Origin of the sequence: Scytonema hankhaensis NUACC26 (assembly GCF_045865695.1) — a bacterium.
In the GTDB taxonomy this organism is placed as follows: Bacteria; Cyanobacteriota; Cyanobacteriia; order Cyanobacteriales; family Nostocaceae; genus Scytonema.
Genome location: NZ_BAACAP010000253.1, coordinates 56,341 through 114,011, shown reverse-complemented (window position 1 = coordinate 114,011; position 57,671 = coordinate 56,341). Strand labels below are relative to the sequence as shown.

Below are 57,671 nucleotides of genomic sequence, written 5' to 3'. Positions count from 1 at the left end.
GCCCTCGATTCACTTTTAGCTCAGACGTTTGAAGATTTTGAGTTAATTATTTCAGATAATGCATCCACAGATGGTACTGAGGAAATTTGTAGAACATACGCCGAGCGAGACAAGCGTATCCGTTACTATCGCAACGAAAAGAATATTGGCTGTGCTTGCAACTTCAATCGTGTTTTTGAATTGTCTTCAGGTAAGTACTTTAAGTGGGCAGCTCATGACGATCTACATAGTCCGGATTTTCTTTTAAAATGTATTGAAGTACTTGAAAAAGACCCCACTGTAGTCCTTTGCCACTCTCAGGTATATTTTATTGATGAATATGGGGAGTTTTTAAAGTACTACGATATTCATCTCAAAACAGATTCGCCAAAACCGCATAAGCGTTTTCATGAACTGCTGGTTAAACATTTATGCTATCAGTGTTACGGAGTGATTCGTGCGAGTGCTCTTAAAAAGATACGGTTAATGGGTAGTTATGGCGCTGCTGATGCCATTTTTTTGTTACGACTTGGTTTAGTGGGTAGGTTTTATGAAATTCCCGACTACCTATTCTTTGCTAGAAAACACTCGCAACAATCTTTAAGTATGTTTTTCCCAAACTATCTGTCTGCAACTAACAATACGCAAAAAAAATCATTGAGGCAATTGCCAGATTTTTATGCATATGCGGTATGGTTTGATTCAGCAAACACGGGAAAAATTTTATTTCCACATTGGAGAATATTCTGGGAATATTCTCTTTCTATTTGGCTAGTCGAATTAAATGTTTATGAACGATTGTTTTGTGCTTTCAGCATTTATAAACAATTGAAAGGAACCGAACATCTTTTAATGAAAGATTTGTTTGTGGCTGCAAAAATGTTTTGGCAAAAGTTGTCTCCAAAATTATACAGGTTGACTTAACACTCATCCTTCAATTTACTCTTTTGGTTGTGGAATCCACAATCGAGGGGCTTGGGGCTTTTCTATCAACTCATTCCACAGACGCTCATAACTATCTACCATGTGCTTAACGGTGAAGTGACGCCGTGCTTTGTCTTGTCCTTGCTGACCAAATCGCAAGCGCAAGTCGCTATCTTCTTTTAAGCGCCGCAATGCAATAGCAAGCCCTTCTACATCATCTTTATCCACAAGCAACCCGGTTTCGCCATCAGTGACTGCTTCTGGAATACTACCCACATACGTTGCAACTACAGGAAGGGCTGCTAGCATTGCTTCAACAATTGCTAATGGAAAACCTTCAGACCGAGAGGGCATGGCAAAAATGTCAAATTGTGGTAACCAGGTATAAGGATTCTCTACCCATCCTGGAAACTCAACGCGATCGCTTATGCCCAAATCAACCGCAAGTTTCTCTAGCTCTGTACGTTGTCCACCTTCGCCCAGAATCACTACCCGAACTCCTTCGATTTGAGCAATAGCTCTTAGTAGAATATCGTGACCTTTCATCGCATCTAGCCGACCGATGCAACCAATAACTATTTGTTGTCTCGAAGACCCCACTCTCTCCTCTTCACGTGAGGGAGTGGGTTTCTGTGTTATGTCTGGTACGCAATTAGGGATAGAAATTACAGTACGACGACCTAACGCATAAAAGTCCTCCATACGCCTTGCACTTGCTTCACCCACAGCCACATGAGCATCTACTCGCAGTGATAGTGCCCTTGTACGCCACAGCTTAACAGCATCAGTTGTCCGTAGTGGCAACTGGTCAACACGCACTACACGAGCATTTGGCAATGTTAAAGCTGCAAAAAGACCAATGGCACACTCCCAAGGAGTACAAATATTGATATGTACTATATCTGGTTGCAAGCGATGCAGTGCTTGAAGGTGTGCTATTAGAGAATGAATACCTTTTGCAGGTAATATCGCTTGAGAGACTTGCGGTTTATTGCTTGCAATGGCGTCTATGACTAACTGACTGGTACCCATCGCGGTTACTTGAAAATCTGTTGACACGTTAGTGACTAAGTGTTTGAGGCTGATTTCCGCGCCTCCAATTCCAGCAGAATCAGTATAAGTAACTATACGTATCATTTTTTTTGTGGTTGTATAAAGTCTTTTTGACAAATCTATCGCAAGATTGTGTTGAAAGAAAAGCGATCGCTACTAGACTTTCATTGCAACCCCCTATTTTTTATATAAATTTATATGGTAGATATTTACATTGTTAACCTATTTATCATAGGTTTGTTGTTGCTAGTCGTTACCTTACTATCTGGCTGGATTTCACGCTTACCTCTTTCTTTTGCCCTTATCTATCTCTTAGTTGGTATTCTTCTTGGTCCTTACGGCTTTAAGCTTATTCAGTTGCGTCGTGAAGGAGTTTTCAATGCCGAATTGTTGGAACGAATAACAGAATTTGTAGTTATTATCTCTGTATTTAGTTGTGGATTAAAAATTCTGCGTCCCCTTAAAATAGGGGCTTGGGATATTACAGTACGACTCATTGGATTTTTAATGCCAATTTCCATTTTTGGGCTTGCTATTGTCGGAAAAGTTTTTTTAGGTATGGATTGGGGAGAGGCAATTTTACTAGGAGCAATTCTTGCGCCAACCGATCCCGTATTGGCTTCGGAGGTACAATTAACTGATGTCAATGACCAAGATGAATTACGTTTTGGTTTAACATCAGAAGGCGGTTTAAATGATGCTCTAGCTTTTCCTTTTGTTTATTTTGGTATTTATTGGTTAAAAGACAAAAATTGGGAAAACTGGTTTAAACAATGGGTTGCTGTTGATTTAGTTTGGGCGATCGCTGCTGGCATAGCTATGGGTATTCTCGTAGCGAAAGTTATTGTTTGGCTCGATAAAAAAATTGAGAGACAACGCCCTGCTGATGAATTAATGGAGGATTTTATTGCTCTTGGGACTATTTTACTCACGTATTCACTAACAGAATTTATTAATGGCTATGGATTTCTTGCAGTGTTTGTTGCTGGGTTAGTTGTGCAAAGAAGTTATGGAAATTCAGAAAAATCACTCGAACAATTGGAATTTATAGAGCGATTAGAAAAGCTTTTAGAAATCGGCACAATTTTAGTTTTGGGTTCAATTTTGTTATTTAAACCAATGCTGACTTATGCTACCCAATCTTTATTGGTGATAGCTTTACTGTTCTTTGTCATTCGACCGGTAGGTGCTTGGATAAGCACAATTGGTAAACCCTCCGGACACCCACATCATAAGACAATGCATCCAGCAACTCGTTGGTTATTTGGCTGGTTTGGTATTCGAGGTGTAGGCTCTTTATACTATCTTGCCTACGCATATGGTAACGGTTTGGAAAACAGTCTTGGCGAGCAAATCGGTTGGATTGTTTACACTACGATAGTCGCCTCTGCGATATTGCATGGCATTAGTTCCACTCCACTCATGAATTGGCACGAGCAACATCTTTCTCCCGAAGATCGCAATGCTTCACCCCCATCTACAGTGAAGGAATTTGAGTAGGGGCTAGAGGTTAGGGAATAGGGACAATGGGGACAAGGAAGAATTATCAATGCCCCATGCCCATTCGATGCTTATTTGGTTGTGACTCGATCGACTAATTCTTTAGCTTGTTCAAGGATATTGGAATTTGGGTTTTCTTGTTTTTCAGCTTTTAAATTTCTTTCGTAAGTCTTCTCTACGGGTTGTGGGCTATTAGAATCTTTGGCTGCTTGTTCGTAAGCTTTTTGTCTATCTTCTTCTCGCAGCCCAGCCGCTCGATTATATTCATAAGCGCGGTCAATCTTTTCTTCTGGTGTTAGTTGGTTGGCTGGAGATGTTACGGCGTAGCTAGGCTGCTGAGTAAAAAAAAATAAACCTGATAGGCTGATGAAAAGCATCAACCCCAAAACAACAATGCTTTGACGTAATGCTTTATTGACAATGGCTAACAACGTTTGCATATGACTACCCTCTCGATCGTACATTGTAAGCTTTGATTTGCTAAGTGTAAGTATGAACACTTCTAGGCATTTTTAACCCCACAGGAATACTACGTGTCTTAATGCAACTTTGACTTCTGCCAAAAGAAGGGTTGTTTTATTTTGGATTTTGGATTTTGGATTGAGGATTGGGGATTGAGGGATTGGGGATTGAGGGATTGGGGGATTGAGGCTTTTGGCGTCACAACCATTCATGATTAATTTTGATACCTCGGCTTTGCATGGCTTGTTCAAATAAGTTTGTTGGCAATGCTTCTTCCACTGGTGTAACACCTGGTTTTTTCAGTTTCCCATCAAGTAACATTTGAGCAATACTACCCGTACCACAACCAGAAGCAACTGCTGTATTTCCATGCACTAAAGTCGAGCAAAAAACAGCTTCTTTTCCATCTTTGTGCCCGGTAATTTCTGACCGAACTACTACACCAATACCGCTAAAGCGATTGGTTACATCTGTCATGAAGTGACTGACATGGGCTAAAAATTCAATTGCACTTCGCTGCTGCATGACCCATTTGGGAAAAATATGAGCAGTTATCCATGTCATATGATTGTAGAAATCAGGAACTGAGCCAAATTTGGTGACAACAGTTTTGACAGATGGATAAGCATGAGGCAGTGTATAGGTTTCTGGCATATCAAACCAATAAACTCCACTGCGACCGTATGGGTTTGGAAAATCAATGTTTTCGCGCTGGCTGTAAGGTTTTGCTATCTGCCAATTACCATCTATCCAAGCTTCAAAAGGTTTTTGCAAGCCTAAAAAAGTGGTTCGCATTACGGTGATACCAGCACCACCGGAACCAGAGACTAAGTAACTTAAATGAATTTTTTCTGGTTCATCCAATTGTTCAACGCCCTGACGTACCATGCTGTTAGAAATTCCTGGGAAGATACCTGTATTAATTATTGCTGTTACTCCCGCATTGACAGCTGCATCATGATGCTCTAGGGCTTTTCTGGTGAAAGAGCGGTGGTCGCTGACATCAGCATAGTTAACGCCTTCTTCAATACAGATTTTAAGAACGTTGGCATCTCTATAATGAAACGGTCCTGCACAGTGGATAACTATATTAGAAGATGCGATCGCTTTCCTAAGTTTGTCTACATCTGCCAAATCTAAAACCAAATAATGAACTTGCGGATTGGGGCTTCCATTATCTGGGGTACGTCCCGTAATAGTAACTTCTGCCTGTGTATGAGTGAGAATATCCTGGGCAACGCTACTGCCAATCCGTCCGCGTCCTCCAAGAATTAAAACCCGATCTGTCATTGCTCCAGTATTATCCACAGCATTTTTATTACATCTATTTTTATCTATCTTTGTCATCGGTAGCGAGAAAGAGGTCAGAATAATAGGGAGATAGAGAATTTTAATCTTTCTTATCTCCCTATTTGTCTACTCGCGACCAAAAACCGATGCCACAGTGGATTTTACAGATTCTCTTGCATCTTTCAACGTTCGTGCTATCGGGTGGCGGTCGTGTAAGAAAATACGAGCACAATTACGCCCCGGTAATCCTGAAATAGAACCACCTGGATGAGTTCCTGCTCCAGTTAGATATAAATTCTCAATTGGAGTCTTATAATTTGCTATTTCTGGTAGAGGTCGGAAGCATAACATCTGTTCCAAAGTCATGTCGAGATGATAATAATTACCTTTGAAAAATCCCAATCGTTGCGATAGTTCGGCAGGGCTTTCCACATGACGAGCAATAATAGAATGTTTGAGATTGGGTGAATACTCTGCTAGTTTTTCAAGAACTCTATCGGCAACTTTATTTTTCAGTTCGTCAGTCCAACCCGTACTCTTTAACCCCGTGCCTTCCGCACCAGAGATTTGATAGGGAGCAAAAAATTCAATCCATGCTGTATGTTTGCCTGGAGGTGCCATTGAAGGATCGCGTCCAGTGGGCATGACTAAATACATAGATGGGTCTTCATCGGGAATTTTTCCTTGGCTACAATCACTATGAGCTTTCTCAACGTGGTTCACAGAATCTGCAATTAGGATAGAGCCAATTAAGTACTCATCTCTATGTTCGTGATGTTCAAATCGCAGTGGTTCGTTTAAAGCTAAGTCGATTTTCAGGATGCTTTCGTTGTTGTCAACAATCCTGCGATCTAATCTTTCCCGTAAATTTGGGTCAGCGCTATCCACATCGCTAGCTTCCATATGTTGTAAAAACAATCGTTTGGCATCAATGTTGGAGATAACTCCTTTGTTAGCTCGATATTCTTTACCACCTGCGACTCTGACACCAACAGCTTGACCGTTATCAACTAAAACTTTTTCCACTCTTTGGTCGGTGAGGATAACACCACCTTGACTTTTGACTAAATTAACCAAAGCATCTGTTAACGCCCCAGTACCGCCACGGGGTCGTGCTTGACCTGGATGGTGACGCATAACCATCATCATCGCCCCAAAGGACATTGCTTTTTGAGAAGGGGGTGAACTCAATTCGGCAGATAGTCGGGCGAGGGGCGCTTTAATAAATTCGGAATCAAAATACTCGTTAATGTTGTCTTGGGGGCTAGTGAGGACTGTGCGGATAAAATCTAGCGTTTCATTAGGACCTCCTAAGAGGGAAAACAGGTCTTGCAGTTTTTTCAAGTCGTAATTTCCCAAAAGGTCAACTATAGACTTGGGCGGTGCGTTAAAGTAGGGCGTGACGGTGCTGACAAAGCGTTGCCAAAAGTTGACATATTCGCTATATTTTTTGGCATCGCGATCGCTCCAACGGGCAATCTCCGCACAAGTCTTATCAACTGACTTATGAGCTAAGAAATACTTGCCATCAGGATGGGGGCAAAAGACAACTGGGTCACACCAGAGGTACTCCAAACCGTATTTGTGTAGTTCTAATTCTTGAATAACTGGTCCAAGGAAAATAAAGAGGTGATCGATCGCACATGGGTTGAATTTAAAACCAGGAGCTTCTTGGGGTAAGAGTTCTTCAGTTGTGGAACCGCCACCGGGAATAGAACGTGCCTCTAAAAGCAAAACTCTGTAACCAGCTTTAAGTAAGTACCCGGCACAGACCAAACCATTATGACCTGCACCGATAATAACTACGTCATAGGATTCCATAACTGTAACTTTTGGTAGGGATGTTTATTTCCACATGTTAGAAAGGGTGTCATAAATAAGACTCTTTCCCCGGTTTTGACTACAACTAACCTTTAGGTAGAAAAATTATGGATTTCAAATAAATGTTCCAAAATTCCTGTAGTGCGGGCAGGATGCCCGCTATTTATAAATCTTCAAAAATTCCTGTGGTGCGGGCATCCTGCTCGCCATTTATAAATCTTCAAAAATTCCTGTGGTGCGGGCATCCTGCCCGCCATTTATAAATCTTCAAAAATTCCTGTGGTGCGGGCATCCTGCCCGCCCTTTCAAAGGGACGGGCGAGGACGCCCATCCCACAAGATGGAATAATTGATTTTTTACAATTCCCTTAAGTGGTGATTTATGCCCTACAGTCAAATTACTCTCAGACAATTGGTTGATGAATTTAACTTAACCCTAGAAGAAAAGACTAGACTGTTCCCAAACGTGCAGCCTGTATTGCCTACTGAGCTATTATCCATGACTTTGCAGGAGACTTTACCTTTGGCTACAGCAATTAACAGCGAAAAAGCTCGTGCAGAACTGATTATTGCTCCAGTATTGCTAGAAGTCAAACGAAAAATGAATTATCAAATTGGATTATTTTCTGGGAACGACTTCACAGTCGATCCATCACGAGGGTTAAATGGTTCTCCAGATTTCTTGATTACTAAGAGTTCAGAGCAATATTATATTAGCGCACCAGTTATGACGATAGTTGAAGCTAAGAACGAGAATATTAATCTTGGCTTGGGACAGTGTGGTGCTGAAATGTTAGCAGCACAAATATTTAACGAGCGAGAAAATTCTCCAGTAGATTCTATTTACGGTTGTGTAACAACTGGTGTCTTGTGGAAATTTTTACGTTTAAAATATCAAACTCTGTTTATCGACATCACAGAAATACCAATTGAACCAGTGGAACGATTATTGGGGATTTTGTTACAAATTCTGTCTTGAGCATTGAGCATTTAAATTTACCCCCCTTAGTCCCCCCGATGGATTGGGGGGAAACTGAAAATCAAGTTCCCTCCCCAAGGCATCGGGGAGGGTTAGGGTGGGGTAAAGCGGAAAGGGAGTAGCTATTGTCATTGCGCAATCCCCATAACATTAATTGACAAGCTGACCGATTTTCAATGGCTTCTGTATCTCAATCGTGCTAAACCGCCATGTTAAAACGGTAGCTGCTAAAGCAAGACCAATAACAAAGCCCCACCATAAGCCAACGCCACCAAACCCCAACAACAAACCAAGCGTGTAACCACAAGTTAAGCCAATACCCCAATATGCTAAAGCACCAATCAAAAGGGGAATTCTGGTATCCTTTAATCCTCGCAATGCACCAGCCGCACCCACTTGAATGCCGTCTGCAATTTGGAACATTGCTGCTACTCCCAGAAGTTGCTTTGCCAAACTAACGACAGCAGCATTCTTTGGATTGGTAGTATCAATATAAAGCGATACAATCCTCTCTGGAAATACCCAGAACAAGATGCCCATAACTGCCATGAATGTTGCACCCAAGCCAATACCGACAAATCCAGCAAGTCGCGCCCCTTGAGGATTTTCTTGCCCCACGAATTGCCCAACTCTTACAGTTGTTGCTATTGAAAGTCCAACTGGAATCATAAAGGTTAGAACTGCCGTCTGAAAAGCAATTTGATGGGCTGCTAGTGTAACTGTTCCCAATTGTCCCATTAAAAAAGTGACGCAGGTGAAAAACCCGCCTTCTAGTATTGCTAATACGCCAATGGGTACGCCGACTCGCACCAATTCCCAAAAAACTTTGCTTTCAAATTGATGCAATGCTGAAAATGCATAATAAATTCGTAGTTGAGGGTGGCTGAGGATGTAAATTGCCAAAGCCGCAAACATTGCCCAAAAGGATAAAGCGCTTGAATAGCCAATTCCTGCTAAACCTAATGCCGGAAATCCATATTTCCCAAACATTAAAATATAGTTACCTACAATGTTAAGTAATGTACCACCTATTACGATCGCTATCACAGGACGAGGTTGTGATAGGGCTGAGACAAAACTTCTCAGCACGGCAAAGCTTAGTCCGGGAAGACAACCCCAGGCGATCGCCTTCAAATACACTTCTGCTAATGCCACCGTTTTAGGCTCTTGTCCAAAAAAGAGCAGCAGCGTTCCACCATTCCAAACAATCAGCGTTATCGGAACTGCCAAAATAAGTGATAACAATAAACCTTGTCGTACCACCCGACTCACTTGCTCGACTTGTCCGGCTCCGTAAGCTTCCGCAGCAAGTGGGCTAACTGAGGAAACGATTGCAGAACCCATATACATTAGTACTTGAAATATAGATGCTCCCAATGCTCCTGCTGCAATGATTTGGCTTCCGAGCATGCCCGTCATGACTGTATCAACAAACGTTGTTGCTCCTTGAGATAGCTGTGCTCCGGCTAGAGGAACTGCTAACACCAGACACTCTTTAATTTCGGCGATGACCCTGGATTTTGATATTGTGTAACTCATAGGAACTATGAAAGTTCTCCCGAACGTTTGTCCTCCTTCTAAATCATATTGATTATGAATATGATTTAGAAGAATGGAGTTACATTGTAGCTTAATACTACAAAACTATCATCTCAACATTAAAAACATCCGCGAAATTTTTTGCTACTTGAGCACGTATCTCGGAACAAGCTATATTGGGAAGCCATTCGGCTAAACTACCCACAGGTTTATCAGCAATACCACAAGGGACAATACGTTGAAATCCTGTTAAATCGGGACAAACGTTTAATGAGAAACCGTGCATGGTAATCCAACGGCTGACTTTAATCCCAATTGCTGCCACTTTTCGTCCTTCAAGCCACACTCCAGTGAATCCTGGATTGCGTTCCCCTGCTAACCCGTAGAAGTTTAATGTCATTATTAGCACTTCTTCGAGTTGCCGCAAGTACCAATGGAGGTCTTTACGGTAATAATGCAAGTTTAAAATTGGATACCCAACGAGTTGTCCGGGACAGTGATAAGTTATTTCACCACCTCTTTCAACCCGATGAATTTCATACTGGCTTTTGCTGGGGTCAAACTTGAGAAATTCTGGGTTTGCTCCTTGTCCCAAAGTATAGACGGGTGGGTGTTCTAGCAATATCAGCACGTCATCTAGATGAGCGTTGTTAACACGTTCCATTTGAAGTTGACGCTGCCAATTCAGTACTTCTACGTAGGGTCTTACTTCTTGGCTATATAATAAACATCGGCGTTTTCTCGAAAACATACTACGGATTATTTAAAAAATCAAGTAGCGGAAGAATAAAATGTATTTCATGTTACCAACTAGGTAACAGAAATTGTCAAGCTATGCAAAGGATTTTAAAGGAAAGTCACGGGAATTGGTTTTCCAGAATACGAGATGCTAGTTTTGATATATTAACCTCAATGGTGTTGGGAGGAATTCTCTGCAGTAACCGTCACGCCAAAATATATAGTTAAGAATGAACACCGATGATGACGCCCAAGCGATCGACAGCATAAAATAGAAAAAATCTGTAAAAACTGGTTTTTTTCTTAAAAGGCAAAAAGTCACTGAAGAAGCTTAATCTACGATGTATGCGCCAATTCTAATTGCTTTTCAATCAATTGGTAACATTGGTAAAATATTGTAGGTTATTTTGAGCTACAGATTTTCTGAAACTCTGGCTTCAGTGAGCATCTCGGAAGGTGTCACACCAGTACTATTTGTTCTGGCAACACTGTTAGACCTTACCGCAATTCCTTTTCATCCAAACCAATATTTACATACAGCATTGAGCGGGAGAGTTTACATGAAGCTTGTCATCCACGGCAAAAATATTGAAATTACCGAAGCGATTAGGGATTACGTGCATCAAAAAATTGAGAAGGCGGTAAATCATTTTCAAAACATCACAAACGAAGTGGATGTCCATTTAAGCGTAGCTCGCAACCCTAGAGTTAGTCCAAAGCAATCGGCTGAAGTCACCATTTACGCAAATGGCAATGTCATCCGTGCAGAGGAAAACAGCGAGAACTTGTACGCTAGTATAGATTTAGTGGCTGATAAAATAGCCCGTCAACTGCGTAAATACAAAGAACGGCGTCACGAAAAGAAAACTCATGCTCAAACGACTATTGATGGAGTCGTTCAAGAAACTGTCGTAAAAGATTTAATAGGCGATCGCACTCCCGAACTACCAGAAGAAGTAGTACGATGCAAATATTTTTCTATGCCACCAATGACTGTTGCAGAAGCTTTAGATCAACTGCAATTAGTGGGTCACGATTTTTATATGTTCCGTAATGCAGACACAGGAGAGATTAACGTCGTTTACGAACGCAATCATGGTGGATTTGGAGTCATCCAACCGCGCAATACTAACGGTCACACACATAACGGACACGCAAACGGAAAGAATGGCAAAACTGCCCACGTTGCTATGTCTGAGAAAAGGGTATAGGGATTAGGGATTAGGGATTAGGGATTGGGGATTAGGAAAAGAGAGGGGTTAATCCCAGTCCTCAGTCCCCATTGCCCCTTATCCCCAGAGGGGACCCCGAGTTCCCCTATCCCCTATCCCCTATTTTGCAGCGTTTTCAGTGCTTCTTCGACGTGTCCTTTGAAATTAAACATGGAGTCGAAGACGTATTGTACTATCCCTTCTTTGTCAATGACGTAAGTCACGCGACCTGGAAATAAACCAAAAGCGGCGGTTGCACCGTAAGATTTACGGGTTTGGTCACCTTTATCGCTCAAAAGGGTAAAGGGTAGTTGATACTTTGTGGCAAATTTTTGATGAGATTCTGGTGAGTCACCACTCACACCAATAACCTCTGCGCCAGCATTTTGAAAAACTTCATACTGGTCGCGGAAAGCACAGGATTCAGCCGTACATCCTGGTGTGTCATCTTTGGGATAAAAATACAAGATGACAGCTTTTTTGCCACGAAAATCTTTAAGGCTGATGGGTGTACCGTTTTGAGAAGGTAACGTAAAGTCGGGGGCGGTGTCGCCTACTTTAATTGGCATGGGTAGTTTAGATCTAAAACTGGAATTTATTTGATGATATTGACTTAACAAAATTTTACCTTGGATATTGGTTTGCTTCGTCTTGATTAGTAGTAGGAGGCAGAGTACTTTAGAATATCTTTTGCAATATTCTGTCTATGCGTCTGACTTCTCTTGATGTTTTTCGGGGCATCACTATCGCTGGTATGATTCTTGTTAATATGGCAAGTCTCGCCGAACCTAATGTTTATGCACCACTACTTCACGCTCAGTGGCATGGTTGTACCCCAACGGATCTGGTATTTCCCTTCTTTTTGTTTATTGTCGGTGTGGCAATGGCTTTCTCTTTGTCAAAATACACCGAAAAAAATAAACCAGATGCATCTGTTTATTGGCGGATTCTACGTCGTGCTGCTATTTTATTTGCTTTGGGAGTGCTACTGAACGGCTTTTGGAATAAGGGGGTTTGGACATTCGATTTAAGTACTATCCGTATCATGGGAGTGCTGCAGCGCATCAGTTTGTCGTACCTATTTGCTTCTCTTGCTGTCCTCAATTTACCTCGTAGGGGACAGTGGATACTAGCAGGAGTTTTGCTCGTTGGCTATTGGTTGACAATGATGTATGTACCCGTTCCCGGTTATGGTGCTGGAGTGCTAACGCGATTCGGGAATTTTGGCGCTTACGTAGATCGTTTAATTATTCCCGCAACACATTTATATAAAGGAGACGGTTTTAATAATTTAGGAGATCCAGAGGGGCTTTTTAGCACGATACCTGCCGTTGTTAGCGTCCTTATCGGTTACTTTACCGGACAGTGGATACGAAATAAAAAAGATACTCTTTCTGAAAATAGTATGGATTTAGTTCTATTTGGACTGAGTTGTGTAATTATAGGTGGAATCTGGGATTTAGCATTTCCTCTCAACAAAAAGCTATGGACTAGTTCTTACGTAATTTTTACAAGTGGTTGGGCATTATTGTTACTAGCAGCTTGTTACGAATTAATTGAAGTGCGGCGGATACGACGTTGGAGTAAACCTTTTGAAGTGATGGGATTAAATGCGATCGCCATCTTTGTTGCTTCAATTTTATTAATTAAAATCTTAGTCAGAACCAAAATTGGTGCTGGAGAACAAGCATTAAGTACTTACGAGTGGATTTATCAAAATCTTTTTGCCTCGAGTATGGGTACAGTCAATGGTTCTTTGTTGTTTGCCATTCTGACTGTTCTGTTATGGTTAGCAGTTGCTTACGTCATGTATCGACAGCGTTGGTTTGTTAAGGTGTAAAATGGGAGCATCCCAATTTGGGAAAATACCAAGCGATGTTCGTAATCGCAGCTATACAAGCCAAGTCCGCCTGCGCGGACTTTATATCTAAGTCCACGTAGGTGGACTTTGTTTGTATAGCCCCAGAATTCTATTCTGAAGGCAATGTGCCAAATTGGGATGCTCTGTAAAATTATAAGATTAGCAGTCTTTTCGCGGGATTAAGGTTAATCAATGGTTGCGGAAATCAAAGAATTTGATGCCCAGCACTGGGTCAAAACTCGTTCGTCTCTCAATTCCAACGAATCTACCTTTCTTGCTTGGAAGGGAAACATTTATGCTTTTGTTCCAGGAGAGAAGAAAAAACTTTTATTTAAAATCGTGGGTATGAGTGTCAGCAGGTGCATACCCACGGGAGAAGGTAGTTGGGATTTTACCTCTCGCGAATTGACTTACTACCTCAATCCAGAAACAGAGGAAATTTTGCACCGATGGGATAATCCTTGGACTGGTGAAACCGTTTCGGTAATGCACGTTGCAAATAATCCAGTGCAAGGTCATTTTAAAGGCAAGTTTCCCGCACCTGTTGAGGGAGAAAGCACAACTTTTGTGTTTGATATCTTTCCTGTCTACCCTAACCCACTAGGGGGAGACCCTAAATTTGCAGCTTACAGTCCTTATACGACTTATCAAGCTGCGGAGTTGTTTAAGTTAACTGTGCCAACTACAGATTTATTGAATCCCGATGTTGCATCTGTTACTGAACTAAGACTGAGTTGGGACAGGATTGGTCAATGGCTTCCCTGGATGAAGATGAGTGCTAGCCCCGGTCATCTTATATATAGTGCTTATGGTAGTAAAGTTGATGGCTTTAGAGGATTGCCACAATTGCTTCAAAATGAGATTGATGAGCGCGTTCCTTTGTATAAGAATGCACCCACAGCTTTTATGGAGGGGGAAGATATGACTTCCTGGCTTTACTTTCAAAAGCACTTTGATGCTTACTTAGCTGGAGAAAGATTTCCGTTACCAGTGACTAGTGACTAGAGACCAGTGACCAGTGACCAGTGACTAGTGACTGGAATCTTGAAGGTAAATGGCTAGTATTTTAATACGAGGTAGACAAAATAAAAGTAAGTTTCTCTCATCAAAAACTCAAATTTGCTTTTGAAACTTCGATAGCGAGTTGTAGGTGTGGGGGATGGATACGCCTCCATTCCCATATCTTGTGCCATTAATACTGCTCGTTTGAGATGCAAGGGGTCGCTAACAACTAGAAATTTTCTCAATTTCTTCTTTGAAGCAACTTCTTGGGCGTTTTTTAAGTTTTGATAAGTTGTGTGCGATTCAGTCTCTATCAAAATGTCGATTTCTTTGACTCCCCTTTCCATAGCATAGCGTTTGCCAACTATCGCTTCTGCGCGTGCTTTTTCCGCACCAATCCCTCCAGTAAAGATGATGTTACGAACTGTTCCTCTTTTATAGAGATTGATAGCATGGTTGATTCTTTCGCGAAATACTGGAGATGGTTGTTCTCCCCAAACTGCTGCCCCTAGGACGATCGCTGCATCAGCTTTGATAACATTGTTAGGATTGCCGTAAATGTAAATACTAAAAGCTGTTGTTGCAAAGACAATTAGGGTTGCAGATGCAATGCCAAGCAACACCAAGCCGAACCAGTATTTTCTTGTTTGATAACTGGGCATTGTGAGAATTCCCCGATTTCAAATTGATAAGCTTGTTAATATTTGTAACAATTCTATTAGGATTCTAACAACGTCCAAAAGTAACCATCAGGCGAAACAAAGGAAAAACTCATTTCCCCAAACTCATTAGCCACTACTGTAGTGTATTTTTGTACTGGACTTGATTTGATGCGATCGCAATATGCATCTAGCCCTTTCACTTGGTAAGTATACAAACACATTCCCAAACATCCTGGTTGTGCAAATTCAAACCGGGAATCTAATTTGACAGACTCGGGAAAACGAATGATGTAAAGTCTACCAGACCGAGCCGCTGATAAGTCTGTTTTGGAAGAACGAGGATCGTCAAAAGCTGTGACATAAAATTTTTCCTTTGGTTGGAGGTCAAAAATTTCTCTTCCTGCTAAAGAAGATTCATAACTGGTTTCCACATCATCGCGCACTCGCAGCAAACCCAAAACCTCATCATAAAATTTTAAAGTTTCTTTCGTGTCATCCTGAATCACCATACCCATATGGGTAAATTGGCTAGTTTTCAAAGCAGAACTTTCGTTAATAACCCCATAATTCGGCATAGTATAACCAAATCTCTCAAATAAAACCTGTCGCGCTAGAGGTTGTAACATCAGCATTTCTCTTACACCAACAGCAGGTTCAATAAAAGGACGGCTTTTTCTTTCTTTGTTGTAAATGACTTCCCAACGAGGGTAGGTGTACCAGATCGGCCAGCCTGCTGCTTTTGCGTCTTCTATATGATTTAGGATATTCAGTACATCGGCAGTTAGGGTAGTCGCCCAACGATTTCCCTTCACTTTCATTGACCCCATTTTCAATCCTTCATTTGTGGGGTTTTGCCAAATCATGAGACGGATCGACCCATGATCCGCATTTTGGTGATAAAGGCGAATTGAGCGTAAAGATGAATTGACACCGTAAAGTTGGTAAGCTCGCTCTGTAGGTAATTCCCCTTGCTGACCAATACGATAGCCAAACTGTTCCCAATACTGAATGGCAGAAATTGGTTCTTGAATACCAATACAGACTTCGTAGATGCCTTGAATAGTAGGTTGTCGATCTTGAGCTATGCCAGGGGAAAACATAAAATTTCGATCTAATTGACCAAAGCTATTGTCAACCTGACCTTAACGCTCTGGCAAGATTTTTTATATTGTATAAAATATCACATAAAATGCGAGCCGCAAAAATTTTGTAGAAATAACCATAAAATTTGTATTATCATAGACCCTGTTTGATTGATAAAATACAAGTAAGGTAGGCATTGTCCATTCAAAGCCTCAGTTCGCAAAATAGTTTGTCCACTTGCATGAAGATTCTAGTGGTAGAAGATAATCAGCACAATGCTCTGTTCTTAGAGAAAGCATTAAAAAGTTATAACTACCAAACCGAAGTAGTAAAAGATGGTCAGACAGCTCTTGAATTAGTAAGAGCGTTTGATTACGATCTCATTTTACTAGATGTGGTGCTTCCTGAGCTAGATGGAATTAGCGTTTGCACACAACTACGCGAAGAAGGGTTTCAAGTACCCATTATGATGATTACTGCTAAAGATAGCATATGCGATCGCGTCAAGGGATTAGAAGCAGGAGCAGATGAATATCTTGTTAAACCCTGCGAATTATCAGAATTAATGGCTAGAGTTCGAGCATTACTACGGCGAGGAAGAGAAATTCTACCGACAGTATTAACTTGGGAAAATTTACAGTTAGATGTGAATACAAACGAAGTTTCCTATAAGAAAAAGCGCGTACATCTCACACCTAAAGAATATGGTTTATTAGAGCTTTTTTTACGTAATCCGGGCAAAATATTCAGTCGTAATGAATTACTCAATCGTATTTGGCCATCCTCAGAATCTCCAGGAGAGGAAGCTGTTACAACCCAAATTAAGGGTTTGCGACAGAAACTAAAAGCAGCAGGAATAACAGCAGATGTCATTGTGACAGTATATGGGGCGGGATATCGATTAAGCGAAGAAAATAGAAAAACAAAAGAGAAGTCAAATAAGGAAGAAAATTCCACCTTGTCGGTGATATCTCCCTCATCTTCCTCTAAGGTTGAAGCAGAAGTCTTAGCTATAATGACACAAGCTTGGCAAGATTTTCGAGAGAGTTTTCTCAAAGAACGGTTTAGTTTATTTGAACGAGCACTGAGCAATTTATCAATTGAAAATCCAGATATTCCCTTGCTTAAACAAGCACAAGCAGAAGCTCATCGTTTAGCTGGCTCGTTGGGAAGTTACGGTTTCCCCTTAGGTTCAAAAGTAGCTAGAGAAATCGAATTGCTATTACAAAATTTAATAATTTGGAGGGAAAGTATAACCATATTATTAGATAGATTGCGAAATTTAATAATAATTTTTAAAAAAATATTACAAGAGCATATCTTTGATGAAGTTAAGAATAATTCTCTAGCAAAAACTACTTTTATTACTAATAATTCAGCGATTACTGAACAACGACCAAATATACTTAAGACTCCAAAAAGAGAGAATTATCTTCCATTGGAAAGCAGTGAAGAATCGAAAATAGAAGCTTTAGGTGGGATATCGGAGACACGGGAAGAATCACAAGCAAATTGGGCAGAACAATTGCAATTATTTGAGACAATACTCAATCATTTATCTATTGGTATACCAGATAGTCAATTACTCCAACAAGCACAAGCAGAAGCTCAGCGTCTAGCAAGCTCTTTTGGCAGCTATGGTTTGTTAAGAGGTTCTAAAGCTGCGCGAGAAGTCGAATTTTTGTTACAAACTGTAGCAAATTGGAAACAACATACAGCTTTATTATTAAATAGATTTGAAAAACTAACAATATTACTAAAAGAGATTTTACAGCAACAACCATATGTACCTGTAACTCCTATTATTCCTCAATTATCATCAACAAAATTACTCATTGTTGACTATGACACTGTGCTCACAGAACGTATTAGACAAGAAGCAGCCACTCAGGGCTTGCAGGTTGAGGTGGCAACAAATCTTACTCTGGCAAAAAGTATCATTGCTTCACAGCCTCCAAATGTTATTTTGTTAGATATTGCTCTTGGTAATAGTTATGAGAATGGCTTAAACTTTTTAGCCCAGCTTATAGAAGAAAAACCCGAACTTCCCGTTATAGTTTTTACAAAATTAGACCAATTAAATTATCGTGTAGAAGTTGCACGCCTTGGAGCATATACTTTTTTACAAAAAAATACACCTGTTGATGAAGTGATTTCCAGAATTACAGAAGCTGTTAATCCATCTTATGTTAATAAAGCAAAAGTTTTGATTGTAGATGACGACCCGTTAATACTTTCTCATATCAAAACATTACTATTACCTAGGGAACTTCAAGTCACAACCCTACAATTTCCTCAACAATTTTGGAACACATTAGAAGCGACAAATCCCGATCTACTTATTTTAGATATTGAAATGCCAGATTTTAATGGGATTGAGTTATGTCAAACAGTACGTAACGATCGCCATTGGAATAGGTTACCTATATTATTTCTTTCCGTACATTCAGACGTAAAAATTGTGCATCAAGTTTATGCAGTTGGAGCAGACGATTACGTACAGAAACCAATTGTAGAACAGGAATTAATGACTCGGATTCTTAATCGTTTAGAACGAAAAAAATAATAAATGCCCATATTCAATAGATATCTCCAGAAAAAATGTAAGGGCGCAATGCCTTGCGCCCCTATCAAGACTTTCGAGTAATGCATAATTAATTTCTAGAGATGTTTAATAATAAATAACAACTACTCCCTTTCCGCTCTAAAATTACCGATCTTTGTAGGTGGGGCTATGCCCTACAAAGCGCGAATGGTAGGCAATGCCCACCCTACTTAGGTAATCTTGTGGTAAGAAGCGAGTAACAACTAACAACTAACAAATGTGCAATAATACAGAATTAGCAAATATTAATCAACAACTTACCCTAGCCCTAGAAGCAGCTAATATGGGCATTTGGGATTGGGATGTGTTAACTAACCGCGTTATTTGGTCAATCGGTCACGAACAACTGTTTGGGCTATCAGAAGGAACTTTTCTAGGAACTTACAACGCTGTTATGGATTGTATTCATCCAGATGACCGAGAAAAGGTAACCTTATCTTTGGAGCAAGCTCGGATTTCTAGGCATAATTTTCATCAAGAATTTCGCGTGATTTGGGCGGATGGTAGTGTACATTGGATGGAATCAAAGGGCAAATGTATCTATAACAATGAAGAGCAAGCAATGCGAATGTTAGGCACTGTTATGGAAATTACCGAGAGAAAACAAGCAGAACTTGCACTGAAAGAAAGTGAGGAGAGGTTTCGACTGCTAGCGGAAACTATCCAAGATGTTTTTTGGATTGCAAATACAGCAAATTCTGAAGTTTTGTATGTTAGTCCCGCATATGAAAAAATCTGGGGACGCTCAAGCGAAAGCTTGTATGCCAATAATCGAGAATGGATGGATAATATTCATCCAGAAGAACGAGAGTATGTGGAAGCAGTTTTTTATAGCAAAGTTCTTGAAGGAAATTATGATGAAGAGTATCGGATCGTTCTTCCTGATGGAACGGTACGGTGGATTCGAGCTCGGGTGTACGCAATTAAGGATGAGAGTGGAGAATTTCAGCGATTGGTCGGAATTGCACAGGATATTAGCTATCGCAAACAAGCAGAAGCAAGCCTTCAGCAACTTAATGAAGAATTAGAAATGCGAGTTCAACAACGAACTCACGAACTAGAAGCTTCTCAAGCTACTTTACAGCAGCTTTATCAACAACTACAAGCAGAACTTTACGAACGTCAACGAGTAGAAGTTGCCCTACGGGGTAGTGAAAATCTATTTCGCTCTCTCTGCGAATTTGCACCCGTAGGTATTTTCAAAGCCGATCCACAAGGAAACAATATTTACTCAAACCCCTGCTGTCAAATAATTGGTGGCTTTACCTTAGAAGAAGGTTTAGGGGACGGCTGGATGCAATTTATTCACCCTAAAGACTTAGATACTATCGTGCCTCAGTTAAATGCAACAATAGCAGTACCCCAAAAATTCTCCTGTCAGTTTCGTGCTCTTCATCGAGATGGAACAATACGATTTTGCCAAATGAAATCCGTTCCAATAATTTCTGAGTTAGGCGAACTTATAGGTCATGTTGGCACAGTAGAAGATATTACAGAATATCGAGCAATTGAGAAAATGAAAGATGAGTTTATCTCCATTGTCAGCCACGAACTTCGCACTCCTCTTTCATCAATTCGCGGTTCTTTAGGGCTTCTTGCTGCTGGAGTTTTCAACGAGCAACCAGAAATTGCTCAACAAATGCTAGCCATTGCCACGAGCGATACAGAACGTTTAGTTAGGTTGGTGAATGACATTCTGGATTTAGAACGCTTAGAATCCAACAAAGTCGTTTTAGTTAAACAGCAGTGTAATGCTGGCACACTCATGCAACAATCCGTAGAAACTTTACAATCTTTAGCAGTAGAACGTGATATTACTCTTTCGATCTTGCCTGCTTCTGTAGAAATATGGGCAGATCCAGACAAAATTCTTCAAACTCTTATTAATTTAGTTAGCAATGCCATTAAATTTTCTCCTCCAAACAGTCAGGTTATCCTAAGTGTTGAAGATTTACCGGATTGCGTTTTGTTTAAAGTTCAAGATTGGGGACGAGGCATTCCTCAAGATAAGCTAGAGGTAATTTTTAGACGTTTTCAACAAGTTGATGCGAGTGATTCGCGCCAAAAGGGAGGCACTGGTTTGGGTCTAGCTATCTGTCACGCGATCGTACAGCAACATGGTGGTAGAATTTGGGCAGAAAGTGTTTTAGGTCAAGGTAGCGTTTTTAACTTTACCGTTCCTAAAGTATCCCGGAACTAAGGTTATCTTTATGTCAGCAAAACGCATTTTGATTATTGATGATGAAAAAAACCTGTGTACTGTAATTAGGGCTAGTTTGGAAAAAATCGGACGTTGGCAAGTTCTGACAGCTTTATCTGGGATTGAGGGATTGAGAACAGCACAAACCGAACAACCGGATGCTGTTTTACTAGACGTGATGATGCCGGATATAGATGGTTTAGCACTCTTCGAGCGATTACAAAGTCATCCTGTGACCCAAAAAATTCCTGTTATTTTGCTCACAGCTAAAGTCCAGAGAGTCGATTTAGAGCGATTTACCAAGTTAGGGGTTGCAGCGGTTATTGCTAAACCATTCGATCCTCTAAAGCTACCATATCAGATTGCTGACATACTTAAGTGGGTTTAGAGAGTTTTATGACTAGCCTCTACCCTCAGAATTTCCTCATATTCTTTGTGTATCTTTAAGTTTGTGCAGAATACGCATTTTATCTCTTCTCGAGTGAGTACATTTACTTGAAATGATTATGAGAATATCGACAAACGCTAAGCACTTATGTGTATATAGCTATTTTCTTACTAAGAAAACTACTTATCGAAACCGTTTCAGCTTTCCAACAAAGAGAAATGGGAAGAACGCGCCTGTGAATATTCCTCCAAGAATAACTACGTATCCTAAAAGACAATTAACCCAGAACATAGTAATCGTTCTATTAAAAGAGTCCACCATTACAACTTTAAACGCATCCTCCTGAAGGTAGAGAAGTTGGGAGTCTAGCAACATCGTTATCGTTAGAGTCATTAGCACAAAGCATCTACCAGTAATAACCTTTTCTTGTCTCTCGATCGAGGTAGGGGTCCGACTCACCCGCCAACAGTATCCTCCAAGACATCGTGGAACTCGCAACATATCTACACGCATCAGCACAAAGCATCTACCAGTAGAAACCTTGACATCTCCTCATTCAATCACATTATCTTTAAGGATTGCTACATGGTTAAGATGGTTGATTCTCAAAAAAATATTGCTGCTAAGAATTTTGAAGAGGCAAAGCCAAAATTGGTTGTTTTATTAGAAGAAAACAATAATATGCAGACCAATAAGCAGTATTTGCATACAAATCGCTTACTATTTTGGTTTCGGCGTACAAGTTTACGGACAAAAGCGATCGCATTTGCCTTTGCTATTGGAACTCTACCTGTGTTCGTCGTTGGAATGCTGACTTACCAAATGGTCAAGCAATCAACAACAGCAGAAATAACCAATAACAAACAAGATAAAGCTAGGTTACTAGCAGATAGCGTAAACACATTTATACTGAGACATTATGAAGAGCTTCAAATCATCTCCAAGCTTATACCTCTATCAAACAGTAAATTCAGTGAAGGAATTAACCGTACTCAGATAGAAACAAGGCTCAATGACTATTTAGATGTTGAAAAAAGCTATGAAAGCATTGCCATATTAGATATGAATGGAAATGCGATCGCCACATCAAAAGGTCAATCAATCCCCAATCAAAAAAATGAAGAATATTTTCAAACAGTCTTGAAAACGCGAGCGCCATACATTAGGCAACCATTAAACATAAAAAAAAACGAATCTGCAAAAATTTATTTAGCATTACCCATCAAAAACAATGCTGGTGACATTCCTTATATTATCCGAGCCATTATACCTTCAAAATTTTTAGAAAAGATTGTTTTTACTCAACAATTGAGTCAAGATAATTACCATTTAATAGATAATAATGGAAAAATTTTCTTGTGTAGAGATGGAGAACATTTAGGAAAAAATGTAGGAGATACGATTCCTAATTGGAATCAACTTATTTCTGGGAAAAAACTGAAAACATCAATTCTATGGAATCAACAAGAAAATATTGAAGAACTCATAACTTATGTACCTTGGCAAAAATTAGAAAAGTTGCCAGATTTGGAATGGAAACTGGTTTTAAGTACAAATACAGCAACAGCACTCGCTGCCCAAAGAGATTTATTGCTGATTTTACAAATTGGAACATTAGTAACAGCATTAATCGTTGGTGGAATTTCGGCAATTTTTATCAACCGTTTCGTGCATCCAATTTTAACTGCAACTACAACTGTCAAGAAATTAGGACAGGGTAATTTAGATACTCGAATTGCTGTTAAAGGCGAAGACGAACTATCCGTCTTGGGTTCTAACATCAATCAAATGGCAGACCAACTGCAATATCTGTTACAAGAACAAACGGCGGAAGCCGAACGGTTGAAAATTGTGACAAATGTATTGCTTTCAATTCGTCAGTCATTAGATTCTGAGGAATTGTTTAACATAACAGTTAAAGAAGCAAGAACTGCTCTTAAAGCAGACAGAGTTGTTATTTATCAATTTAATGCTGAAGGAAATGGAAAAGTTATAGCTGAGTCAGTCGATTTTGGGTTTCCTGTTGCTTTACAAGAGACAATTGAAGATGGCTGTATTGACCGAGAAATCATAGAAGCTTATAGCAAGGAGCGCGTATTAGCTACCAATGATGTTTGGGAAGCCAGCTTTTCTCCCGAACACCTTAAGTTGCTGGCACGATTGCAAGTTAAAGCAAATCTAGTGACACCAATTATAAAAGACAATTGCGTTTTTGGATTTTTAATTGCTCATCATTGTACCAAACCTTATGTGTGGCAACCTTATGAAATTCATTTTTTAAGGCAGTTGGCAATTCAAGTCGGATTGACTTTAGAACGAGTGAGTTTGTTAGAAGTGACACAAACACTGGAAGACATTGCTGTTCGCTTGTCTAAAACTCATAACTCACAAGAAATCTACAATCTTGCCGTTCAAAAGCTCCGAAAAGCCTTAAAGGTCGATCGAACTGTTATCTACAAAATTAACGAAAATTTTCAAGGAAGCGTAATTGCAGAATCAGTTGGTGGTGGTTGGTCTTGCTCTCTTGGCGCTGAGATTTACGACCCTTGCTTGAAAAATTATGTCGAAAAATACAGACAAGGTCGCGTTATTGCAATTAGCAATATTTATCAAGCAAATTTATCTAAATGTTACATTCAACAACTTGAATCATTCGAGGTGAAAGCTAATTTAGTAGCCCCCATTCTAGTGGGTGACAAATTGCTTGGTTTGTTAATTGCCCATCAATGTTCGCAATCGCGCTTGTGGCAGCACTCTGAAGTGGATTTGTTTGAGCAATTTGCTGGAATTGTGGGTTTAGCTTTGGAGAGAGCGAATCTTTTAGAGCAAGCAGAAAAAGGACGTTTAGCAGCAGAACAAGTTTCCATAGAACAACGCCAACAAAAAGAAAGGCTACAACTACAATTGCTAAAACTTATTGACGATGTGGAAGCTGCATCTAGAGGGGATTTGACTGTACGCGCCGATGTTACCTCTGGAGAAATTGGCACTGTAGCTGACTTTTTTAACTCAATATTGGAGAATTTGCGAGAAATAGTGATTCAAGTCAAAGTGGCGGCGACTCAAGTAAATGCTGCGATCGCAGATAACTCTGGAGCTATGAATCAATTAGCAACGCAATCGCTCAAACAAACCCAAGAAATTGGTCATACTCTAGATGCTATAGATCAAATGAGACTCTCCATCACAGCCGTCTCAAAAAGTGCTAAACAAGCTGCAGAGGTTGCTCGGACTGCCTATCATGCTGCAGAAACTGGTGGTACAGCAATGGATTTGACAGTAGAAAATATTATGTCCTTACGAGAAACAGTCGGAGAAACCGCCAAAAAAGTTAAAAGACTTGGTGAATCTTCACAGCAAATTTCTCGTGTAGTCGGATTAATCAAGCAAATAGCGATGCAAACCAATTTGGTAGCGATTAACACTGGTATTGAAGCGCACCGTGCGGGTGAAGGTACTCATGGTTTTGCCGTCATTGCCGAAGAAGTCGCAGTACTTGCAGCGCAAAGTAGTGCCGCAACTTCCGAAATAGAAGAAATTGTAGCTACCATTCAGCGTGAAACCCATCAAGTTGTCAGAGCTATGGAGTTAGGGACAACACAAGTCGTTGAAGGAACTCGTCTCGTTCAGAATACCAAACAAAGTTTGAACCATATTTTAGATGTCTGTCGCCAAATCGATAAATTGGTACATTCCATTTCCACTGCTACAGTCTCTCAGGTACAAACCTCCGATGAAGTCTCAAGTTTGATACAAGAAATTGCTAAAGTCTCAGAAATAACTAGCAATTCTTCTCGTCAAGTTTCTTCATCTTTGCAAAAAACAGTAGAAATTTCTCAGGAATTACAAGCTAGCGTTCGGACATTTAAGGTGAGTTAATGAGCCAAGCCCTTTTTGGATTCTGGATTGTTAGCGGTTGTTTGAAAAGTAGTTATTTGCGATCTTAGGTACTTATCGATCCCCCCTTCAAAAGGGGGGAAAAATCCTTAAAGTCTCCGCCCGAAAAGACGAATAATTTGTTTTTCAAATATCCATTATCTTAAATTTATGTAAACGACAAGCGTAGAACTACTCCTTTTTTACACTGAAGATAAGCTTTCTACCAGAGCCTCTATCGCCAGAATCAATATTCTTTGTGATTTCATCCCAAAAAGGCTTTCTAAATAGCAGCATCTTCATTACCAACCTTTTTCTTCAGAGTTGATAAGCAGTATAAATTATTACAATTTTCCGCTTTAATTCAAAATTTAAGGGATAATTGTGAGGAACTCGTGAGGATAGCGGTATTTTTAATAGTTATTAACTAAAAAATTAACAAAAGTTCTCTTTTTAAGCTACGGTGTACACACAAGTTTGATTTACCCCCCTTAGTCCCCACGCGTGAAAGGGGAGAAACTGAAAATCAAGTTCCCTCCCCAATGCATCCGGGAGGGTTAGGGTAGAGTAAAAACAACGCTAAAACCTCTAATTGACAAGCTATTTCACGAAAGTGGTAGCATTATTATCATGTATTCAAACAATTGACTTTTTTATATACAATTTTGACATCTTTTTTTCATACTACTAACAGCTTTGTTAGGTCTGTTGAAGCTGAAAGACTTACCAAATAATATTTTTTCTTCTTTAAGCAAAACCAAAGCTCTATTCTTTTTAAGATTTTAGTTAAATTTTATACTTAGATGGCAGTAACCAAACAGGCAACAAGAATGTATATTTTTCAATAAGGAGTTTGAACACTACAGTAGTGCTCCTCTAGAAAAAATATCTAAATGTAAGTACAAAGATAAACCATGATTGACTTCACCCTGACACAAGAACAGCAGACGTTGCAGTCAATAGCGCGGGACTTTGCTCAAACCGAAGTCAAGCCTATTGTTCGGATAATCGAAGAGTCTAGCGATCGCTCCATTGAACCTTGGGATTTCTGTAAACGAGTCTTCCAGAAGGGATTCGATCTAGGATTTACATCTCTACTGCTACAGCAAGAATATGGTGGTATGGGTAGAAAATGCGTAGATTTAGCATTAATTTTAGAAGAAATAGGTGCTGAAGACGTTAGCATTGCCTCTAGCTACTTTAACCTGACTGCTGCTATGTCGCTTTTTGTCACAAGAGCTGCAACAAGCGAACAGCAAAAGCGAATACTCTCTTTTGTACAATCTGGAGAACCTCATTTATTCAGTGCGGCAGAAAGCGAACCAAACGTAGCAACATCAGATTTGTTTTGTCCCATACCAGACCCCACAATTGGGATGAAAACCTTTGCTCAACGGGAAGGTGACGGATATATTCTCAACGGGAAAAAGTCTTCATTAGTGACAAATGCTGGCATTGCTGATGCTTACTTCATCATTACTCGTACAGCTTTAGACAAACCATTACATGAAAGTTTGTCCATATTTTATGTTCCTGCAGACACACCTGGTTTAAAGTTTGGCAAAAGAACGGAGATGATTGGTTGGAAGCCTTCCCATCATGCTGAAATTTTGTTAGATAACGTTCGAGTTCCTGTAGAAAATTTGATTGGGAATGAGGGAGAAGCTGCTAAACTGCTCATGTTACTTCCTGAAGTCGCTATTGGACTAGCTGCTTCCTATGTAGGTTTGGCTCGCGCTACCTATGAGTACGCTTTAAATTATGCCAAGCATCGAGTGAGTTGGGGACGCCCCATTATTCAACATCAAGCAGTTGCATTAAAACTTGCTGATATGATGGTGAACACCCAAGCTGCACGATTAATGGTGTGGGATGCAGCACATACAGCAGATACAAATCCTCAACTAGCGGCAACAATTAAGGCTCCTGCTGCCAAAACCTTTGCTGTAGATGTAGCCATTAAAAATGCCCAAACAGCCATTGAAATTCTTGGGGGCTATGGAGTCACAAAAGATGCTCTTACGGGTAAGTTTCTGGCTGACGCTACTATTGGATACTCGTGCGATTTCACGCGAGAAGTCTTGCGCCTCGGTTTAGTAAATTTTTTGTAATCCTCTAAAAGCAGAGGTTTTAATCTTCTTCAGGTTTGGCTGGTGCTGATTTCACGATCGCTCTACCATTTTCCACAACGGTAACATTACAAGTTTTTGACTTGCATTTGCCGTTGTGAGGTAAAGCATCAGCGCATTGCTTGTAATAGTGAATATTTTGCTCCTGTTGTTGGTTCAAGGTCACTGCATTACAAGCAGAGGTTGTTGAGGACATAATCGGTACTTTTAACTCTATATATTTATTATTCCCCAATTAAGTTATAATAGGGTACGTTTTACACTACAAGAAACTACCCTCTGAATCTTTTCTATTCTGCAATCCGTGCTTAATATTTAGAAAGAATTTGCGATCGCAAACTTACGAATTATGCGGTATTAATTTATGCTTCAATTTCAACCCCCTGGTTTTGGGCAGAAAGTCATTAACACATCCTTGGGGTTTATGGTTTACTACACCCAAACGGCTGTACCCTGGACAATGTCTAAGAGTCAAGATTTACCAACCCTTCTGTTTCTGCACAATTTTGGTGGAGGGGCTTCTGCATACGAATGGTCTAAAGTTTACCCAGCATTTGCAGCGACACACCATATATTTGCTCCTGACTTAATTGGTTGGGGTGAATCTGCTCATCCCGTGCGGGATTATCAAGTTAAAGACTACCTGACAATTTTAGCTGAGTTTATTAGACAAACTTGTCCCACACCCGTGACAGCGATCGCATCTTCATTAACAGCAGCTTTAACAATACGTCTTGCCATTGCCCAACCTTTTTTATTTAAAGCACTGTATTTAGTATGCCCATCAGGATTCGATGATTTTGGACAAGGTGCAGGACGCAGGCTTCCTATGCAGATCGTCAATACACCTTTGTTAGATCGTCTGATATACATTTTAGGTGCAGAGAATGAGTTGGCTGTACGCAATTTTTTACAAAGCTTTCTCTTTGCAAATCCGCAACGTGTTTCTCAAGAAATGGTACAAGCTTACTTAGCCTCTGCACAACAGCCGAATGCTAGGTTTGCAGCATTAGCATTTTTACGTGGGGATTTATACTTTGACTTGAGTTTGTATATTCAACAACTGACTATTCCAACAGTTGTTTTTTGGGGACAAGAAGCGCAATTTACAAACATTAAGTTGGGAGAGCGTTTGGTCAAGTTAAACCCTACTGCAATTCAGGGATTTCATGCGATCCCAGATGCCGGAATTTTGCCTCATCTAGAAGTACCAGAAATAGCGATCGGCTTACTCCAAAAATACTTGTAGCTGAAATGATTAGATATACTGACACATAAGACCTAAAATTAAGGTTATGCTATGATGCTAGACGTGCTGAAGCTATGTCTCGAATCAAGGGAATTCTGGAACTTAAGTAAACGTTTATCGTGTTGAGTTCCTCTCCACTCAAAAGTTTCTGGTTTTGGAGTTGCTTCAGCAATTGCTGAATCAGCTCCGTATCGCTAAAATTCAAAAGAATGCTGGTTTGAGTTTCCTCAATGACAGACCATAGCTGACGTAGTGTAGAAGATCTCATAAATGAACTAACCCCATAGCAACTGAATATGTTATGACCATCAGCATAGTAGTACTGATGAACACATAAAAATAATACTAGCCCTAAATTTTTAAGAAAATCTTAAGATTTACAAAGGTTTATAGGTTGTTACGTCTTGAAAAGAAATCTTAATATGTGTTCAAATTGGGGATTGGGAACCAGTGACCACCTGACCAGTGACCACCTGACCAGTGACCACCTGACCAATGCCCAATCGCCAATCCCCTAACTCAAAGGTGCCTGTATAAGCCCCGCACCAATATCTAGGGGATCGACACCAGCTGCTATGCGAGATTTTGTTGCTTGACCAATCAATCTAGCACTTAATTCGATTGAACTGAGAGTTCTGGTTTCAGCCAAGATTTTTTCTGCCCAAAGTGCGGCGACTCCTGCAACATGGGGAGTTGCCATGCTCGTTCCACTCATGTCAATATAACCACCGCCAACTGCTGCAGAATAAATGTCCACTCCAGGAGCCGAGATATTAACACCAGTGTTGGAAAAATCAGCAACTGTTAAAGCATTATGTGGTTCGCCAGAAGTGCGGAGTGCTCCTACAGAAATGATTCCATCTGCAGCAGCTGGTGGAGTGACAGCCAGTTCATAATCAGGCTTAATGTCTCGCTTACTTTCGTTACCTGCGGCTGCAATAACAACAGATCCTTGTTGAAAAATATTCCCTCTCGCACGGGTTAATTCTGCCAAACTTTCAAATAAACGGATATTTGCTCGATAAGCCTCTAACGCTTTCGATGTTGCTAAGTCTGTAGGATATTCTTTTTCAGTCACTAATTTGTCTACATATCCAGGGAAATCTAAGCCAAGGGATAAAGAAATAACATGGGCGTTTTCGTTAATTGCCCACAACAATGCTTGATATATACCTGCAGTTGTGCCTCTACCTACCCCATCTAAGACTTTACCAATTAATGCACGTTGAATGCCCGGAGCTATGCTATAACGCAAGCCGTCGATCGACTGACCGAAGAGAGTTCCAGCACAATGCGTGCCATGACCGTAATTGTCACCGTTTCCTTCACCAGTAAAATCGCGTTGTATGAGTTGAATTCCTCGGAAAGCTTCATGTTCGCCATCAATTCCACTATCGAGAACTGCCACTGTTACACCTTTGCCAGTGAATGGGCTTTCTGCGGCTCTAGTAACACTGACCCCCCAAGTCACATTAGTTTCCGGAGAGGCTTCTCTCTGTTGGCTAGCAACTGGTTTGATAAGGGCAATTGGCATGGGTGGCGCAATACTCACAACTTCAGGGTCTCGGCGCACTTCAAAGAGATCGTGCTTGTCGAGGGATTCTACATCAAGGCGAAGGTTGATGCCTTCCGATGGTCGAACCGATTGTATCGAACGCGATCGCCCTGAAAATAGATCGCTTAAATCTACACGACTGGTGTTCCGGAGAATAATAAGTCGATCTTGTTCCATAGTAGCGATCCTTAGTGAGTGTCTGTTGAACATTACACCATGCTGCCTGTTATGGAACAGCTAAAATCTAAAAACTTTTTTAAATCTATTTTTCTCTTATAATTTAATTGCGAAAACTAAGATTTCCTCTTGTAATTAAAAAAGCTCCATGGCATGGATACCTTTGAAGGAACGGATAAACAACTTATCTCTTGTTCTTGCCGGACCTATTCTCAGAAGAACTGATACACATTCTGTAACTGTATGGGTGGCGTTGAAAGAGAGCCGGACTATAACTTTAAAAATCTTTAATACTTGTCATAAATTATTATTGACAGGCAGTCGAAAAAGTATTCGTCTGGGAACGCATTTACATATAGTTGCTGTCACCGCTAAGACTTCATCACCAAATTTACTTTCCTATGGAGAAATTTATTTATACGAGCTAGATTTTGGGGATGAAGAAACACTCAATCAACCAGGTATACTCAGTTTGGATGGCTCTATCCAAGACATTACATATCCTCAATATATATTGCCAAGTTTTGCACTCGTACCAAACGATATAAACGATTTACGCATCATTCATGGTTCGTGTCGCAAACCTCATGGAGAAAGCCTAGATGCACTAGCAACCTTAGACAAAATCATTAGAGAAGCATTAGAAGAAAGCCCCAAAAAACGACCATCACAACTTTTCTTGACAGGCGATCAAATTTATGTAGATGATGTTACAGATACTTTACTTTTCATGCTTTTGGATGCAACCCAAACTCTTTTAGGTTGGACTGAACCACTTCCAGATGTTAGTCATCCTAAAGAGTTAAACCCCGGTCAACGCAATGAGATAGCAACGCATACGGCTGGACTAACAGCTAGTCTTGGCAAAATGAATAGAATTTCTAACATTGCGAAAAGTCATTTATTTGCATTAGGTGAATTTGTAGCAATGTATTTATTTGCCTGGAGTGATGTCCTGTGGTCAAAACCAGAAAATTTACCAGAATTTCAAGACGTATATCCTAATATGTCGAAAGATGGTAAGAGAACCACTCTATTTGAAGAGGAACTGCACGCATTACAAGGATTTAATTCAACGCTAAAAGATATTAGACGTGCTTTGGCGAATGTTCCAACTTACATGATATTTGACGACCATGAAATGACCGATGACTGGTTTCTGAATATAGCTTGGTGCGATCGCGTTCTCCAACAACCATTAGGCAAACGAGTTTTGCAAAACGGATTGCTTGCATATGCTTTATGTCAAGGATGGGGAAATACACCAGAGCAATTTGAAAGTAACCAACCGGGTGAAATATTGCTGAAGGCAACACAAGCGTGGTCAGATTCTTGTGGAACAAATCCACACTACGAACAGGAAATAGCAAAATGTCTTGGTATTCCTACCCTTGAAGAAATTAGAGAAACTCAACCTAGACGATTGCCACATAAAGAAAATTCTCTTAAGTGGCACTATACCGTAACTGGTCCAAATTTTGAAATTCTAGTTTTGGACACGCGCACTTGGCGTGGTTTTCCTGGTGACAAAGACTTTGATTTTCCTGCACTTTTAAGTGCAGAAGGTTGCGATGAACAAATATCAAAAATAGCTTGTTCAAAAGATATAAAGATAACAATAGTAGTATCGCCAAGCCCAGTTATTGGCTTACCTTTTCTAGAAACCGTACAAAAGATAGCCAAAAACATGGCAGAAAAATTAGGGGCTTGTGCATGGGGTTTCGATCCAGAAGCTTGGGGATTAGAAGAAACAGCAATTGAGCGACTACTAGCAAGACTCGCATTAAGAGCTTCACCAGAACAAAAAAATCGTGTCATCATCCTATCAGGTGACGTTCATTATAGTTTTGCCGCTCGATTGCAATATGCTGCAACTCATCCCTTCCAAAGTTCTTACCATGATAATATAGAGACACGCCATAGCTCGTCTCCTAACAACCCATCTTTAAAAACAATTATTGCCCAATTTACCAGCAGTTCCTTAAAGAACGAAGCCCAAGGATTTGGCGGTAGCCATTCATTACATACTCAAGGCTTTGTTCCTTTTGCCATAACAAACGCTCTTCCAACAGTAGAGGTTTTGGGATGGGAAAATCCAGAGCAAAAGAGTTTCAAAGTAGGAGATGTCTATACTTTCATTGACCAAAGTGTTGAACAGACAGTTCAATGTTTGCCCTTAGTACTCCAAGGTAGCCCTGCTAAATTGAATTTAGTTAACGAGCGAAGTTTCTTGCGAGCGCTACAAATTGACAAAAAACCTGAATGGTGGTATCGGATTGATTTTTTGTCTGCTGATTTAGAGGGTATAAACGAACCACAAGACTCACATATTACCATACCCTATTCTGTCAAAGCTCCTCTACCAGGTCAAAATCGTAAGGAACCTTTAGAAAAATATTTAGCAATGGCAAAAAATTACCGAGATTACACGTCTAATAAAACAACAGGTAAAGAAATAGTAGGTTTAAATAATCTTGGTGAAATTACTTTTGAGTTTGTTGAGGGTAAAGAAGTTGCAGTACAAACTTTATGGTGGCGATTGGAGAGTTGGGAAAAAGATAAGTTGTTAGAACCCTTTCCATTAACTCGGTGTGAAGTATCCCTCAATTTTGCCGATCCACATTACCCAATGGATGAATTGCTAAAGGAAGTAGAATTTTAACGAATTCGTTCGTTAGCTCTTACGAAGGCTGGTCTCTGTATCAAGCGATTGACATATTGAGTGAGAGGATCGTCTGTGGCAAGCATTCCTAACTTCTCAGCCCATAGCAGAACTCCTCCAGTGACGATATCGGCTGTGCTAAATTGGTTGGCTACTAAGTAGTTGTTATTAGCTAATGCTTCTCTTAAAGGTTGGGTAACGCGATCGAACCATTGTCGAGATTCATCAGATGAAGTTCCAAACCGCACTTTTTCTGGTAGTAATTTTTCTGGTAAGTGCGGTAAGGCATCGAACATAAAATGCTCTACGGGAGGTTCGAGAGTCACACTCGCATAAAATAACCATTGGAAATAATAAGCTCGGTGGGGACTGTCTGGAGAAGGAGCCAATCTAAAAGTAGGATATTTATCGGTAAGATAAGCACAAATAGCAGCAGACTCAAAGATTGTCACTTCTCCATCTATCAAAACAGGAACTTTCCCATGAGGATGTAGCTTTTGATATTCTGGTTGCTTTGTCATCTCCATACTGACATTAACCAGTTCGTAGGAAATACCCATTTCTTCTAAGAGCCATTGAGGACGAACTGCTCTTGTTGTGGGAATATAATATAGTTTCATCTTTTTAAAATTGATAGATTTCCACTTTGACCCCAGAATATATTTTATTCTTAAAACAAAGTTTTTGACAACTTATCTCTGTTCCGTAATCTGAGCGATCGCAAATTATTAAGAGTTCTCAAGTTGGTACAAATGTTAACAAAAGTGTTCCCTTGAGAATTTATGACATTTTAGAATGCTCAAGTAATGTGAATTAGAAAGTGAGAAATAGAGTATTACAATTATAGCTCATTAGGATGATTTCTCAATTAATTGAGCAACTCGAATTGCGGATAAGATCGCTCCTTCATGCAACCCATCTCCAAGATAAGCTCCTACATGGTAGGTGTTATTTTCTCCATTAGTCATAACAACTTCGTTTCTGTATTTAAAAGAATTGACAGTGTATAAAGGGGTGTGGTGTTCCTGAATATGAAGAATTTTGTCTTTAGCGATCGCATCATTCAGATTAAAAGCCAAACTGTATTGAAGAGATGATGATATTCCACAAAGCTGGTTGAGACAAGCATTATATCCCCATCCATCATCAGTTTGGAAAAAATCAAATTCTGAAGATTGTTTAATACCATGTCTGGCGTACATTGAAGTATCTGTATGTATGACCGTTTTTGCTAGGTTTTTCTGCCAAGGAGAAAATCGTTTAATTTCTTCATCTGTTGGATTACATAATAATTTTATTACCTGGTCGGGAGGTGTGGCAAAAACTACTTTGTCAAACAGATACTTTACACCATTGGATAAACCAATTTTTACAGAGTTAGGTTGTCTAAAAATTTCCCTAATTTCAGCATTAACTAAGATATCACCCTTGAAACGTTCCAGAATTTTTTCAATATAGGAATAGACGCCTCCTTTAATTCTTACCCAGTCTACAAAGACATATTCTCGTAGCGTAGGAATTGCTAGTTCTGCTGGGAAATTATCGATGGCATTAAATGGCATTGAGTAACTATACATAGTGAGCAATTTTAGCCACCAGTTCTGAACGCACTGACGTTTCAAAAATTGAGACATTGACTGATTGTACAGTTCCTGTATTTGGATAAGGTACATCTTTAACGATAATTCAAAGGAACAGGCATAGAACGTTTTCAGCTTGAGAGACTCAATGGCACGCTGAATTCCTGTAAAGTTTTTTTGAATGACTAACTCTGAAAGAAAGTGACGACCATCTTTTAAAAAGAGTGCTGAACCCATATTGACTGGTTCTAGTTCTACTTCTAGTTCTTGCATTAATTTGAGGAAGTTGTGAAATACACAAGGAAATTCGAGTACTCCTCCTTCTAAAAGCTGTTTGCAATGGGAGTGATTGGGTTGGACGTTTTTATTTAATGTCCGAATATGTCCGCCTAATATGGGTTGTTTTTCAAAGACTGTAATGTGATGACCTTTTTTGTTGAGTAGGTATGCAGTGACCATACCACTTGCGCCGCTACCTATAATTGCTATTTTCATATGTCATTATTTACACCCTTTTAGATTGAGATAAGAAATAATTAACCGCAGATGAACGCTGATGGACGCGGATAAATTGAGAGGTTAGTAAACTGTGTAATGTTATATTGGACTAGTTGCAAAGATTTAAGGAGGAAGGGGAGTTTTATTAAATTGTCTCTTTTGATAATGTTTGATATAGAGATGCTCCTGTCCAAAAGGTGGGGGCAAAGCCTGGATAACCGGATGAGGCATTACAAAAGTAGAAGTTTTTTAAGGATGTTTTGTAGTTTAATCTGCCAATTCCCATATTGCGGGGTGTGAGGTTGGAGCCATAGGAATTTCCTTTTGGACACCAACAAAATCTTTCGTTTGTTGTTGGGCTGCCAGTAATTTTAAAGACAATATATTTTCTGAAATTTGGAATATATTTTTTTTCGACTATTTCTAAGATGGAGTTCAGGATTTCTTCTTTTTTTTGTCTATACGCCTTTTTATCGGTTTCTTGGAGTTTTTTAAAGTAATCGTAATTGGCAACGGTCAAGAATTCGATAATTTGACATCCTTCTGGACAGTCGCTCTGAGCTTCGGTCATTAATGTAGGTGTTGTGATGGCAAAACTTGGTTTTGAGAAGTCATGCTTTTCATACATTTGATAAAATGCTTCATTCAAATCCCGATGCTCTGTATGGAAGGTATTCCATTTCCCGAATCCATAGTCTCTAAGATCGATATCTTTGACAACGCAGTAGACCATATAGTTAGAGGGGGAATACTCGTAATTAAGTTTCTTGCGGACTGTCTTGGAGAAGTTTTCTACTCCTATCATCTGAGCAGCTTTTTGAGGATCTATATTGCAGATAATGTTTTCTCCAGTAAATTCACGGCTTTTATGGGTGATGCGATCGCGTGCTTTAACTCCTGTTATAGTTTTGTCTGCGATCGCAAAATCCGTGACTTCCTGATTGAGAAGAATTTCGCCTCCATTCTCCTCTATGACTTTGACTAATGAGTTGATGACATGCTCAAAATGCTGTGTGGGATAAAAAGCACCTTCTTGATATCCTGTGAATAAGATCGTCCAAGCGTAAAATGAGAGTTTTTCTGGAGGTAACAAAAAATCAGGCCATTGCAGTGCTAAAAGTGTTTGGGCTTCTTTAGGCAGTTTGAACTTGTCGAAAACTTCTTGAAGCGTACTGTTGAGATACGTAAGAGCACATGACACTTCACCAAAATGTTTGAATAATTCAGCAGGATCGATTGGGGGTGCTAATCTCTTCAGCCCCTCGCTAGTCTTTTGTACCTCAAGAACAAATTTCCGAATCTGTGAGGCATTCTGAGGAAAGAGATTGGACAGTCGCCGGATTAACTCTGCGGATTCTGAGGGAATGTCTAACGAGTAGTCTGGCATTCTCATGCGATCGAAACCGTTAGGATCGTAGCGATCGAATGTCACTTCTTTATCTAAGTTCAGTTTTTTCAAAACCCGATCTACCGTATGCCCTTCACCGCAATCCCAAACATAATGGAGTTGGGCATTGAATTTATACTTTTTTGCCAACGTAAAGGTGTGACCGAAACCTCCAGGATATTCATGGGCTTCCAAAATTTGAACTCTCTTCCCGGATTTTGCCATGAGAGATCCAAATACTAATGCCGACAAGCCACTGCCTACAATCAAGTAATCCGGTTTCATCTTAACCTCCGTTTGGATACCCTCATTGGGGTGGTGAGGATCGTTATTGGTTACTCATCATTCTTCCTTAGCAAGGATTTCAGACTGATTTACATTCTGTTACGCAGTTCGATTTAGTCCCACCTGGCTACTTATCTTTTTTCCAACATAAGTTTTATAACTAAACATTGCCTCTGTCTTTTGAGAGAAGAAATTGTTAAATTTTTCTGCTCGTGCAAGCATATAAATTTACATAGTGACATAACTATTTTGTTATTCATAATGGCGATCTCTTTTTTACGTTTCCCTTCGAGCTTCAACTCACCTACAAAATTTGGGTTGTTGATACTTGGGTTATTAAGCTTAGCTGCTGTAATGTTTCTAACTTGGATCTTTAGCGGTCTCATTTTCTTTAAAATTAAAGTGCATCACTTAACGCTTGCCACAAGTTTTTCAAGTAGTGAAAGTTACATTCTCTCTCAGGCGATCGCACGAGTTGTAGAAGCCAGATGAGTACATCAAAGAAGCGGTTTCCATTATGAATCTAGAGCCAGAAAACTTGGCAAACGCACAACAGCAACTTGATGAGATTTTTATGAAAGCTGCAAAAGCTTTGGTTGAAGAACAAATTTCGCAAGAATCTTTTCGGACATTTAACGAGGCTTATAAAACGGTTCGAGAAGTCCTAGAACGCAATTTACAGAGCGATCGTAACACATCTAAAAGTCAAATTTACCCCCCTTAGTCCCCCCTTGGAAAGGGGGGAGATTGAATTTCTAGTTTTCTCCCTTGTCCAAATCGAATTTCTAATTCCCTCCCCTTTACAAGGGGAGGGTTAGGGTGGGGTAGAAACAGAACTAAAACCTCAAATTTTACTTCGTCTGAAAAATATTCTGTACCATTTTTTTACTAGAACTTCCCGCCGCATTATCCAACTCTGCAACCTCGCCAGCATTCAACTGCCAACCCAAAGCGCCAATATTTTCCCTTGCTTGCTCCACAGATTTTGCTCCTGGGATCGGAATAGTTCCCTTACTAATACACCAATTGATTGCCACTTGCGATATAGTCTTGTTTTTTGCTTCCGCTATCTCTCGCAAACACGCCAACAATGGACGAATTCCTGGTAATAACTGCCTAAATAATAAACCACGAAGACCTTTAGGAAAAGAACCTTTTTCCGAATATTTTCCTGTCAATAACCCCAATCCCAAAGGGCTGTAGGCAATCAATTTAATTCCAAGCTCATCACACGTCTGTTTCAACCCCAATTGCGTTACCGGATAGGTAGACAACAGCGAATACTGAACTTGTAAAGTTGAGATTGGCACTCCTCGCTCTGAAAATTTTTTATACACCCATCGGAGCCGTTTTGGTCCATAATTCGATAAACCCACTCCTTTGACCAGCCCTTGTTCGTAAAGATCGGCAAGACCATCTAAAAGTGCGCCCTCTTGCCAAGGAGCATAATTTGCCGTAGACCAATGCATTTGTACTAAATCTACATTTCTTCCCAAACGTTGAGCTGAGGACTTACAAGCAGACACCATTGATTGTCGTGTCAACCTCCAAGGATAAGCAGCAAGCTTTGTGGCAATGCAAATATCATTTTGGTTTGAACCCATATATTCCTGAGAAAACCGTCCCAAGAGTTGCTCGCTTCGCCCGTTTAATCTCCCCGTTCCGTAAGAGTCTCCCGTATCAAATAAAGTCACGCCACAACTTACGCAAAGGTCAAAAACGTTTTGTAACTGGCTATCCATACTTTCATCGTAGCCCCAGAGCAAGCGGTTGCCCCATGCCCAAGTTCCACAACCCATAGTTGGAAGGGGGAGGTTATGCGTCATTTTATACTTGTCCTTTACAGAAGCTTCTTCAAAAGTTCATCGTAAGACAACCTAGTCAAGAAGATCGGCATTCATAATATGACATATCCGCTATTTATTCTCTAGTCAAAAGCCAAAATTGGCACAATTAACTCAATGTATGCGTCTACCATCCCAAGCGTGCTCCGTATTTTTCAATTTCCCATGCAACAACATCAATGCGTCAGCCTGAATCAACAAATATCCTCCCTCAATTTTTTAATAAGCATAAATGCTTGTAAACTATAAGATTGGTGGGTTGAATCAGGAACGCACGCGATGAGGTTTGTGGTTAGTTACAGCATTTTATAAGGCTATGAAATTGACATCACGTTTCATGAGTCAAGGTTGGCGGCGAATACTTAAATCTCTTTTCCCCTTCCTTGTTTTACTCTCGTTTACTACGGTACTGCTAATAGATAGCTTAACTCCCACATTGGCACAAGTACCAGTGCCACGTCACGAAATTCGTGGAGTCTGGATGACCAATAACGATTTCAATGTCATGAGAGATCGTTCTAAAGTACAGGAGACAGTGACTCAACTTCGCAAGTTGAACTTTAACACGATTTATCCTGTCGTATGGAATTCAGGCTATGTCATGTATCCCAGTGCTGTGGCAAAACGCGAGGGGATTCAGCCTTTTGTTTTAAAAGGCAATGATGGACGTGATATACTTGGCGACCTAATTGCTCAAGCGCACAGTCAAGGTTTATTTGTGATTCCCTGGTTTGAATTTGGATTCATGACTCCAGAAACATCAGAACTAGCCTTGAATCATCCAAATTGGCTAACGCAAAAGCGCGATGGTAGTACAACTTATATTGGTGCGGCTGGTGAAGTGGGATGGCTCAATCCCTTTCATCCAGAAGTACAAAAATTTATCCGCGATCTTGTACTGGAAATTGTTACCCAATACGATGTCGATGGGATTCAATTTGACGATCACATGAGTTTGCCCTCGGAATTTGGCTACGATAAATATACAGTTTCACTATACAATCAAGAGACTAAAAACAATCCTCCAAGCAATCCTCAAGATCCATCCTGGTTGCGCTGGAGAGCGGATAAAATCACGGCATTTATGGTACAGCTTAACCAAGCTGTAAAAGAGAAAAAACCAAACGCAATTTTTTCTGTTTCCCCCAATTACTACGACTTTGCATACAAGTTTCACCTGCAAGACTGGTTGACTTGGGTGCGGATGAATATTGTAGACGAACTGATTGTGCAAGTTTATCGCCCCAATCTAGACAGTTTTATCCAAAAGATTTCCCGCCCGGAAATGCAAGAAACGCAACAAAAGATTCCAACGGGTGTCGGGATTATGGCAGGGTTGCGGAATAATCCAGTTCCCATACAACAAATTAAGGCTCAAGTGCGGGCTGTTCAAGAACGCGGCTTGGGTGTCGCCTTCTTCTACTTGGAAAGTTTATGGAATTATGCTCCCGAACCGACAGCACAACGCCTAGCTGGGCTTCAAAGCTTGTTCCCCTATCCTGCACTCCGTGCTAGGGCTGAAGTCCGTTCTGTAACTATAACTGAGACTAACGGTTTCCCAGATCCAGTAACCAGTGACCAGTGACCAGTGACCACCTGACCAGTGACCAGTGACCACCTGACCAGTAATCAGTGACCAGTAATCAGTGACCAGTAATCAGTGACCAGTAATCAGTGACCAGTGAACAGTAACAATCCCAATCCCCAATCCCTAGTCGCTAATCCCTAATCCCTGTATTTTTACTCTGCTTGCGGCTTTTGTTGCTTTTTCTCTGGCTTGTTGCACGTTCTCTCCTTTGGCTAAAGCAATGCCCATTCTTCTATATGGATGGGCGTTTGGTTTGCCAAATAGTTTTATATCTACGTCTTTTTCTGCTAGCGCTTCGGCTACACCAATGTATTTTATACTGTCTAGACTTTCAGTAGCTAAAATAACGGCACTAGCAGAAGCTCCTAACTGTTCTATGTTGGGTATGGGTAATCCTAAAATTGCTCGCAGGTGCAGTTCAAATTCGTTAAGGTTTTGCGAGATTAATGTTACCATTCCAGTATCGTGGGGTCTAGGGGAAAGTTCGGAAAATATAACTTCATCTTGAGTAATAAAAAACTCAACACCAAAAATTCCCGCACCGCCTAACGCATCAGTGACTTTTTTCGCTATTTCCTGAGCTTCTAATATCTTAGTTTCTGTCATTTCTGCTGGTTGCCAAGATTCTTGATAGTCTCCTCTTTCTTGGCGGTGACCTATGGGAGAACAAAAAATTGTTGGTGCGTTCCATTGTTTGATTGTCAGCAATGTAATCTCTAGTTCAAAGTTAATAAATTCTTCAACAATGACTTTTTGGCTGTCTCCTCTAGAACCCGCGATCGCATAATTCCAAGCTTTCTCTACTTCACTTTTGTCACCCACAATAGACTGTCCTTTGCCTGAAGATGACATGACGGGTTTAACAACATTAGGAAATCCAATTTTCTCGGAAACAGCCATCAGCTCTTCCAAGGTTGTTGCATAACCATATCTAGCAGTCCGAATCCCTAACTCTTGATGTGCTAATTCTCTAATTCTATCGCGGTTCATTGTATAGTTAGTTGCCGCTGCTGTGGGAACTATTGTTATTCCTCGTCGCTCAAATTCGAGAAGTTTTTCTGTTCTAATAGCTTCAATTTCTGGTATAATTAAGTCGGGTTGATATTTTTCAACCACAGCTTCTAGATCGTTAGGGTTTAGCATTGAGATCGTTTCATTGGCATCTGCTACTTGCATTGCAGGAGCGTTGGGATAGCGATCGACAGCAACAACATAATTGCCGAGTCTTTTGGCTGCAATGACAAATTCTTTACCGAGTTCTCCCGAACCTAGCAACATTAACTTTTTTGGCAGCTTGATGGAAGTCATGTTTTTTTCCGATCTACATCGTTTGTATTTGTTCAAGAATTTACAGCAATTTCCACTCTCGTAAGGTATCTCATTTGTTGCACCTGTAGGGTCATCCCTAAGAGTAAAACTTACCTGATACGATAAATGCGGTCCAGTAGAAGGGATGCTCGTAAAGCTTGCTATCGGGTGGTAATTTACTGCTTCTATATAACTCAGTTGCCAAATTAGCTCTAATCGTAGTTCCTTCTCCACCTAACGTATTAAGTGTTTCTTCATACCACTTTTTCAGTTCCCCTGCCGTCACATTTCTAAGCCATTGGGTTGCTTCTAACAATGCCGTGGCAACTGGCATATCTCTCCTTAGCCTTCGATAAAACTCGATCGCCACTAAAGCACTGGCTGATGATTCTACAGTCCAAAGAGTACTGACTACATAATCGACTCCTTGGTTTAATAAAGCATTGACTAAACCTACGTACTCAGTCGCGATCGCTGAATTCCCATTCCACGCTATTTCACAAGCACAGAGAGTCAACAAATTATATTTTGCAATATTCTGTTGACAAACTTCTCCTATTGTTAACCTATCTTCACCTGCTAAAAATAATTCTGACTCTTGAGGCTGACTGAAATCATCAGTGACATAACCTGTAAAATGAAATATATTGTAATCGCCATTTAAAGCTTTTTCTACTTGTTTTTTAGTTGCTTGCGAACCTTGAATGTGTTGGCAGCGATGAAACAATTGTCCGATCGCTTCCGATTCAAGTTTGGCAAATGCCATGGTAATACTATTGGTACTGTCTGGATTTTCAACGCTTAAAATTGGTAGACTTTGAACTCGCCATAAAGGTTGAGATTTTAAAGACAATCCGACTTGTATACTGGGCAAATATGTCAGTGTAAAACTGGCTGGTTTTGGCTGTTGCGACTTTTCTAAAGGAGAAGAAAGCTGAAAAAGAGCATGAAGGGGAAATCTGTGTAAGTCGCGATGAGGAATGAGAATAAGATGGGTAATGTCTTCTAATTCGTTAATAACTGCAGAGATGTTTAGGATACTTTTGAGCTTTAATAATCTCTGTTCCATACCTACTAGCCATGAGCGATCGCTTTCATTTTGTGCATCGGGATTTGGATTGCGATATTCACGCTCGTGTTGATTCCAATCTTCCAACCACTCTTCAAACTCAACTAAACGTTTTATTGCTTCGGGTAAAGGCTTTTCTTCCGTCGCTTCTACATTTAGAACGGGAGTAAAAACGGGTATGGGTTCTGGGGATTTATATTTAATGATAAAAGTTCGTAATGTACAAGGGCTAATATGCCAATAAATAATAGCGGTTGTTGGATTCAGAAGGTCGTGAATTGAACGGTAGCTAGGCGAAACAATCTCATTTTTCCAACTAGAAAGAAGCCAAGTTATACAAGCATTTTTGTGGTATTCAGCCAGTTCTAAAGATTGTGCAATCTCACCAAACTGTATAGCTATATCAATTGCTAATTGCCAAAAACCTATATTCCTCAAACATAACTGTTTTTTACTCTCGTCGGAACGAGTCGGTTCGTTTAAATATGCTTGCAGTAAAGATATAGCATATTGATTAAATTCTTGTGCTTCAGATGGTTGTTCTAGTGCTACGTAAGTTTTCACTATGTTTTGCACAACCTCTAAATGTAATTGAGGAAAATCATCTGCTGTTAAGGCTTTTAGGGAAAGATCGTACTCAATAATAGCTTGTTGCCAATACAAACGAGGTACGGTATCTCTCCGCCCTTTCTCATAATGAGCATTACCCAGTGCTAAATACAGTCTACCCCAACCTTCAGTATGGGTATATTGTAAAACATATTTCAACCCTTCTTGATAGCTTGCTAATTTTCCTTCATATCCACGTGTGTACAAAGAAGGATTTGCTGCTGCTATGTTAGTTAAAATTGAGCGAGAGTCATTATAAACTGCACTTCCTGCTGCTGCACCACGACCAATCCAAGCTTCCCAATAATCAATTTTAATTTCTAAAGCGCGATCGTAAGAGGCGATCGCTTCTTCAAATTTACCCGTGTAAAATAGTGCGACAGCGCGGTTATACCAAGCCAGATAAAAGCTGGGGTTAATTTCTACAGCTTTGTCATAGGAAGCTATTGCATCTTCACGGCGTTCCAAGTTTTCTAAAGCGACAGCACGATTGAACCAAGCTAAGTAAAAGTCGGGTTTAATTTCTAGGGCTTGTTCCCAAGATGAAATGGCTTCATCCCAGTGTCCCATACTTGCTAGAACAACTCCTTTATCTATCCAAACTTCATATGCATCTGGGTTCAGTTCTGCTGCTTGCTCGTAAGATAGGAGCGCTTGTTCTTGTTCACCTAATTTTTCCAATGCACTTCCCAAGGCGTACCATGCATCATAAAAATCTGGTTGAATATTAGTTGCTTGCTCTAAACTGGCAACGGCATCTTCATAGCGCTCTAAATTAGACAGTTCTATACCCCTGTTGTACCAAGCTTCATAAAAATCTGGTTGAATTTCTATCGCTCGATCGTAGGAAGCGATCGCATCATTTCTTCGTTCTCCATAAGCCAATGCGATTCCTCGATAATACCAATTTTCCTGGTCTTCTGGTTGCAGTACTAAAGATTGGTCGAAACTTGCAACGGCTTCTGTTTGATATCCTAACTTTAGCAATGCTGCACCCCGACTCGACCAAGCTTCCGAGTAATCGTACTTAATTTCTATAGCTTTATCAAAGCAAGCGATGGCATCTTCATATTGTCCCATCTCACCGAAAATTCCCCCTCGGTAGTACCAGCATTTGTAAAAGTCCGGTTTCAATTCGATGGCGCGATCGTATGATGCAAGTGCTTCCGTAAAATGTTTTAAGTAAAAAAGCGTTAATCCCTTATTAAACCAATACTCATGGGAAGTCGGGTTAATTTCAATCGCCTTATTGTAATGTGTAATTGCTTCCGATAAATTCCCGGCTTTTGCTGCAGCTAGACCTTTGTAAAATAATTCTTGCGCCCTTTCCTCAATTAAATACAATTGTTCTTTAGGTAAATTTGTATTAACTGATGATTCAGTCGGCTGAATTTCCAGATCGGTAGCTAGTTGCTGTGCTAAACTCGTACTTTGCTCCAACCTTACCAACAACTCATCAAGCGTTCCTGCTACAGTTGGTTGTAAAGATCCATCTTCCGATTGTTCTATTGAGGTTACTTGTTGGTTTTGTTCCAACCACGCTTGTTCTCCTCTATCGGGAGGAACTCGATCGTTAGCGGATGTAATTTGTGTATGTGGTTTTGCGAACTCCCATACTAAATCGTTGACATTGTTTGTTGATTTTTGCGATGTCAGATTTGATGTATCTACGGGTGTTCTTGTATCCACGTGTTGCGTGGAATTGTTGTCTAAATGTTCTTCTTGCGAATTGTGTAGCAATTCTTCTATGGGAGTCAGACGAGCTGTTGCGATCGCAGTTTCGGCATCTTGTTTCTCCGTATGCCAGTATGAATTTCCTAAATTACGTGTTAATACTCTAATGCCAATATCATAGGAAAGCTCTCCTATCGTACCAATTCCAAGCTCTCCGAGTTGAACCATCCGTTCTGCTATCTTATTGTTTGGCGAGCTCGAGGTTAAAAGTCGCTCTCCAAAGTCCAACAACCAATCTATCCAGCGTTCGAGAGAAATCCGATTTTCCATCCTTTGGAGATACTTGATTGCCCATTGCTGCCCTCTTGCTTGATAGACACCTTCTAGAAGTTGGGTAAACAAAAATTCCAAATCCGCGTCTGTGAGTTCGGGTAGCGGTTGCAGAACGGTCCTTTCCCCTGTTGGTTTAGTAGAGCGAGTTTGCTTTTCACCAAAGGGATATTTGAAAATTTTGTTAAACCATCTTATCAGCCACTTGAGCATTTCGGGGACTCTTAGATGTTGTGCATTATAACCAGAAATTACGCTTCTGCTTGATTGGTATTAGATTGAGCGGACGCTTGAAATTGATTCAATAATTCTTGGATTATAATCTCTGGATCGTCTGTTTGAGTTCCTAATTGCTGGGCAATTTGTTGGCGGAGATTTTCATCCTGTTGTAACATTTCTAGCAGTTGGTCTAATGTAACAGCTTGATATTCACCTTCAGGCAAATTTTCTCCTGTCTCAGAAACCTCTTCATTTTCCCTCAAAGGTTGAGTAGATTCTATAAAATTTTGACCAACAGCATCAAGTCCGTCATATTCCCATATTGGCTCGTTAGAGTTGCGGGTTAATAAATTCATTCCAATTTCATAAGCAACATCTCCAACAACACCAACTTCTAATTCTCCTAGTTGTATCATTCGGGAAGCTAACTCGTTATTCGGTGAAGATGATGCCAGTAGTTTCTCTCCAAAGCGTTGTAACCAGTCCACCCAACGTTCAGATGGAACGCGGTGTTCAATATTGTGGAGCCATTTTTGCGCCCATGCTTGTCCCCGCGCTTGATGGACACCTTCGAGTAGCTGAGTAAAGAGAAATTCTAAGTCTGTATCTGTTAGGGGTGGAGGTGGTTGTGTTTGAGCGTGAGTCTCTACTTCGGCTGGTTTGTGCCTCCCGCCAAATAAGCGTTGAAATATCTTTTTGAAGAACTGAACTAGCCGATTGAGCATCTCCCGCACCCATAAGTGTTGGTGGTTACCATAAGATTGTAGCGATGTATGGAGAAAGCAGCTACGCATTTACAAGCTGAACTCCTTGTGCTGACTCGTTTAATAACGATATCTCATTTAATATCCATTCTTCCGTTTACTCAATGCCCATTTGCCTAATGGTAGGGGATAGGGGGTAGGGAGTAGGAGGTAGAGAAAAGAAAGTTATGAAAAACGTTTAGGGATATCCAAGAAATAAATTATCCATCTTGTGGTACGGGCGTCCTCGCCCGTCCTATACTGGTGGCGGGCGGGACGCTCCGCAGTCGCCTCAACTGGTGGTAACCCCCGCACGGTGAGCCAGCGCTCTCCGGAGGGTTTCCCGAACTCACAGCGACTGGTGAGTAAGCGCGCTGTAGGCGGGTTTCCCACGCCCAGGCGACTGGCGAACCCGTTCGCGAAGCGTCTCCGTAAGGAGTTAGGGCGAACCCCAAAGGGGCGCTGCTCTGGGCACCACAAGAGAAAGTTGTATATTTTTTTATTTGGAAGTCCCTTACAGGTTTTTCTTTTCAAACTCATATAATTATGGTATGATTGTACTAGTATAAGTAAAACTTTTGTACATAACTTGAGTTTATACATTTAAAATGTTGTGACGGCTTCACGAACTAACCTCAATTGAGAGTGCAGTAATACGGTGAAGTTATCAATAAACCTGTCTATCCCAAACTAAGATTGGGTGTTATTCGTCTTAATTAACAAACAAGGCATAGCATTCTAAATCCATGTCCTACGAACCGCTGCACCACAAGTACCGCCCAAAGAGTTTTGCTGAATTGGTAGGTCAAGAAGCAATTACCACCACCCTTACCAACGCTATTCGTGCAGCTAAAATTGCTCCTGCTTACTTGTTTACCGGACCTAGAGGTACTGGTAAAACTTCTAGCGCCCGGATTTTGGCAAAATCTCTCAATTGTCTCAAAAGTAACAAACCGACAGCCGAACCTTGTGGGGTTTGCGATATTTGTCAAGGAATTACCAAAGGGTATTCTTTGGACGTGATTGAAATCGACGCCGCCAGCAACACTGGTGTCGAAAATGTCAGAGATATGATAGAAAAGGCACAATTCGCTCCAGTTCAGTGCCGCTACAAAGTTTACGTTGTTGATGAGTGTTTAACTGGGGATTCTCTAGTTCTAACTAGTGAAGGTCATGTTAGAATTGACAATCCCAACATCAAAGGCAAGCAAGTTCTAAGCTACAACGAATCATTAAGTATTTGGGAATTCAAGGAAGTTCTCAGGTGGTTAGATCGGGGTGAACGCCAAACATTAGTTATAAAAACAACAAATAGTGAAATTAGATGTACTGGCAATCACTTAATTAGGACTGACCAAGGATGGATAGCAGCAAAAGACGTAAAAGAAGGAATGAAGATACTATCCCCTGTGAATGTGGATGGTACAAGTTTGGAAACGGTAGAATATGTTCGCCTCGCTGGGGTTGAGCGAGTCTATGACATAGAAGTAGCGGATAACCACAATTTCGTAGCTAATGGATTGTCCGTTCACAACTGTCATATGCTCAGTACACAGGCGTTCAATGCGCTACTGAAGACACTAGAAGAACCACCATTACACGTCGTTTTTGTTCTTGCAACAACTGACCCCCAACGGGTACTACCAACAATCATTTCTCGATGTCAACGGTTTGACTTTCGGAGAATCAATTTAGAGGCGATGGAAAAGCATTTGAACCATATCGCCTATCAAGAAAAAATTAATATTTCTCCAGAATCTGTTACTTTGATAGCTCAAATTTCCCAAGGAGGGCTTCGGGACGCTGAAAGTCTCCTCGACCAGTTAAGCTTGCTAACTGGTGAAATTACTCCAGAAAGAGTTTGGGATTTGGTCGGTTCAGTGAGCGAATGGGATTTGCTGTATTTACTGAATGCGATCGCATCCGACAACCCAGAATCTGTTCTAGATTATACACGTCAAATTTTAGATCGAGGTCGAGAACCCTTAATCATTCTTCAAAACCTTGCCGCATTCTACCGAGATTTACTGATTGCCAAGACAGCACCAAATCGAGACGATCTAGTGACTTGTACCCCTCAAACTTGGCAAGCACTGATTGATTTTGCCCAAGAATTTGAAATAGGAAGAATTTTGGCAGGGCAGCAACTCTTACGAACCACTGAAGTACAACTAAAAAACACGACTCAACCACGTTTGTGGTTAGAGGTAACATTACTCGGACTGTTACCCTCAGCAAATCTTGGAACTCAACAACTTCCACAGCAACATGGTAGAGGATATACACCCACTGCTAGAGTTACAACTCCATCTCCTTCCTCTCCCCAACTCCCCCCATCTCCTCCAGTTTCTCACTCTCCTACTCCTCCAGTCCCCTCATCTCCCCCTACTTCTCACTCTCCTACTCCTTCAGCCCCCTCATCTCCCCCTACTTCTCACTCTCCTACTCCTTCAGCCCCCTCATCTCCCCCTACCTCTCACTCTCCTACTCCTCCACCCCCCTCATCTCCTCCAGTCTCCCATTCTCCGACTTCCCAAGTCCCTCCTTCTCCCCCTCTTTCTTCCTACGAACCCCAGACAGTAGGAGAGACAGGATACGATCTTGATGGAGTTTGGCAGCAAGTTCTTGCAAATCTTCAACCCATTTCAAGACGAGAGATATTGCGTCAAATGTGCCACCTTGTCGAATTTGATGGAAATATGGCACGTGTTGCAATTAAACAGGCGTGGTATAAGGATATGCAAGTCGATGGTCCTAAAATTGCAACAGCATTTAAAGTCACTTTTAACATAGATGTTCGGGTCAACTTGGAAATAGCATCGTCTTCAACATCGACCTCATCTAAAGCTTCCTCTTCTTCAAAAAAGCCAACTGCATCCCCTCCTCCTGTTAGTCACGAACCACCTCCTACACTTCAATCTCCCCCACCAGACACACCTTCCATACCACAAACACCGCCTCCCGAAGTTATTCAACCAAACAAAACACCAACTCCAAAAACGGAATCGGTGACAAATGCTAAAACATCACAAAAGTCTCCTCCACCCCAAGCCCCAAATCCACCACCAGTTCCTACAACAAATTGGGAAACTGATGAAGGAGCAATTGCCGCTCAACGGTTAGCTCAATTTTTTGATGGAGAAGTTATTAGATTGACAGATGATACTGAATTGCGGGATTCTGGCACTTTATCTCATTGGGATGATGAATCGGAAACTGATGAGGAGTTTTAGGGATTGGGGATTGGCGATTGGGGGTTGGCGATTGGGAATTTACCTAATCCCCAGTCCCTAATCCCCAGTCCCTAATCCCCATTGCCCCTTATCCCCAGAGGGGGCCCCGAGTTCCCCAGTCCCTAATCCCCAGTCCCTTGATGTATCGTTTTCACCCATTTCAGACGCTTTGGTCGTACTGACATACGGGCAGTGGCAGTACTCATGACGACTATCCAATGGAACATATACAACGTGCCGCGTAAGGTCTCAAGCATAAGTAGAAGAGTTGTAGAAATTTTAAATTCCTTATCTTTATTACGTATGCGCCTCAAACCCACAAACATCCCTGTTATTGACATCGTTACTGTCAAACCTGTTACAGGGCTTAAAATTGGTGGTCGATGTCGTACTATTGCCATTAATAAATCTGGTACTGCTGCTGTAGGTAATATGTACTGTAACAGCATATACATCAATAAATCCCAGGTCTTACGGCTTCCCATCCGGTTTCTGAGAATGAGATCCCAGTAATCTAAATACCGTTGGTAGCCACCTTCTGCCCAACGATTGCGCTGATGCCAAAGTGCGATCGCATTTGTAACACCTTCTTCTTCTACCGTTGGGTTGAAAACACACTCAATATCCCAGTCATCAAGATGCAAGCGAAATGTCAAATCTAAATCGTCGGTGATTGTTTCCTCATTCCAGCCGCCACAACGCACCAAGGCTTCCCGACGAACAAACTGACCGTTTCCGCGCAGTTCCCCAATACCACCTGTAGCAATCCTTTGCTGCTGCATATGGGCATCAAGTGCCATTTCTGCTGCTTGACCTTTTGTCCAGAAATTCTCTGTGGCGTTGGCAATAACTTTTCTTACCTGTACCGCACCTAAATTTTCTTTTTGAAATAAAGGTATGACGCGCAATAGTAAGTCCGATGACACTTGGGCATCCGCATCAAACACTGCCAAAATGTCTCCCTTAGTCAGAGGCAAAACCTGATTTAAAGCACCCGATTTACCTCCAACCGCATCTGGTTCTCGCCGTAAAACCCTGAGTTGACTGTACTCTTGCGCTAAAGTTGCCAGTACGTGAGACGTTTTGTCAGTACTGTTATCGTCTATAATCCAAATTTCGTAACGTTTTTCTGGATATTCTAAATTACAAAGGTTTTTGACTAATCGGTCTATGACTGCTTCTTCGTTCTTCGCCGCTACTAAAACAGATACGACAGGCCAATCCCCTTGCATTTCTTCCAAACGTTTTTTGGGTCTAGCAAATACTGCTACTAGGGTATGAATGCCTAGAATTGTCGTCAATCCCAAGACAAACAAAGTACCCCAAGAAACTAAATGCAGGGCGATCGTACCACTCCAGACTATCGTTAAAACCAGAGCAGCTTTGCGTCGGCGACCTCGAAACCGAGATGGAAGAGATACAGAAGGCGATGTCCCCTCCACAGACTCATCTGATACTGATACGTCAGTAAGCAAGGAGAAGTTTGAATAGCGTAAATCGCCGCTCAAATCTTCCGAGGAGTTAAGCGGATCGAGTTCATTATATGGATCGTTTTCGGGCCAGGAATTCGCTGGCATAGGTAACTTAGTTCAAGCAACAGTATTTATTTACACCCATCAAGAAGTTGGGGATCGGGTAACTCCAGCTGGGTGCAACCTCTACATACTTTGAGCTTACCTTGAGATTAGTGGTATTTTTCAACAGCTATAGGGTTTGCACGCCCTCAGAAGCCTGATGTGTCCCCAGCTTCCATAAAAAAGCCAGTGCAGACCTATTGTAACCGAATTGTCACAATTCTTAGCAAAAAATGGGGATCGGTCACTGGTCACTGGTCACTGGTCACTGGTCGCTGGTCGCTGGTCACTGGTCACTGGTCACTGGTCACTGGTCACTGGTCACTGGTCAGGTGATAACTGGTCGCTGATTTTTGGGAACACTATTGACAGACGTTAATATATTTAGTTGTCAATTTAACATTAGGAATATTCAGAGTATGTCTATTGAACAACTCCAGCCCGCTACCCAGCAACAAGCAAGTGTTTACCTGCCTTACATTCAAGGTAATAACAAGCGTAATTTCTTGCCTTTTGCAATTGGTCTCTATCAAAAGGGTGTTTTAGAAGGTCATCGTAAGATAGAAGGTAGTGACAACATTCCTTTTGTTGCGACTTGGAACGTTGCTACCTTGCCTTCAGACTTAACTCGCTGTCGAGTCCAGTTTGATGGTAATGCCGAACTTGGCTATGAAGTGATGATGGCAAGCTTTGAGTTTATTGTTTTTTTAATCGAGCTTTTAGAAAACTATAAACGCTACCGCACGACAGACTTTTCCCAAACCTTCTACCGGAAGTTACTGCGTATAGAAGATTGAAAGCCCCTAACTCCTGACCCCTACAAGCCAACCAATTCTGCAAAGGATATGGCAGAATGCAAGAAAGGTACTTTTAGATCGCTACCTCTTTTTCAGAGGTTTTTAGCAAAGTGTTATTAATCAGAAATAGCAAAGTTGGACTTAAAATTAGGAAGACCTAGGTAAGTTGTGAAAAGCCATCAGCAATTAGCCATCTGCATTTTAGCAAAAATTAAGCTGACTGCTGTTTGCGTCAAGTTACCGCTACTCGCATAGGCAAGAGTGCTGAAAGCTAATTAACGTTTGAAACTAGGAGTGCATACGTGCCAAAGTCTACTAAATATTTGTTGATAGGATCTACAGAGGCTTACTGCGGTAAATCTGCAACAATTCTCGGTTTATCTTATCAACTTCAGCAAAAAAGTCTTGATATTGCTTACGGTAAACCATTGGGGATTTGTTCCAACAAGTCCTTGGACAGTTTGGTTGAGGAAGATGTTCAGTTTATTACAACAAGCCTTAATTTACCGGAAAATCGGATTGCGCCCACCATGCTGAGCTTAGATGAAATGACCGTGCAAAAGCGCCTACAAGGATTAGATAAAACTGATTATCAAAAATCTTTGGCGCAACGGTATTCTCAGATGCAATTCGGCGATTTAGTATTACTTGAAGGACCAGGAAATTTAGAAGAAGGGACTTTGTTTGATTTGTCCTTGTTACAAGTTGCAGAAGTTGTAGATGCGTCTGTCCTGTTAGTAGCTCGTTATAAGTCGCTACTTTCCGTTGAACCATTAATTTCTGCCAAGCAGCTTATTGGCGATCGCTTGATTGGTGTTGTCATTAACGATATTCCTACAGAACAACTGCCAGTCGCTAACACGACCATGCGTTCTTTTTTGGAACAACAAAGTATTCCCGTACTCGGTCTGTTACCAAAAAGCGATGTATTACGGAGTGTGAGTGTTAGCGAATTAGCGAACCAGTTAAACGCTGAAGTTTTGTGTCGGAGCGATCGCTTAGACTTAATGGTAGAAAGCCTTGCCATTGGCGCGATGAATGTCAATGCTGCTGTAAAATATTTTAACAAGCGCCGGAACATGGCAGTTGTCACGGGGGGCGATCGCGTAGAGATTCAACAAGCTGCTTTAGAAACATCCACTCATTGCCTGATTCTCACCGGACAGCTACCACCTCCTGCCTTCATACTCAACCGCGCTGAAGAATTAGAAATTCCCATTTTATCCGTTGACTTGGATACCCTCACCACTGTGGAAATTATTAATCGCGCCTTTGGTAATGTGCGCCTTCACGAACCAATCAAAGTCCAGTGTATTCGCCATTTCATGGCAGAGCATTTTGACATCGCTCGCTTGCTGTCCCTACTAGACTTCAATCGAGCAGCGGCACTACAGTAGGGGATTGGGGATTAGGGATTAGCGATTGGGGAGTAGGGAGTAGAGAGTACAGAGTAGGGGAGAATAACTCTTGCCCAATCCCCAGTACCCAGTACCCAATCCCCAATCCCCAATCCCCAATCCAGATATTCATCCGAAAACGCTGCTTGTCTGCTAAAATATCTTGGTCGTTTAATCTACTATCTGTTCATCTTTGAGCCAGTCAATAGACCTTATCAACGTCGATACATTAGCGCTAGAACTGGCGACAATCCAGCAAACGGGTTCCAAAAGAATTGCTTTGCTGGGGTCTCGTCATGTTCCGATTACCCATCAAAATCTTATTGAGATGATGAGTTATGCCTTGGTTTTAACGGGTAATCGGATTATAACCTCCGGCGCTACTGGTACTAATTCAGCTGCTATCAAGGGAGCAATGCGGGCTGACCCCAATTTGCTAACGGTGATTCTACCTCAAAGCCTAGAACGCCAACCCTTAGAATCGCGTCAGCAACTAGAACAGGTGATGCATCTGGTTGAAAATCCTACCAATAATCATCTGTCTCTTGCGGAAGCAAGTTACCTGTGTAACAAGGAGATTGTCTCCCGTTGTCAACAACTCATCTGCTTTGCGTTTCACGACAGTAGAACTCTGCTGCAAACTTGTAAGGAAGCAGAAGAACAAAGAAAACTGGTGACACTATTCTACTTTGATTAGTCATGAGTCATTTGTCCTTTGTCCTTTATGTTGGACTAATGACCAATGACTTAATGATTAATGACCAATGACTCATGGCCGATGACTAATGACTATTTTTTTATACTCTATTGCGGCGGCTGCCGTTCTGATTTACGTGCCTTTTTTAGTGGTAAGTTATGGTCGCGTGCAAGTTGGATATGATATGTCCGCCCCTCGTGCCATGTTTGATAAACTACCACCATTCGCTCAACGAGCAACTTGGGCGCACCAAAACTCGTTTGAAGCGTTTATGATTTTTACGGCAGCAGCATTAATGGCATACGTAACAGGTGTGAATTCTCCCACAGCAGCAGGTGCTGCGATCGCCTTTGTTATTGCTAGATTGCTATACTCGGCTTTCTATATTTTTAATGTTCCCATTTTAAGATCCCTTATGTTTGCCGTTGGCTTTCTTAGTTCTGCCACTCTCATTGCACTTAGTATAATTACAGTGACCAGTAACCAGTGACCAGTGACCACCTGACCAGTGACCAGTGAGTAGTTAGTAGAACAATTAACCACTAATCACTAACCATTAGTAATTTAAACATTTCCTATGGCTTCTACCTTTTCCTTTGATATTGTTAGCGACTTTGACCGACAAGAGTTGGTCAATGCGATCGATCAAACTGTGCGCGAGATTAAGGGTCGTTACGATCTTAAAGATACTCAAACAACTGTTGAATTAGGAGAAGACAAAATTACCGTTAATACTGATAGTGAGTTCACATTAGAAGCAGTACACGGCATACTACGAGATAAAGCTGCTAAACGCAATCTCTCACAAAAAATATTTGATTTCGGCAAAGTAGACTCTGCTAGCGGTAATCGCGTTCGTCAAGAAATTACCCTGAAAAAGGGCATTAGTCAGGACAATGCCAAGCAAATTTCCAAGCTAATTCGCGATGAATTCAAAAAAATACAAGCATCAATTCAAGGAGATGCTGTACGTGTTACTGCTAAAAGTAAAGATGATTTGCAAGCCGTTATTCAAAGATTGCGGCAAGAAGATTTCCCTGTTGCTCTGCAATTTACAAATTATCGGTAGGGTTAGTGGTTAGTTGATATTTGATAGTTGTTTGTTAGTAGTTATTTGATAGTTGATAGTTATCGGTAACTACTAACTACTAACTACTAACTACTAACCACTAACCATTAACCATTAACCATTAACCTCCCGCTCCAATACTCTTTTGAAAGGCTGGACGCTCAGACATTTTTTTAATGTAATTTATGACTGCTGGGTATGCGCTTAAATCTAAATGTAGCATGATATTGATATAGGCTAGAATTGACCCTACAGCAACATCAGCAACTGTAAATTCATCACCAAGCAAGAAGGGTTGCCGTTCAAATATTTCATTGAGAGGAGTTAATAGGCGTGGCGTTTCTTTCTCTCGACTTGCTTCGGTAAAAATGCCTGTTGCTAAAGTCGAGTTAGCAAATAATACCCATTGTGCTACTTTAGCGTTTTCTTCTAGTGAAAGTGTAACTTTTCCATACTTCTGAGCAAGGTAAAGTAAAATTGCTCCTGATTCCCATAGTTGAAAGTCACCATCTACAATAGCAGGGACTTTTCCTACTGGGTTAATTGTTAAGTATTCCGGTTTGCGTTGTTCGCCTGCTTGCAAATCGAGCTTAACAAACTCATAGGGGATATCTAATTCCTCAATATACCACTGAACAATGGATGCACGGCTCCTTGCCCCACCGTATAGTTTTAACATATATCAGTTATCCGTTATCAGTTAACAGTTAATAATGATAACTGATAAATACTCCTTGAGTGGGCAATACTCAGCATTTAATGTTAGTGAGCATTGCTCACCCTACTTCAAAAGTCGGTAATTTTACAGTGGAAACAGAGTGTTTATTGATAACTGCTTAAAGAACTTTGTGAGTGTTGGGATGTTGTTTAATGTTATCTTCTTTAGTGACATTCCTTGTAACATTTAATACTCTTTTACGCTCAGTAGAATATTTAAAATCGGTAGAAGTTGTACCTAAAGGAATCAGAGTTTTTGCGGCTTCACGACGTTTGTAGGTACGAGCAGCTGCTATTGCCCGTTCTATAAAATCATGACCGAGTTGGGCAGATTCAGGAAATTCAGAGGGAATTTTGAGCCGCTCCCCGTCCATTAAGCTGCCTAAAGTGGTAGCATAAGCAAGCTTGTATGAGGTATTTGTACCTTTAAAGAGCGTTTCAAGGGAAGCAGAGGGAATTGGTTCTATAATATCGACTTGATGAACTTCTCCGTCTTCTTTTACAAAACAGGTTGCTAAACCGATGACAATGTAGTCATCTGCCGTTAGGTCAGGTGCATTGGAATAGGAAATTACTGTTGTCATAACAAATTTTGTCAAAACTTTACAAAGTCTAGAACAAGGTTTAATTCAAGCTTTTCAGGTGCAGCACTACCCAAATTTCTGTGAAAGTCCGGAGTTCTGAGTAATGAGTCTGTGGCAATTTCCGCAATCCTACTCATTCTTTATAAGTCAGACCTCTGTACTATCAAATCACTTGGATTCCGGAAAGGGATTGGTGATTGGGGACTGGGGACTAGGAAGTAAGTAATCTATAACCACTAACTACTAACCACTAACCACTAACCACTAACTCCTTCGGTCATTTTATCAAGTTGTAGCTCCTTCTAGTTGAATAATCTGAAGGATTGATAACTGCGGTATCTGGAATTGAACTTGGGGATGAAGTATCCATTACTAGATTGAAGCATCAATTATGTAAGATGCCTCGATTTGATGGAGAACCCCAAGGTCAAATGACTCCTCTAGGCATAAATTCTCACTTGTTAGGACAACTCAAGTCTAGCTTGGATGCTTGCGCCCAAGTACTCACAGACACCTTAACAAGTGACACAGGGGCAAAACCACAACCACAGTGAAACTTATAAGTTGATCTTACAAGAGCAAGCAGCTCAGGCAGGAAATTATGAACAGTCACTCATTCTTAGCTTCTGGTGACCAACAAAATCACCTCCACCCATTTGTACTCAGCCTAAATGCAGCCCGACAGCAAGAGGCTAACGGTAGAGACGAATCCTCTGTACGAGATAGCTACTTACGCTCGCGTGCTCTGGCAATGGCTCAACAAGGACAGCGCGTTGCAGCTATTGAGTTGTTGAATCAATTGATAGCTCGCCATCCCCTGAATGCTGTTGATTACAACAACCGAGGGCTGATTTATTTTCAAAGTGGTGACACAGAAAAAGCTCTTTGCGATTACAACACAGCCCTAGAACTTAATCCTAAATTAGCAAGCGCTTACAATAACCGAGCTAATTACTACGCAGCTTGCGGCAAATTAGAAGCAGCACTAGAGGATTACGATCGCGCGTTGGATTTGAATCCGGGTCACGTGAGAGCATGGATTAACCGAGGTATTACCTTCCGCGACTTGGGGCAATATGAGGAAGCAGTAGAAGATTTTGAGGCGGCTTTACTTTTTGGTGAATTGGAAGGGCATATTATAGCAGAGAGAGGCAGAACATATCATCTCTGGGGCGACTGGAATTGCGCGATCGCTGACTACCGTCGTGCTTTAACTTACCTACCTTCTTACGGTTCCCAAAATGCAGAACCGGGTATCCGTTTGCGCTTACAAGTTGAAAATTGGTTGGATGAGTTGTTGCACCCGCAGTATTTAAGATGGTAAATCTCTCAGGGTTGAAAAATAGCTAGAGGGTAGAAGCAACGAAACGTTCTTAGAAGTGACAATAAGCAGTGTTTTGCCATGAACTATGAGGATTTACCTTGGAGGGTCGAGCAATGAGAGTGACTTCACCATTCTTATCCAAAACCTATCCTTGGGCTTCAACAATATGACTAGGTGATGGAGAAATATTTCCATTTTTGA

At 40.8% G+C, this 57,671-nt stretch carries 47 protein-coding genes (2 of these 47 only partly in view); 24 read left to right on the top strand and 23 right to left on the bottom strand.

Features of this window, described 5'->3' with window-relative positions:
* A protein-coding gene (locus ACKTT2_RS49860) for a glycosyltransferase family 2 protein (RefSeq protein WP_407900555.1) crosses the window boundary here: on the top strand, positions 1–903 show its 3' portion. Its footprint begins 69 nt before the window's first position; the window shows 903 of its 972 coding nt (coding positions 70–972); its start codon lies beyond the left edge, outside the window; its stop codon occupies positions 901–903.
* 15 nt (positions 904–918) lie between these two features.
* Here the strand turns inward: ACKTT2_RS49860 and ACKTT2_RS49855 are convergent, their stop codons facing one another.
* Positions 919–2,040 carry a glycosyltransferase gene (locus ACKTT2_RS49855; RefSeq protein ID WP_407900554.1) on the bottom strand — a complete coding sequence of 374 codons (1,122 nt, stop codon included), beginning with the start codon at positions 2,038–2,040 and terminating at the stop codon, positions 919–921.
* Positions 2,041–2,154: 114 nt separating this feature from the next.
* Here ACKTT2_RS49855 and ACKTT2_RS49850 point away from each other — a divergent pair, with 114 nt between their 5' ends.
* Positions 2,155–3,456, top strand: a complete 1,302-nt coding sequence (locus tag ACKTT2_RS49850) for a cation:proton antiporter (protein WP_407900553.1) — start codon at positions 2,155–2,157, stop codon at positions 3,454–3,456.
* Positions 3,457–3,527: 71 nt separating this feature from the next.
* Here ACKTT2_RS49850 and ACKTT2_RS49845 read toward each other — a convergent pair whose 3' ends face one another.
* The 3 genes from ACKTT2_RS49845 to crtO all read right to left on the bottom strand — a co-directional run bounded on the left by ACKTT2_RS49845 (position 3,528) and on the right by crtO (position 7,029).
* On the bottom strand, positions 3,528–3,896 hold the full coding sequence (locus tag ACKTT2_RS49845; protein WP_407900552.1) for a hypothetical protein: 369 nt from the start codon (positions 3,894–3,896) through the stop codon (positions 3,528–3,530).
* A 220-nt stretch (positions 3,897–4,116) separates the two neighbouring features.
* Complete coding sequence (locus tag ACKTT2_RS49840; protein WP_407900624.1) at positions 4,117–5,208, bottom strand: saccharopine dehydrogenase family protein; 1,092 nt, start codon at positions 5,206–5,208, stop codon at positions 4,117–4,119.
* A 126-nt stretch (positions 5,209–5,334) separates the two neighbouring features.
* Positions 5,335–7,029: a beta-carotene ketolase CrtO gene (gene crtO / locus ACKTT2_RS49835; protein ID WP_407900551.1), complete on the bottom strand. Its 1,695-nt coding sequence runs from the start codon at positions 7,027–7,029 to the stop codon at positions 5,335–5,337.
* Between the two features lie 381 nt (positions 7,030–7,410).
* Between crtO and ACKTT2_RS49830 the strand changes: the two genes are divergently transcribed.
* Entirely contained in the window at positions 7,411–8,007 is a 597-nt protein-coding gene (locus ACKTT2_RS49830; protein ID WP_407900550.1) for a hypothetical protein, read from the top strand.
* 150 nt (positions 8,008–8,157) lie between these two features.
* On the opposite strand, the gene ACKTT2_RS49825 is transcribed toward ACKTT2_RS49830, so the two are convergent.
* Positions 8,158–9,546 (bottom strand): MATE family efflux transporter, encoded by a 1,389-nt coding sequence (locus ACKTT2_RS49825; protein WP_407900549.1) that lies wholly within the window; start codon positions 9,544–9,546, stop codon positions 8,158–8,160.
* 97 nt (positions 9,547–9,643) lie between these two features.
* Positions 9,644–10,297, bottom strand: a complete 654-nt coding sequence (lipB, locus tag ACKTT2_RS49820) for a lipoyl(octanoyl) transferase LipB (RefSeq protein WP_407900548.1) — start codon at positions 10,295–10,297, stop codon at positions 9,644–9,646.
* 547 nt (positions 10,298–10,844) lie between these two features.
* Between lipB and hpf the strand changes: the two genes are divergently transcribed.
* Positions 10,845–11,495, top strand: coding sequence for a ribosome hibernation-promoting factor, HPF/YfiA family (gene hpf, locus ACKTT2_RS49815; RefSeq protein WP_407900623.1), 651 nt, complete (start codon positions 10,845–10,847; stop codon positions 11,493–11,495).
* Between the two features lie 113 nt (positions 11,496–11,608).
* Here the strand turns inward: hpf and ACKTT2_RS49810 are convergent, their stop codons facing one another.
* Positions 11,609–12,064 carry a peroxiredoxin gene (locus ACKTT2_RS49810; protein ID WP_407900547.1) on the bottom strand — a complete coding sequence of 152 codons (456 nt, stop codon included), beginning with the start codon at positions 12,062–12,064 and terminating at the stop codon, positions 11,609–11,611.
* A gap of 137 nt (positions 12,065–12,201) precedes the next feature.
* Here ACKTT2_RS49810 and ACKTT2_RS49805 point away from each other — a divergent pair, with 137 nt between their 5' ends.
* Both ACKTT2_RS49805 and ACKTT2_RS49800 read left to right on the top strand, forming a co-directional pair.
* Positions 12,202–13,335 carry an acyltransferase family protein gene (locus tag ACKTT2_RS49805; protein ID WP_407900546.1) on the top strand — a complete coding sequence of 378 codons (1,134 nt, stop codon included), beginning with the start codon at positions 12,202–12,204 and terminating at the stop codon, positions 13,333–13,335.
* A gap of 213 nt (positions 13,336–13,548) precedes the next feature.
* Positions 13,549–14,361 (top strand): DUF1838 domain-containing protein, encoded by an 813-nt coding sequence (locus ACKTT2_RS49800; protein ID WP_407900545.1) that lies wholly within the window; start codon positions 13,549–13,551, stop codon positions 14,359–14,361.
* A 53-nt stretch (positions 14,362–14,414) separates the two neighbouring features.
* On the opposite strand, the gene ACKTT2_RS49795 is transcribed toward ACKTT2_RS49800, so the two are convergent.
* Both ACKTT2_RS49795 and ACKTT2_RS49790 read right to left on the bottom strand, forming a co-directional pair.
* Positions 14,415–15,020 (bottom strand): YdcF family protein, encoded by a 606-nt coding sequence (locus tag ACKTT2_RS49795; RefSeq protein WP_407900544.1) that lies wholly within the window; start codon positions 15,018–15,020, stop codon positions 14,415–14,417.
* A gap of 56 nt (positions 15,021–15,076) precedes the next feature.
* Entirely contained in the window at positions 15,077–16,120 is a 1,044-nt protein-coding gene (locus ACKTT2_RS49790; RefSeq protein WP_407900543.1) for a VOC family protein, read from the bottom strand.
* A gap of 224 nt (positions 16,121–16,344) precedes the next feature.
* Here ACKTT2_RS49790 and ACKTT2_RS49785 point away from each other — a divergent pair, with 224 nt between their 5' ends.
* From ACKTT2_RS49785 to ACKTT2_RS49765, 5 genes are all read left to right on the top strand, one after another.
* Positions 16,345–18,669: a response regulator gene (locus ACKTT2_RS49785; protein ID WP_407900542.1), complete on the top strand. Its 2,325-nt coding sequence runs from the start codon at positions 16,345–16,347 to the stop codon at positions 18,667–18,669.
* A 256-nt stretch (positions 18,670–18,925) separates the two neighbouring features.
* Entirely contained in the window at positions 18,926–20,908 is a 1,983-nt protein-coding gene (locus tag ACKTT2_RS49780) for a PAS domain-containing protein (RefSeq protein ID WP_407900541.1), read from the top strand.
* Between the two features lie 10 nt (positions 20,909–20,918).
* On the top strand, positions 20,919–21,296 hold the full coding sequence (locus tag ACKTT2_RS49775; RefSeq protein WP_407900540.1) for a response regulator: 378 nt from the start codon (positions 20,919–20,921) through the stop codon (positions 21,294–21,296).
* Between the two features lie 585 nt (positions 21,297–21,881).
* Positions 21,882–25,175, top strand: a complete 3,294-nt coding sequence (locus ACKTT2_RS49770; RefSeq protein ID WP_407900539.1) for a GAF domain-containing protein — start codon at positions 21,882–21,884, stop codon at positions 25,173–25,175.
* A 911-nt stretch (positions 25,176–26,086) separates the two neighbouring features.
* The gene (locus ACKTT2_RS49765) at positions 26,087–27,283 is read left to right on the top strand and encodes an acyl-CoA dehydrogenase family protein (RefSeq protein WP_407900538.1); all 1,197 of its coding nucleotides are present in this window, start codon (positions 26,087–26,089) and stop codon (positions 27,281–27,283) included.
* Between the two features lie 19 nt (positions 27,284–27,302).
* On the opposite strand, the gene ACKTT2_RS49760 is transcribed toward ACKTT2_RS49765, so the two are convergent.
* On the bottom strand, positions 27,303–27,497 hold the full coding sequence (locus ACKTT2_RS49760) for a hypothetical protein (RefSeq protein WP_407900537.1): 195 nt from the start codon (positions 27,495–27,497) through the stop codon (positions 27,303–27,305).
* A gap of 168 nt (positions 27,498–27,665) precedes the next feature.
* Between ACKTT2_RS49760 and ACKTT2_RS49755 the strand changes: the two genes are divergently transcribed.
* A complete protein-coding gene (locus ACKTT2_RS49755) occupies positions 27,666–28,550 on the top strand; it encodes an alpha/beta fold hydrolase (RefSeq protein WP_407900536.1) in 885 nt (294 codons plus the stop codon).
* Positions 28,551–28,599: 49 nt separating this feature from the next.
* Here ACKTT2_RS49755 and ACKTT2_RS49750 read toward each other — a convergent pair whose 3' ends face one another.
* Together ACKTT2_RS49750 and ACKTT2_RS49745 are read right to left on the bottom strand one after the other, a co-directional pair.
* A complete protein-coding gene (locus ACKTT2_RS49750) occupies positions 28,600–28,818 on the bottom strand; it encodes a hypothetical protein (protein WP_407900535.1) in 219 nt (72 codons plus the stop codon).
* A 246-nt stretch (positions 28,819–29,064) separates the two neighbouring features.
* Entirely contained in the window at positions 29,065–30,282 is a 1,218-nt protein-coding gene (locus ACKTT2_RS49745) for a S8 family peptidase (protein WP_407900534.1), read from the bottom strand.
* 148 nt (positions 30,283–30,430) lie between these two features.
* Here ACKTT2_RS49745 and ACKTT2_RS49740 point away from each other — a divergent pair, with 148 nt between their 5' ends.
* On the top strand, positions 30,431–32,944 hold the full coding sequence (locus tag ACKTT2_RS49740; protein WP_407900533.1) for a metallophosphoesterase family protein: 2,514 nt from the start codon (positions 30,431–30,433) through the stop codon (positions 32,942–32,944).
* Here ACKTT2_RS49740 and ACKTT2_RS49735 read toward each other — a convergent pair.
* The 3 genes from ACKTT2_RS49735 to ACKTT2_RS49725 all read right to left on the bottom strand — a co-directional run bounded on the left by ACKTT2_RS49735 (position 32,941) and on the right by ACKTT2_RS49725 (position 36,694).
* Positions 32,941–33,564, bottom strand: coding sequence for a glutathione S-transferase family protein (locus tag ACKTT2_RS49735; RefSeq protein ID WP_407900532.1), 624 nt, complete (start codon positions 33,562–33,564; stop codon positions 32,941–32,943). The two genes, ACKTT2_RS49740 and ACKTT2_RS49735, sit on opposite strands and share 4 nt — an antisense overlap.
* Positions 33,565–33,795: 231 nt before the next feature.
* The gene (locus ACKTT2_RS49730; RefSeq protein WP_407900531.1) at positions 33,796–35,019 is read right to left on the bottom strand and encodes an FAD-dependent oxidoreductase; all 1,224 of its coding nucleotides are present in this window, start codon (positions 35,017–35,019) and stop codon (positions 33,796–33,798) included.
* A gap of 148 nt (positions 35,020–35,167) precedes the next feature.
* Positions 35,168–36,694, bottom strand: a complete 1,527-nt coding sequence (locus ACKTT2_RS49725) for a phytoene desaturase family protein (protein ID WP_407900530.1) — start codon at positions 36,692–36,694, stop codon at positions 35,168–35,170.
* 354 nt (positions 36,695–37,048) lie between these two features.
* Between ACKTT2_RS49725 and ACKTT2_RS49720 the strand changes: the two genes are divergently transcribed.
* Positions 37,049–37,186, top strand: a complete 138-nt coding sequence (locus tag ACKTT2_RS49720; protein ID WP_407900529.1) for a hypothetical protein — start codon at positions 37,049–37,051, stop codon at positions 37,184–37,186.
* 25 nt (positions 37,187–37,211) lie between these two features.
* A complete protein-coding gene (locus ACKTT2_RS49715; protein WP_407900528.1) occupies positions 37,212–37,418 on the top strand; it encodes a hypothetical protein in 207 nt (68 codons plus the stop codon).
* Positions 37,419–37,545: 127 nt separating this feature from the next.
* Here ACKTT2_RS49715 and ACKTT2_RS49710 read toward each other — a convergent pair whose 3' ends face one another.
* Positions 37,546–38,520, bottom strand: coding sequence for an aldo/keto reductase (locus ACKTT2_RS49710; RefSeq protein WP_407900527.1), 975 nt, complete (start codon positions 38,518–38,520; stop codon positions 37,546–37,548).
* A 334-nt stretch (positions 38,521–38,854) separates the two neighbouring features.
* Here ACKTT2_RS49710 and ACKTT2_RS49705 point away from each other — a divergent pair, with 334 nt between their 5' ends.
* Complete coding sequence (locus ACKTT2_RS49705; RefSeq protein ID WP_407900526.1) at positions 38,855–40,123, top strand: glycoside hydrolase family 10-like protein; 1,269 nt, start codon at positions 38,855–38,857, stop codon at positions 40,121–40,123.
* 126 nt (positions 40,124–40,249) lie between these two features.
* Here ACKTT2_RS49705 and purT read toward each other — a convergent pair whose 3' ends face one another.
* The 3 genes from purT to ACKTT2_RS49690 all read right to left on the bottom strand — a co-directional run bounded on the left by purT (position 40,250) and on the right by ACKTT2_RS49690 (position 46,060).
* A complete protein-coding gene (gene purT / locus ACKTT2_RS49700; protein WP_407900525.1) occupies positions 40,250–41,434 on the bottom strand; it encodes a formate-dependent phosphoribosylglycinamide formyltransferase in 1,185 nt (394 codons plus the stop codon).
* 97 nt (positions 41,435–41,531) lie between these two features.
* Positions 41,532–45,329, bottom strand: a complete 3,798-nt coding sequence (locus ACKTT2_RS49695; protein WP_407900524.1) for a tetratricopeptide repeat protein — start codon at positions 45,327–45,329, stop codon at positions 41,532–41,534.
* Between the two features lie 38 nt (positions 45,330–45,367).
* Positions 45,368–46,060, bottom strand: a complete 693-nt coding sequence (locus tag ACKTT2_RS49690; protein ID WP_407900622.1) for a hypothetical protein — start codon at positions 46,058–46,060, stop codon at positions 45,368–45,370.
* Between the two features lie 764 nt (positions 46,061–46,824).
* Here ACKTT2_RS49690 and dnaX point away from each other — a divergent pair.
* Positions 46,825–49,311, top strand: a complete 2,487-nt coding sequence (gene dnaX, locus ACKTT2_RS49685; protein ID WP_407900523.1) for a DNA polymerase III subunit gamma/tau — start codon at positions 46,825–46,827, stop codon at positions 49,309–49,311.
* Positions 49,312–49,433: 122 nt separating this feature from the next.
* Here dnaX and ACKTT2_RS49680 read toward each other — a convergent pair whose 3' ends face one another.
* Positions 49,434–50,888 (bottom strand): glycosyltransferase, encoded by a 1,455-nt coding sequence (locus ACKTT2_RS49680; protein ID WP_407900522.1) that lies wholly within the window; start codon positions 50,886–50,888, stop codon positions 49,434–49,436.
* A 416-nt stretch (positions 50,889–51,304) separates the two neighbouring features.
* Here ACKTT2_RS49680 and ebsA point away from each other — a divergent pair, with 416 nt between their 5' ends.
* The 5 genes from ebsA to ACKTT2_RS49655 all read left to right on the top strand — a co-directional run bounded on the left by ebsA (position 51,305) and on the right by ACKTT2_RS49655 (position 54,845).
* On the top strand, positions 51,305–51,682 hold the full coding sequence (gene ebsA / locus ACKTT2_RS49675) for a type IV pilus biogenesis protein EbsA (protein ID WP_407900521.1): 378 nt from the start codon (positions 51,305–51,307) through the stop codon (positions 51,680–51,682).
* 302 nt (positions 51,683–51,984) lie between these two features.
* Complete coding sequence (locus ACKTT2_RS49670; protein ID WP_407900520.1) at positions 51,985–53,079, top strand: phosphotransacetylase family protein; 1,095 nt, start codon at positions 51,985–51,987, stop codon at positions 53,077–53,079.
* A 193-nt stretch (positions 53,080–53,272) separates the two neighbouring features.
* Complete coding sequence (locus ACKTT2_RS49665) at positions 53,273–53,776, top strand: hypothetical protein (RefSeq protein ID WP_038081576.1); 504 nt, start codon at positions 53,273–53,275, stop codon at positions 53,774–53,776.
* An 88-nt stretch (positions 53,777–53,864) separates the two neighbouring features.
* On the top strand, positions 53,865–54,266 hold the full coding sequence (locus ACKTT2_RS49660; protein ID WP_407900519.1) for an MAPEG family protein: 402 nt from the start codon (positions 53,865–53,867) through the stop codon (positions 54,264–54,266).
* Positions 54,267–54,353: 87 nt separating this feature from the next.
* Entirely contained in the window at positions 54,354–54,845 is a 492-nt protein-coding gene (locus tag ACKTT2_RS49655; RefSeq protein WP_407900518.1) for a YajQ family cyclic di-GMP-binding protein, read from the top strand.
* A gap of 121 nt (positions 54,846–54,966) precedes the next feature.
* Here ACKTT2_RS49655 and ACKTT2_RS49650 read toward each other — a convergent pair whose 3' ends face one another.
* Together ACKTT2_RS49650 and ACKTT2_RS49645 are read right to left on the bottom strand one after the other, a co-directional pair.
* Positions 54,967–55,524, bottom strand: coding sequence for a glutathione S-transferase family protein (locus ACKTT2_RS49650; RefSeq protein ID WP_407900517.1), 558 nt, complete (start codon positions 55,522–55,524; stop codon positions 54,967–54,969).
* Positions 55,525–55,681: 157 nt separating this feature from the next.
* Entirely contained in the window at positions 55,682–56,146 is a 465-nt protein-coding gene (locus ACKTT2_RS49645) for a hypothetical protein (protein ID WP_407900516.1), read from the bottom strand.
* A gap of 398 nt (positions 56,147–56,544) precedes the next feature.
* Here ACKTT2_RS49645 and ACKTT2_RS49640 point away from each other — a divergent pair, with 398 nt between their 5' ends.
* Both ACKTT2_RS49640 and ACKTT2_RS49635 read left to right on the top strand, forming a co-directional pair.
* Positions 56,545–56,700, top strand: coding sequence for a hypothetical protein (locus ACKTT2_RS49640; protein ID WP_407900515.1), 156 nt, complete (start codon positions 56,545–56,547; stop codon positions 56,698–56,700).
* Between the two features lie 47 nt (positions 56,701–56,747).
* On the top strand, positions 56,748–57,470 hold the full coding sequence (locus ACKTT2_RS49635) for a tetratricopeptide repeat protein (RefSeq protein ID WP_407900514.1): 723 nt from the start codon (positions 56,748–56,750) through the stop codon (positions 57,468–57,470).
* A 145-nt stretch (positions 57,471–57,615) separates the two neighbouring features.
* On the opposite strand, the gene ACKTT2_RS49630 is transcribed toward ACKTT2_RS49635, so the two are convergent.
* A protein-coding gene (locus ACKTT2_RS49630; RefSeq protein ID WP_407900513.1) for a hypothetical protein crosses the window boundary here: on the bottom strand, positions 57,616–57,671 show its 3' portion. It continues 184 nt past the right edge of the window; 56 of the gene's 240 nt are visible here — the last part of the coding sequence; the start codon falls outside the window, past its right edge; the stop codon is at positions 57,616–57,618.

What these genes read in the sequence shown, in the direction of transcription:
- ACKTT2_RS49855 (WP_407900554.1), bottom strand. Translation starts at nt 2,040, where the DNA reads ATGATACGTATAGTTACTTATACTGATTCTGCTGGAATTGGAGGCGCG.
- ACKTT2_RS49850 (WP_407900553.1), top strand. Translation starts at nt 2,155, where the DNA reads ATGGTAGATATTTACATTGTTAACCTATTTATCATAGGTTTGTTGTTG.
- ACKTT2_RS49845 (WP_407900552.1), bottom strand. Translation starts at nt 3,896, where the DNA reads ATGCAAACGTTGTTAGCCATTGTCAATAAAGCATTACGTCAAAGCATT.
- ACKTT2_RS49840 (WP_407900624.1), bottom strand. Translation starts at nt 5,208, where the DNA reads ATGACAGATCGGGTTTTAATTCTTGGAGGACGCGGACGGATTGGCAGT.
- crtO (WP_407900551.1), bottom strand. Translation starts at nt 7,029, where the DNA reads ATGGAATCCTATGACGTAGTTATTATCGGTGCAGGTCATAATGGTTTG.
- ACKTT2_RS49830 (WP_407900550.1), top strand. Translation starts at nt 7,411, where the DNA reads ATGCCCTACAGTCAAATTACTCTCAGACAATTGGTTGATGAATTTAAC.
- ACKTT2_RS49825 (WP_407900549.1), bottom strand. Translation starts at nt 9,546, where the DNA reads ATGAGTTACACAATATCAAAATCCAGGGTCATCGCCGAAATTAAAGAG.
- lipB (WP_407900548.1), bottom strand. Translation starts at nt 10,297, where the DNA reads ATGTTTTCGAGAAAACGCCGATGTTTATTATATAGCCAAGAAGTAAGA.
- hpf (WP_407900623.1), top strand. Translation starts at nt 10,845, where the DNA reads ATGAAGCTTGTCATCCACGGCAAAAATATTGAAATTACCGAAGCGATT.
- ACKTT2_RS49810 (WP_407900547.1), bottom strand. Translation starts at nt 12,064, where the DNA reads ATGCCAATTAAAGTAGGCGACACCGCCCCCGACTTTACGTTACCTTCT.
- ACKTT2_RS49805 (WP_407900546.1), top strand. Translation starts at nt 12,202, where the DNA reads ATGCGTCTGACTTCTCTTGATGTTTTTCGGGGCATCACTATCGCTGGT.
- ACKTT2_RS49800 (WP_407900545.1), top strand. Translation starts at nt 13,549, where the DNA reads ATGGTTGCGGAAATCAAAGAATTTGATGCCCAGCACTGGGTCAAAACT.
- ACKTT2_RS49795 (WP_407900544.1), bottom strand. Translation starts at nt 15,020, where the DNA reads ATGCCCAGTTATCAAACAAGAAAATACTGGTTCGGCTTGGTGTTGCTT.
- ACKTT2_RS49790 (WP_407900543.1), bottom strand. Translation starts at nt 16,120, where the DNA reads ATGTTTTCCCCTGGCATAGCTCAAGATCGACAACCTACTATTCAAGGC.
- ACKTT2_RS49785 (WP_407900542.1), top strand. Translation starts at nt 16,345, where the DNA reads ATGAAGATTCTAGTGGTAGAAGATAATCAGCACAATGCTCTGTTCTTA.
- ACKTT2_RS49780 (WP_407900541.1), top strand. Translation starts at nt 18,926, where the DNA reads ATGTGCAATAATACAGAATTAGCAAATATTAATCAACAACTTACCCTA.
- ACKTT2_RS49775 (WP_407900540.1), top strand. Translation starts at nt 20,919, where the DNA reads ATGTCAGCAAAACGCATTTTGATTATTGATGATGAAAAAAACCTGTGT.
- ACKTT2_RS49770 (WP_407900539.1), top strand. Translation starts at nt 21,882, where the DNA reads ATGGTTAAGATGGTTGATTCTCAAAAAAATATTGCTGCTAAGAATTTT.
- ACKTT2_RS49765 (WP_407900538.1), top strand. Translation starts at nt 26,087, where the DNA reads ATGATTGACTTCACCCTGACACAAGAACAGCAGACGTTGCAGTCAATA.
- ACKTT2_RS49760 (WP_407900537.1), bottom strand. Translation starts at nt 27,497, where the DNA reads ATGTCCTCAACAACCTCTGCTTGTAATGCAGTGACCTTGAACCAACAA.
- ACKTT2_RS49755 (WP_407900536.1), top strand. Translation starts at nt 27,666, where the DNA reads ATGCTTCAATTTCAACCCCCTGGTTTTGGGCAGAAAGTCATTAACACA.
- ACKTT2_RS49750 (WP_407900535.1), bottom strand. Translation starts at nt 28,818, where the DNA reads ATGAGATCTTCTACACTACGTCAGCTATGGTCTGTCATTGAGGAAACT.
- ACKTT2_RS49745 (WP_407900534.1), bottom strand. Translation starts at nt 30,282, where the DNA reads ATGGAACAAGATCGACTTATTATTCTCCGGAACACCAGTCGTGTAGAT.
- ACKTT2_RS49740 (WP_407900533.1), top strand. Translation starts at nt 30,431, where the DNA reads ATGGCATGGATACCTTTGAAGGAACGGATAAACAACTTATCTCTTGTT.
- ACKTT2_RS49735 (WP_407900532.1), bottom strand. Translation starts at nt 33,564, where the DNA reads ATGAAACTATATTATATTCCCACAACAAGAGCAGTTCGTCCTCAATGG.
- ACKTT2_RS49730 (WP_407900531.1), bottom strand. Translation starts at nt 35,019, where the DNA reads ATGAAAATAGCAATTATAGGTAGCGGCGCAAGTGGTATGGTCACTGCA.
- ACKTT2_RS49725 (WP_407900530.1), bottom strand. Translation starts at nt 36,694, where the DNA reads ATGAAACCGGATTACTTGATTGTAGGCAGTGGCTTGTCGGCATTAGTA.
- ACKTT2_RS49720 (WP_407900529.1), top strand. Translation starts at nt 37,049, where the DNA reads ATGTTTCTAACTTGGATCTTTAGCGGTCTCATTTTCTTTAAAATTAAA.
- ACKTT2_RS49715 (WP_407900528.1), top strand. Translation starts at nt 37,212, where the DNA reads ATGAATCTAGAGCCAGAAAACTTGGCAAACGCACAACAGCAACTTGAT.
- ACKTT2_RS49710 (WP_407900527.1), bottom strand. Translation starts at nt 38,520, where the DNA reads ATGACGCATAACCTCCCCCTTCCAACTATGGGTTGTGGAACTTGGGCA.
- ACKTT2_RS49705 (WP_407900526.1), top strand. Translation starts at nt 38,855, where the DNA reads ATGAAATTGACATCACGTTTCATGAGTCAAGGTTGGCGGCGAATACTT.
- purT (WP_407900525.1), bottom strand. Translation starts at nt 41,434, where the DNA reads ATGACTTCCATCAAGCTGCCAAAAAAGTTAATGTTGCTAGGTTCGGGA.
- ACKTT2_RS49695 (WP_407900524.1), bottom strand. Translation starts at nt 45,329, where the DNA reads ATGCTCAAGTGGCTGATAAGATGGTTTAACAAAATTTTCAAATATCCC.
- ACKTT2_RS49690 (WP_407900622.1), bottom strand. Translation starts at nt 46,060, where the DNA reads ATGCTCAATCGGCTAGTTCAGTTCTTCAAAAAGATATTTCAACGCTTA.
- dnaX (WP_407900523.1), top strand. Translation starts at nt 46,825, where the DNA reads ATGTCCTACGAACCGCTGCACCACAAGTACCGCCCAAAGAGTTTTGCT.
- ACKTT2_RS49680 (WP_407900522.1), bottom strand. Translation starts at nt 50,888, where the DNA reads ATGCCAGCGAATTCCTGGCCCGAAAACGATCCATATAATGAACTCGAT.
- ebsA (WP_407900521.1), top strand. Translation starts at nt 51,305, where the DNA reads ATGTCTATTGAACAACTCCAGCCCGCTACCCAGCAACAAGCAAGTGTT.
- ACKTT2_RS49660 (WP_407900519.1), top strand. Translation starts at nt 53,865, where the DNA reads ATGACTATTTTTTTATACTCTATTGCGGCGGCTGCCGTTCTGATTTAC.
- ACKTT2_RS49655 (WP_407900518.1), top strand. Translation starts at nt 54,354, where the DNA reads ATGGCTTCTACCTTTTCCTTTGATATTGTTAGCGACTTTGACCGACAA.
- ACKTT2_RS49650 (WP_407900517.1), bottom strand. Translation starts at nt 55,524, where the DNA reads ATGTTAAAACTATACGGTGGGGCAAGGAGCCGTGCATCCATTGTTCAG.
- ACKTT2_RS49645 (WP_407900516.1), bottom strand. Translation starts at nt 56,146, where the DNA reads ATGACAACAGTAATTTCCTATTCCAATGCACCTGACCTAACGGCAGAT.
- ACKTT2_RS49640 (WP_407900515.1), top strand. Translation starts at nt 56,545, where the DNA reads ATGCCTCGATTTGATGGAGAACCCCAAGGTCAAATGACTCCTCTAGGC.
- ACKTT2_RS49635 (WP_407900514.1), top strand. Translation starts at nt 56,748, where the DNA reads ATGAACAGTCACTCATTCTTAGCTTCTGGTGACCAACAAAATCACCTC.